Raw genomic sequence first — 56,761 nt, 5'->3', positions numbered from 1 at the left:
TGGGCTTCAGGCGTCACCCCAACCAGGTGATACATCTCCACCCCACCGCTGGAAGCCGCCGCCGCCCCGAAGTGCTTGAGGCGAGCCAGGTTGGGTTGGTGACTCACGCCTTGGATGACCGGGATGCGGTCCTGCACCTGCTCGCCGACCCAGTAGCCGAGCAATCCCCAGTCCGCCGTGGTACTCACGTCTATGTCCAGCTGGATCAGGTGGGTACCGCGACGGTTTTCCTCGATGTGCAGGCCCCAATAGGGGATCTTGCCGGTCAGCATCGCCGCGCCCGTGCTTTCCCGGCCTTCGGCATTGGTGCGGGCACCGAGTACCGAGTTGATATAGATCACCGCAGAGGATTCCATCCATGCGCAGTGTTCGCCTTTTACCGGCACGTTGCCGACTTGATAGGGCGTACAGGTATTCAGGGGTTGTACCCCCAGACCGCTGCTGTAAGCCTGACCTGTTTCATAGATGCGGACCACGTCTGGCGAGATGCCTTGGCGTACAGCGTGCCGGGGGTCGATGCCTTGCTGCAGGTGGCTGCTCGGGACCTTGACCCGAGGAATCTTGACCAATTCGGCGCTGTCGAGGTTGAACTCGCTGAACACCGCATCCATACCGCCATTTTGGTCTGCGTACTGACGCAGAAAGGGCGTGGTGGCTCCGATGGTACCGGCGACATTGCGCGTATCCACCAGACATTGCGCATCCAGGGCTTCGCCATAGCGCACCAGCAACTCCATGGCTTTTTGCACCGCCGGACCTTGATCGCCAGCGAGCATGGCTTTTTCGTCGTCGCGCAACTTCATTGCGGTTGCTCCCCGGGATGGGTGATATCCAGTGGCTTTATCAACACTGCACCGTGTTCCATGGAGGACACATTGTGGCGGTATATATCCAGCCAACCACCACCGAACTGGGGGGCCGCAGGTATCCAGCGGGCGCGTCGGGCTTGCATTTGTGTTTCGCTGATATTGGCGTCAAGGGTGTTGAGATCCAGGTCGATGTCGATGATGTCCCCGTCTTCCACCAGTGCGAGGGGGCCACCGACGGCTGCTTCAGGAGCCACCTCCGCCACGACCAGGCCTTTGCACACCAGCCCCGAGAGGTGACCGTCAGTCAGCATTGCCACGTGGTCACCCAGCCCGGCCCCGTCAATGGCGAACACTACCTTCGAGGCGCCACCGCCCATGGCGGGCCCGCCCTGTACACCTGCGCCCCGCATGACCACGACATGGCCGGGCTGAATGCGTCCATCCTGCAACGCTTGGATGGCATCGGCGGAGCGCTCGAAACAGATCGCGGGGCCCTTGAACTGGCGTGGCTTGCGCGGGTCGATGCCGTATTTGACGATGCCGGCCTGCGGGGCAATGTTGCCGCGCAGCATCACGATGGCCGGTTGCGTGGCAAAGGGAGCGTGCAACGGGCGGATCACCTCGTCGTCACTGACGGTCACCCCCTGCAGGTTTTGCGTCAGGGTTTTGCCGGTGACGGTCAGCACGTCACCGTGCAACAAAGGTTCAAGGCGCTTGAGCAGCCCACGGCCACCCCCCGCTGCTTCCATTTGCTCAATGCTGTGTTCGCCCACTGGTCGTACGCCGACCAGCACCGGTATCTTTTTTCCCAGTTTCCTGAAGAGTTGGTACACGTCCACGTCAATGCCACCTTCAGCCGCCACCGCCTGCATATGTTTGATGGTGTTGACCGAGCCTCCCGCAGCAAGAATTGTCGCAACGGCGTTGGCAAAGGCAGCAGGCGTCAGGATGTCGCGAGGTTTGAGATCTTCCTCGATCATTTCCACAATGCGCTTGCCTGCCTGGTGAACGAAATCGAACATCTGCGGGCTATTTGCTGCAATAGGGGAGCTACCGGGCAAGGCCATGCCCAAGGCTTCACATACCAGATGCATGGAGTTGGCGGTGCCCATGCCCGAACAGACCCCAGGCCCTCTGATGGCGTTGCGTGCCATGCCAGCCAGTTCCTCGACGGGCAGTTTGCCGGTGACCACGTGCATGGAGCTGATGAATACATCTTCGATATCGACGTGCTGGCCATTGTATTCGCCGCTTGGCTGATACCCGCACACTACGATCAACGTCGGGATGTTCAGCCGGGCAGCTGCCATCAACTGACCGGGTACTGTTTTGTCGCAAGAGGCCAGGCAGATCATGCCGTCGAGCTGAGCGCCTTCGACCGCGACTTCGATGTCATTGGTGATGAGGTCTCGGGCGGCGAGCATATAGGCGCCTCCCGCACCGGCACCGGTGATGAAGTCACTGGGCGCGGCCGTACGAATTTCGAAGGGCAGCGCACCGGCATCGCGTATCGATTGCTTGAGGCTGGCAGCGATACCATCCAGATGACTGAAGCAAATCGCCAGGTTCGAGGACGAGTTCACGATGGCGATTTTCGGTTTTTCCAGCTCGCTCTCCTCAATGCCCAAGGCGCGCCACTGGGCGGCGCGCACAGCCCACAAGTAGGATCCGTAGGGGAAATTACTGCGTAGCTTCTTGGGCATGATTCGCTCCGTTGTTTTTATTAGATGTCGATTCGGTTAATTACCTTAACGATCTTGTACCGAGTCTAGGCTTCGACCTAGAATCCGAAAACCTTATTTTACTTATAGATAAAATCCAAAATATGGATATCAAGGACGTCGATCTCAACCTGCTGAAAGTCTTCGATGCGCTGCGCAAAAAGCAAAGCGTGACCCTGGCCGGTGATCTCATGGGGCTTAGCCAGCCAGCCATGAGCTTCGCGTTGGCCAAGTTGCGCACGCTGTTCGATGACCCATTGTTCATTCGCACTTCACGTGGCATGCAACCTACGGCCAGGGCCCTGCAGATCGCTGAGCCGGTGCAACGGATTCTGGAGATGGTCAGCAGCGAGGTGTTGCCATCCACCGGTTTCGTTGCCGAACACTCCGAGCGACAACTGGTGCTGTGCATGTCGGATATCGGCGAAATGGTGTTCCTGCCCAGGTTGATGCGGATGCTCGACAGTAAGGCGCCCCAGTTAAGAATCCGTACCCTGGCGTTGTCCTCGGAGCAGTTGGAGGAGGGGCTGGATGCCGGCGAGGTGGACGCGGCAATCGGCTATTTTCCGCGCTTGCTCAATACCTCGATCCGGCATCGCGCGTTGTATCGCCATTCGTTTGTCTGCATCGTTCGTCGTGATCATCCCACCATCGGTGACAGCATGAGCGCCGAGCAATACCAGAGCGCAATGCATGTCGCGGTCCAGCCTGACGGGCGTGGAATGAGTGGACTGGATCGTGAGCTGGCGAGCCACGGCATCACCCGTCGAGTGCGTTTCAGCCTGCCACGGTTTATGGGCGTGCCATTTCTGGTGGCCGAGTCCGACATGATCGCCACTGTACCCTTGGCAGTCGGACGCAGGTTTGCCGACATCACCGATGTGCGCCTGGTGCCGCTGCCTTGGGATATTTGCGGATACGACATTCACCTTTACTGGCATACGCGGTTCCATCATGACCCGGCGAACCGCTGGTTGCGACAATCCTTCATTGAATTGCTCGATGACTTTTCTCCCGCAGACCAGATACAAATTTAATAGGTATCGGAAATAGTTAATTGACATAACTAATATGGCCGGTTAGTTTTTTGCTCACCTTCAAGTGCGCAACAAGTGAGCAGAAGCCATGGAACTCAGGGCGTGAGCAGTGCAGGGCAATATTCAGCCTTTGTCGATGTAGCGATTTTCGATGCGGTGCGCACCCCCTGGATTGATCTTGGTGGTGCCCTGGCCCAGGTTTCGCCTATCGATCTTGGGATCAAGGTTGCTCGTGAGGTGCTGGCTCGGGCCGGCATCGATCCTCTGGCCGTAGACAGCGTGCTGGCCGGCTCCATGGCCCAAGCCAGCTTTGACGCCTATTTGTTGCCGCGGCACATCGGGTTGTACAGCGGCGTGGCGCAAACGGTTCCTGCGCTGGGGGTACAGCGCATCTGCGCCACCGGCTTTGAGCTGCTGCACCAGTCTGCTGGACAGTTGCGCGATGACGTTCAGTTAGCCTTGTGCGTGGCCAGTGAATCGATGTCACGCAATCCGATCGCCGCCTACACCCACCGGAACGGGTTTCGTCTCGGTAGCGAGGTGCAATTCAAGGATTTTCTCTGGGAAGCCCTGTACGACCCGGCCCCCGGGGTGGATATGATCGCCACCGCCGACAACCTGGCGCGACGCTATGATCTGTGTCGCGAGGCGGTGGACCGTTATGCGTGCGACAGTCATCAGCGAGCCTTGCAGGCCCAGCGCGCAGGTGCCTGGTGTGAGGAAATCGTCCCCATCGATAACCAGGTGTTCGAACTGGAAGGCTATCAGCCAAGGGGCATCAGCCTGCCGCGCGGCACTGGTATCGTCACCCAGGACAGCCATCCACGACCTACTGACTTCTCGGCTTTATCGCGCCTGCGGGCGTTACATGTGGGGGGTGTACAAACCGCCGGTAATAGCTGCGCAGTCGTCGATGGTGCGGCGGCGGCCCTGGTAGGACGAGGCTCGGCCTGCGCGCGTGTGCCCCTGGCTCGCTTGCTGGCCAGCGCGGTGGTCGGTGTGGCCCCGGAGTTCATGGGCATCGGCCCGGCACCAGCGATCCGTCTGTTGCTGCAACGCAGCGGATTGAGCCTTGATGACATTGCCCGTTTCGAGATCAACGAAGCCCAGGCGGCCCAGGTACTGGCGGTCGCGCAGGAGTTGGAGCTGGATCATACGAAGCTCAACGTCCAGGGGGGCTCTTTGGCCGTCGGGCATCCACTGGCTGCAACCGGCCTGCGGTTGGTCATGACCCTGGCCAGGCAGTTGCGCCAGCACAATCTGCGCTACGGGATAGCCGCAGCATGTGTCGGTGGTGGCCAGGGCATGGCGTTGTTGATCGAGAATCCGACCTGCCACACCTGAGTTTATGCCCGCCCGCAGTGGTGGGGCGGTCTGTTTTATATCCTGACGAGGTGACTTATGTGGAGCTACCAGGCGCCTCTGCGCGATATGCAATTTGTGTTTGAGCATTGGTTGCAGGCGCCCGCCACATGGCGTCGCTGTCAGGCGTTCGATGCGCTTGATCTGCCGTTGGCGATGCAGGTGCTGGAGGAGTCGGGGCGCTTCACTCAGAACGTACTGGCCCCGTTGAACAGCAGTGGCGATCGCCAGGGTTGCCGTTGGAGGGCAGGCCATGTCAGTACCCCGGACGGCTTTGCCAGTGCCTATCAGGCCTACGTTGACGGTGGCTGGCCAGCGCTGGCTTGTGGCGAGGCGTTGGGTGGAGAGGGGTTGCCGCAATTGCTCGATGCCGCGCTGCAAGAGATGCTCTATGCCAGCAACCATGCCTGGGCCATGTACACCGGCATCGTCTACGGTGCGTACCTGTGCCTCAAGAGCCATGGTGCTCCTTGGCTGCAAGAGCGCTATCTGCCCGAGATCGTCAGTGGCCAAACCCTGCCTACCATGTGTTTGACCGAGCCCCAGGCAGGCAGCGATGTCGGCCTGCTGCGCTGTCGCGCCGAGCCTGGCGTAGATGGCAGCTATCGCCTGCATGGTAACAAGCTGTTTATCTCCGGCGGCGAGCACGACCTTACGGAAAATATCCTGCACTTGGTCTTGGCACGCGTGCCCGATGCGCCGTCGGGCAGTCGCGGCATCTCGCTGTTTCTGGTGCCCAAGCGACTGGACAATGGCCAGGCCAACGGTGTGCGCTGCGACGGTCTTGAACACAAGATGGGTATCAAGGGAAGTGCTACTTGCTCCCTGGTGTTCGATGGCGCTCAAGGCTGGTTGATCGGCGAAGCCAATCAGGGCCTGGCGGCGATGTTCGTGATGATGAATTCGGCGCGCTTGCATGTCGGCCTGCAAGGCTTAGGGCATACCGAAGTGGCGTGGCAGAACGCGAGGAAATATGCCGCCGAGCGCTTGCAGATGCGCGCACCGCTGAGACCCGAAGGGGTGCAAGCGCAGGCTGCCGACCCGCTTCACTATCATCCGGCCATGCGCCGGGTGTTGCTGGAGTTGCGCGCTGCCAGCGAAGGCATGCGAGCCATCGGCTATTGGGCCGCCCATTTGCTGGATCAGGCCGAACATGCCGTGGATCCACAGACCCGACAGCATGCCAGTCAACTGGCGCAGCTGTTGACGCCGATCATCAAGGCGTTCTTTACCGAACAGGGTTTCCGCCAAGCCAGCAGCTCCTTGCAAGTGTTCGGCGGTTACGGCTATGTCACCGAGTTCGCCATTGAGCAGACCTTACGTGACAGCCGCATTGCCATGATCTATGAGGGCAGCAACGAAATTCAGGCCAATGACCTGCTGCTGCGCAAGGTGCTGGGAGACCATGGCCAGGCGTTCGGCTTGCTGCTGGCGCAGCTGCGCGAAGAGGCGCGGCTGGGTGGCGACTGGGTTGAGTGCCAAGGGTTCGCCGCGGCCCTGGATAATCTCTGCAACTCGCTGGCGGCTGTGGTCGAGGACGTGGTCGAACGGACACGAGAAGACCGCGAATACCCCTATCGAATCGCAGGGGATTTCCTCCAGTTGTGTGGCGTAACGCTGCTGGCCTTGTCCTGGGCGCGGGCAGCACGGGTCTCCAGGGCATTGCCTGAAACGGATCCGCTACGTGCCGGCAAGTTGCAAAGCGCGGGGTTCTTTTTTGACTACCTGCCGTCCAGGCTGGCACAGCATCTGGCTGCTATCGTTGATGCTCGGGCTACCCTGGCGTTTATCTGAGGGGCGAGGGCGGGGTGTTCGCCCGAGCGCGAGTACTCAAACCCGGATAGGGTCAACCAACCGCTGCGGCCAAGACAACTCAAACAGCAGGCCCGGCTCCGCGCGCTTTGCAGACAGCATCCAGCCATGGGCCCGGGCAATTTCCTGGCAGATCGTCAGGCCAAGCCCCGCGCCATGATCACGGCGATGTGGCCCACGCCAGAAGCGCGTGAACAGGTGCGGCAATTGCTCGCGATCAACGCCGGGGCCCCAATCGCGCACCCTGAGTGCGCCCGCGCTGACGTGCATCCTGACCTCAGTACCGCGGGGGGCGTGTTGAATGGCATTTTCCAGCAGATTCTTGAGCAACGTGAAGAGCGCGCTTCGATCGGCCTGCCATTGGTCGCCTTCAGGCGTTTCGTCAACCAGAACAAGACGTACGTCGACGGCCTCGGCCATACGCTGCAGATAGCCGCAGGCTTCCCTGGCGACATCGGCTATTTCCACTGTGGCAAAACTGTAATTCTGAACCTCACTGGCTTCGGTCAGGAGCAGCAGTTGCTGGACTTGCCGTGTCATATGCGCCACATCATCGAGCAGGGCATTGTGCGCGTGACTGTCTTGCATCAGTTCGATTTGCGCGCGAATCAGCGCCAGCGGTGTTTTCAACTCGTGCGCGGCGGTTGCAAGAAACTCCTGCTGGACACGATAACCTCGCTCCAGGCGCGCAAGCGCCTGGTTGAAGCTGGTGACCAGCGGCTCGACCTCGGACGGCACGGTTTTTACCTGCAACCGCGAGTGCAGGGAGCGAGGGGAGATGGCCGCCGCTGACTCCGACACTTCACGCAAGGGTTTGAGGGTGTAGCCCAACGTGAAATAAGCGCAGGCGCCGAAGACGAACAGCAGCACCAGGCTGAACAGCGCGATCCCGGCCCCCATGAATGGCAAGGCAAATCCCCCATGGAGCAAATCCATTAGCCTTTCGCTGGCGGCAAATTGCAGATACCAGGTCTTGCCTTGGTGCTCGACAGCCGCGGTGGCGGCGTACATGACGATGCCTTCACGTTCGAACTTGAATCTCGGTTGTTGCGATGGAGGATTCGATGCGACTGAAGACCAGAACGTCGCGTCGGTGGAGGTCAGGACCACATTGCCCGTTGAATCCAGCACGCGGTGGCCGATTTCCCGCCCCAGGCTATCGAAGGTCCAGACTCGGTCACCCTCGCTGCTGTCGAAGCCGTTGGGCCGGCCAGTGGCATCGAACTGGAGCTTGCCGGCCAGTTCATGGGTGCGCTCGGCGACGTCGGTGGTCAATAAAATATCGCTCTTTGAGGTGACGAGCGCGAGCACCCCTAATGCAATCAGCAGAATACTCAACCCTACGCCGACCACGTAGGCGAGCAGCACCTTGAAGCTGATGCTATTGCGCCACGTCCTCTTGACGAAGGGCATAACCGAGACCTCTGAGGTTGATGATTCGTTGGCGGGAGCCGATGGTAAGCAGCTTGCGGCGGATCCGGTGAAGGGCCACATCCAGTGCGTTAGGCGTCACGGCTTCGCTCAAGCCCCAGCCTGCCGCTTCTATCGCGGCGCGACGCACGATTTCTCCTGGCTTTCGCAATAGCAACAGCATGATCTGCATTTCCGCCGGCGCGAGAGGAATGCTTTGGCCGGCACAACACATGATGCCGGTATCGGGTTGCAGGCTCAGGTCACCATGACTCGGCGCGAGTGGACGACAGTCCACGGGACGCCTTAGCAACGCCCGCACACGCGCGACCATCTCATCCATGGCGAATGGCTTGGGCAGATAATCATCTGCTCCAGCATCCAGGCCTGCGACACGGTCGTGCAGCGCGTCGCGCGCCGTGAGAACAAGGCAGGGCAAGCCAAGCCCGGCGTTGCGCAAGCGCTGCAACAAGACGAGCCCGTCGCCGTCCGGCAAGCCGCGATCAAGAATCAGCGCCTGGTAAGGGACCCGCCCGATAGCCGCCCAAGCGCCATCGATGCGGTTGACCACATCGACGGCGATGCCGGCGCTCGCCAGGCCTTTGCACACCAGATGCGCCAATCGCTCGTGGTCTTCGACCAGCAGAATACGACTCATCAGAAGCGGTACAGGTAGCCGAAGAGCACGCTGTTTTCAGTAGAACGGTCTACCAGCGGGCTGTCCTTGATCTCATCGGCGAGGCGGGTGGCCTTGACGTCAAGGAACACGGAATGATGGTCATCGAACATATAGTTTCCACGAACGCCAAGTTCGGTATTGAGGCCGGATTTTCCATCATAGGCCGCTCGATCAATGCGAGCTTCACTTTCGCGAACACCAAAATAATAATCAACGTACTTTTGGTCCTGCCATATCGCCGCCACTCGTGGCGTGAGGGTGAGGTGTTCACCCCATTGCCAGGATCTCTCAAGACCCAGGGTGAAGCGCTGGCCCTTGCTGTTGCCCGATACGTCCGCCAGCCACTGGGCGCTGACATCGGCCAGAGGGTTGCGCCACTGCACCTTGGCGCCCGCCCAGAAGCCCCCTTTACGATCACTCATGCCATCCAGGAAGCGGGCATCGTCGTCGTCATAACCACTGAAGTCGTATTCACCGACGATGCTCAGATCCAGTTGCTGGGAGTCGTTGAGAGTGAAACCCGGCAGCTTGATCTCGGCGGTAGGGCCGAATACTCGTACGTAGTCATTTTCAAAGTAGATCAATGGTATGGCCTGAGTTTCACGGTCGACGCCCTTGTACGGCTGCTGGCTGCTGACCGCCCCGATGCCAAGGCCCCAGGATGACGTCGACTCGGCGTTTGCCGACTCAGCGGCGAGCGCGACCATGGATGAGCACAGACCGAGCACCAAGGCTTGGGTGGTGGCAGTCAACCGGATCGCACTTGAAACGGTAGACAGGGGCGTGCAATGCATGGGGTTCTCCAGATCGATAGGATGAAAGCGACCCTATCGTCGAAAAGTTCTTCTTACTGGACACTTACCCATCAACCGACATCGATCCCTTCCTGGTAAGAGTCGCCAAGGATTCCCTATCCGATAGTGGGCACCGGTGCCCTGCAGCCCTTTGAATATGCTTGTCAGCCGATTCTGACAAGAATGTCAGCAAGCGGTCAGTTTGCGGACACCTTGATTGTCTAGACTGGTGGAGGGTAGCTACAGGCTACTTTGCAGGTCGTGTGCAAAAATTACCCAAACCTGGATCCCTGATTGCCCGGTTGTCCCGCTTCCCGAGAGGAGTTACCTGATGCGCTTGCTCATCGTCGAGGACGAAGAAAAGACGTCCTCCTATGTGCATCGTGGCCTGAGTGAGCTCGGCTACATTGTCGATGTGGCGAGTAACGGCATCGATGGGCTGCACTATGCGCTGGAAATGGACTATGACGTCGTGATCCTGGATGTCATGTTGCCGGGCAAGGACGGTTACAGCGTGCTGGAGGGTTTGCGCCAGCAGAAGAAAACCCCGGTCATCATGTTGTCGGCCAGGGGGACGGTGGATGATCGCGTTCGCGGGTTGCGCGAGGGCGCTGATGACTACCTTGGCAAACCTTTTTCCTTTGCAGAACTGGTCGCCCGCGTTCAGGCATTGATCCGTCGTCGCACCGCAGACACGGCTGACCTGACCCATCTGCGCATCGACGACCTGGAGGTCGACCTGCAAGCGCGCAAGGTGACCAGGGCCGGGCTGCGGCTGGATCTGACGGCCAAGGAGTTTTGTCTGTTGAGCCTTCTGGCGCGGCACCAGGGAGAGATTCTTTCCAAACTGATGATTGCCGAGCAGGTCTGGGACATGAATTTCGACAGTGACGCCAACGTGGTCGAGGTTGCGATCAAGCGCGTCCGGGCCAAGGTCGATGTGCCTTATTCGCGCAAACTGCTGCATACGGTCCGGGGCATGGGCTATGTACTGGAAAGTCGTGAAGCCGATGCCAGTCAAGGCAGTACCCGCTGATGAAGGGGTCGATAGCCAAGCGGCTGGCATTGATGTTTGCGCTGGCGGTCTTGCTGATCATCTCTATCAGCGCGACGCTGCTGCGCTGCTCATTGAAGACATCGCTCGAAGATCAGATGCAAAACGAGTTGATCCTGCGCCATTCCGTACTTGATCCCGTGCTCACAAAATACGATTCACCGGCATTCTGGGTCGGCTTGCGTGAAAAGCTCGATGGCCTGACGCCCACGGATCAGCGGGTGCGTTATTGGGTCCTGGTTGACGACCCGGCCTACAGCTATGGCGGAGCGATGCCGGACGGCCAGGATTGGTCGAAGCGCCCGGATGGATTTTTCAGCATGGCGATACCTGAACGGGATCGTCCCATGGTGCTGCAAGTCAAGACTATCTCTGCCATGGGTAACCGCCCGGAGTTGCGCTTTATCGTGGGGCTCGATTCAACGCCGTTCATGAAGACCCTGGACCATTTCACCAAGACGCTGATCCTGACTTCGGCGCTGGGCATCGTACTGGTCGCGCTGCTGGGTTACTGGATCGCGCGTTTCGGCCTGGGGCCGGTCAGGCGCCTGAGCCGTCAGGCCAACAGCCTGCCGCCGGGTGATTCAAAGCAGCGACTGGACACCGAGGCACTGCCCGACGAGTTACAGGAACTGGCGGTGTCGTTCAACGGGGCCCTGGCTCGCCAGGAGGCCGCCTGGTGCCAGCTCGAAGGGTTCAATGCCAATGTCGCCCATGAGCTGCGAACGCCGCTGACCAACCTGATCGGGCAGACCCAGGTCGCGTTGGCCCACGGGCGTGATGTGGCTGAGCTTCAGGATCTGCTGCAATCGAATCTGGAAGAGCTTGAACGCATGGGCACCATCGTCAATGACATGCTGTTCCTGGCGGGTGCCGAAAGCGGGCAGCGTGCGACCGAACTCAGTGATGTCTCGCTCTACGAGGAGGCGTCCAAGACGGTGGAATACCTGGAGCCCGTCTTGCACGACAAACAGTTGGACGTGGTGATCAAAGGCGACATGCGCGTATGCATCGACCGACGCCTTTTTCACCGCTCTTTGGCCAATCTGCTGCAAAACGCGGCGCGATACGCGGTGCCGCAGAGCACCATTACTGTAAGCCTGGAACGTCTTGGCGCGCAGGCCAAGGTAAGTGTTTCCAATGCGGGTGAGCCCATTGACGAGGTGCACCTGCAGCGCTTGTTCGAGCGTTTCTATCGCGCCGATGTCGCCCGGGCGCGAAGCGACGCACACCATGGCCTGGGGCTTTCCATTGTGCGGGCAGTAGCGTCCATGCACGGTGGCCGTGTGTTCGCCCATAGCAAGGATGGCTTCAATACCTTCGGATTCTCCCTGACCAGCCAGGCAGCCCGCTAGTCGCCGTCAACCGATGGCCGGCGTGGCTCGCCGGCGTTTGACATCTTCCTGTCAGTCAGCAGTCACCTTGACGTCAGTCACCTCCCCCTAGAGTGCTACGACCATCCCGGTAAAGGACAGTCGTGGAGTCCACTATGAACATTCAAAACGTGTCGATCGCCAGTCTTCTGGCATTCATCACTCTGAGCGGTTTGCCTCTGTTCGCCGAAGAGAAATCGGATGTGCCTGCCTACGAATATGGCATGCCGCTGGATATCGCCAGGGTCATCCGCATTGAAGAACCGGAGTCGCGGGTGTGCGAGGTCGTGCGCGCAAAGATGACCTACGTGAATACACAAGGGGTCACAGAGCGCGTCAGCTTTCTGAAGCAGTCTGAGGTGTGCGTGCTCCAGTGACCGTTCGGCAGTGCTGGTTCTTCATCCAAATAGAGAGCTCAACCATGTGCATCAGAACAGCAGCAACCGAAACGGGCCTTTCAAATAACTTGAGCCGACTGGTGAAGCTGGCTCGAACACTGACCGTTGGCGCCGTGCTGCTAAGCGCGGTCAGTATCGATGCGTCCAGCCGCGTCGCGCCGAAACCGGACTGGTCGACCAGCGACATGCCTTCTCAGGAAGGTCGAATCGTCCTGATCACCGGCGGCACGAGCGGCATGGGGTACGAGGACGCACTGGCACTGGCCCGGGCCGGCGCCGACGTCATCATTGCTGCGCGCAACCCGGAGCGTGGCGCGCAGGCCATCGCGCAAATCAAAACATCCGTACCCGACGCCAAGGTGCAGTTCGAGGCCGTGGATCTGGCCAATCTTTCATCGGTGCGCAGCCTGGCCCAGCGTCTGAACCAGCGACTGCCGCGCCTGGATGTGTTGATCAACAATGCCGCCGTCATGGCGCCTCCGGAGCGGGGTACCTCCGCGGATGGCTTCGAGCTCCAGTTGGCGACCAACTACCTGGGGCACTTCGCACTGACCGGCCTGCTGGTACCGTTGTTACGGCAAAGCCAGGACGCTCGCGTGGTGAGCCTTTCGAGCATCGCCGCGGCTCGCGGAACAATGAACTTCAACGACCTGCAGGCTGAGCAGCAGTACCAACCTTTGGCCGTCTACGCGCAGTCCAAGCTGGCCATCCTGCACTGGACTTTTGCCTTGCAGCAGCGCAGCGAGGCCGCAGGTTGGAACATTCGCAGCATCGCTGCGCATCCAGGCGTCGCCGTCACCGAGTTGGTCGCGCGTGGTCCGGGTCTGAACAGCGAGTTCGGCCAGCGATGGGCCAAGGATCGCGACGAATACCATTCAGCTGCCCAAGGGGCGCTGCCCACGCTGTATGCCGCCACCGCGCCTGAGGCGGTTGGCGGTGCCTACTACGGCCCCACCGGCGACGAGGAAAAGCGCGGCCCGTTGGGCTTCGCCAGGATGCCGCCGGCCGCCACCCATGAGGCGGATGCCGAACGGCTCTGGACCGTCTCCGAGCGACTGACCGGCGTCACCTACCGCTGATCATGCCTTGGGCACGGCAATCCGTTGCGTGCCCACTCTCTTGCCTGTTGTCGCCTTCCAGGAGTCTCCATGAGTGCGCCTTCCTACTTGCATCGACTGAGCCTTGCCGTGAACGCCCGTGACGATGAGCTGCGTCCGGCGCTGTGCGGGTTCTTGTTGTTCCTCTGCCTCTTTACCGGCTACTTCATGCTGCGCCCGATACGTGAATCGATGGGCATCGCGGCGGGCGTGGAGAATCTGCAATGGCTGTTCACTGCCACGTTCCTGGTGATGCTGGCGGCCGTTCCGTTGTTTGCCTGGGTCAGTTCCCGGGTCCCGCGCCTGCGCCTCGTTGATTGGGTGTACGGCTTCTTCGGGATCAACTTGCTGATGTTCGTTGAATTGTTCGAGTTTCAATCGGACAGCGTCTGGCTCGCCCGTACTTTCTACGTATGGATATCGGTTTATAACCTCTTCGTGGTGTCCGTGGCCTGGAGCCTGATGGCGGATGTATTCGACAGTGAACAGGCCAAGCGGCTGTTTGCCTTCATCGCTGCCGGCGCCAGCATCGGCGGTCTGCTGGGGCCGGCCCTGAGCGCGGCGCTTATTGAGGCCATTGGTGCCTCGGGCTTGATGTTTCTGGCCGCGCTGTTGCTGGGTGTCACATTTGTATTGAAGCGGGCGCTGATGGGCTGGCGCGAAAAGGGCGGGGCTGGGCGGCCTGGTGCGGCACCGACGCAAAGCCCCGGGCAGCCACTGCAGGGCAATCCGTTCAGCGGTTTGACGGCGGTGCTCAGGTCACCCTACCTGTTGGGGATCGCCGGGTTCGTCGTGCTACTGGCGACGGTCACCACCTTTCTCTACTTCGAGCAGGCGCGCCTGGTGGCCGAACATTTTCCGAGTCGTGAGGCGCAGGTCCGGGTTTTCGGCACCATTGACTTCATCGTGCAGGCTGGCGCTCTGGTGTCTCAGCTGTTCATCACCGGGCGCATTGCGCCGAAGCTGGGGGTGCGTGCGTTACTGGCGATCGTGCCGCTGCTCATGTGCATCGGGTTCGTGGGTCTTGCGCTGGCCCCCGGCTTCGCACTGCTTGCCGCCCTGATGATCGTGCGGCGAATCGGTGAATACGCGTTCGTCCGGCCGGGCAGGGAAATGCTCTTCGCACCCTTGGATGCCGAGAGCAAGTACAAGGCCAAGAACTTCATCGACACCGTGGTTTATCGCGGCGGTGATGCGCTGAGCGGTTGGGCCAAGAGCCTGCTCGACATGCTGGGGCAGGGCACTGGCCTGGCGGCTCTGATCGGCGCGGGCTGCGCGCTGCTGTGGGCCTATCTGGGATGGCAATTGGGACAGCATGCCGATAACCAGCAGCAGGCACGGGGAGTGGCCGCCAGCGCCAGCGCCGTCGAAACATAACCCGGAGTACACAAAAGGCCACGCGGCGGGAGTGCGCGGGGTGGTTCATCATCGCATGAGTCCTGCCGGTCATCGCGTTCCCGGAATGCGCTGGAGATCAAAGTTTTATTCTGAAAAGTGTGCAGGCTCAGACGAACTTTCAGCGGTGTTGAACTTAATCGATAAAAGTATATTTCGGTCAGCGAATTAATGGAGGCGAATGCTCGGAAAGAATGCCCGGCAACCCATTGGGTAACGGGCCTATATTGATAATTTTTGTCCACTTGTCAACACGATTACAGCCCTTATTATTGCCTGACTGAGTGAATCGGAAGAGGGTTTTATGGGGCAGGTATTTGAAGGTTGCGTCAAAGTGATCGTTCCTTGTGGTTCATTAGGGGCGGGCGTTCGTGAAGAAGAAATTACTTATGGACTGGTGGCCGGTGCGCAAGCAATTGCCACGGACGCCGGTTCTACCGATAGCGGAGCAGCGTATCTCGCACTTGGAAAATCGAAGAATAACCGCGGGGCGGTCAAACGCGACTTGACGATATTAATGAAGGCGCAGGCCTGGTCCGGGGTGCCGATAATTGTCGGCACGGCAGGACAGGCCGGTGGCGATCTCAACCTGGACTGGACGCGCGATATAGTCCTGGAGGTTGCAGGAGAGTTGGGCGTCACACCAAAGATTGCGCTCATATATTGTGAACAGGACAGGGACACCGTTAAGCAGTTGAACGCACAGGGGCGTATCAAACCGCTGCCGCCTCACGGTGAGCTCGATGACGCTACAGTGGACAGTTGTGAACACATTGTGGCGGCGCTGGGTGTAGAACCGTTCATTGCCGCGCTTGAAGCAGGCGCCGATATCATTTTGGCGGGTCGTTCGACCGACACGGCGGTCATTGCCTGTTATCCGATCTGGAAGGGCGCGCCCTGGGGGCCGTCCTGGCATGCCGGCAAAACGGGGGAGTGCGGTGTCCAGTGCGCCGTTAACCCGACATTGGGCTCGGGAATATTGCTCAGCGTTGATGCGCAGGGTTTCGACGTTGAGCCATTAAGTAAAGACAATCAGTGCACGCCCCATAGCGTCTCTGCACACATGCTTTATGAAAATAGCGACCCGTTTCGATTGGTGGAACCCGGCGGTATCCTGAACGTCGCACAAGCGCGCTACCAGAAGCTGAACGAGCGAGCCGTTCGTGTCGTAGGGTCTGAATGGGAGACGATGCCCTACACAATGAAGCTGGAGGGCGCCGCGGCCGGGCTCTATCAGACAATCATGTTAGTGGGTATCCAGGACCCTGATGTACTCAATGATATTGATGGGTTTCATGACCGCCTGCTGGAAGCCCTGTACACCCGGACCCGTCAATCCATCCCGCCGCAGGAGTTGGGAGAGTTTCATATCTCGCTGCGAATGTATGGCTGGAACGGCGTCACCGGCGTAAACCCCCCCGTTGGAACTTTGCCTCCGCCGGAAATAGGCATGCTATTTGTCGCCACAGCAGCGACTCAAGAAATGGCAAATACGATTGCCCAAGCATGCAATCCCTACTTTTTTCACTACCCCAGCGTAATGGGCAAGGAATTGCCTTCTTACGGCTTTGCTTTCACCCCGGCTGATATACCTCGCGGTCAGATTTATGAGTTCAAGTTAAATCACGTAGTGCAATTGGAGGACCCATTTGAGTTGGTGCGTATTCAATGGATCGATCTTTCCGAGTCAACGTTGGCTGTGAAGGAGTTGAGTTAATGGTTAAGTTGCGTGATGTATGCCGACATGTTCGATCCAAACAAGCCGGGCCGTTCTGGATTACCTTCGATATATTTTTTGACGGGCGTGAAAACTTTGAGCGTTACTCACAAAGTGCAGCACTTTCATCGGCGCAATTCGCAAGGCTCTATGGCACCGATCCGGCACGGGTGAAACATATTCCCGTTGCTGACCTGGAAATGGTCAAGATTTCCTACCCTCGCGCTACGCCGCAAGGCGGGATGGTGGAGCGCGACATGCATGCCGGCCAGCAATACGTACGTTTACTCGACGTCATTCTGGACTGAGAACCGCACGCGTCACCTGGCAACAGGTGATGCCGTCGCCGCCATCGGCGCAGACCCAACCCTGGTGCAGAACAGAGGCAACCATGAGCAATACGACTATTGCGCTGCAACTTGCAGAGTACGCGCATAAATTCAGGCATCAGCGACTGCCCGAAGAGATCATCGCGTTGGTGCGACAGCGCTTCATTGACAGTCTGGCGTGCATATTGGGGGCCTACGGAGCGGCGCCTGTGAATGCCGCTGTGTGTTATGCGGTTGCCAATCCCGCGCAGGCGTCCAGCGTGTTCGGAACAACTATCCAAACAACGCCAGAGATAGCGGCGTTTGCCAATGGCGTGATGGTCCGTTTCCTGGACTACAACGATGGCTATATGGGGCTGGAGCCGGGCCATCCGAGTGACAATATTCCGGCCTGCCTAGCGCTAGCAGAGGCCGAGGGGGCCACCGGGGCAGAACTCATTTCGGCCATTGTGCTGGCCTATGAGATCCAGATGCGACTGCAGGACGCGGCCAGCCTGAACAAGCGCGGCTGGGACCACGTCAATTACATAAATGTGGCGATGGCCGCGGCGGCTTCCAGTCTGATGAAGCTGGATGTGGCGCAGACCGCACAGGCAATCAATATAGCGTTGAGCGCTCATCTGGCCATGCGCCAGGTTCGCAGTGGATCCCTGTCGGACTGGAAGGGCTGCTCGGCCGCAAACGCTGCACGTAATGCGATCTTCGCTGCCCAGCTGTCGCGTCACGGCATGACCGGCCCGTCGCCGGTGTTCGAGGGGGACATGGGATTCTTTAAATTGGTCTCAGGCCCGTTCGACCTGGATACGGATCGTTTTGGTACGCCCGAGAATGGTGATTACGCTATACGGCGCTCCCTGACCAAGACCTTTCCCACCAACGGTGAGTTGCATACTGCGGTGTGGGCAGCCCTGGATATACGTGCTCGGATTGACGATCTCGACGATATCGCTTGCATCGTTATCGAAACGTCCGAGTTCAATCGTCGAGTGTTGGCAGACACCCCTGAAAAATGGTTGCCCAAAACGCGAGAGACGGCGGATCACAGCTTGCCCTACAACGTGGCCCGGGCGCTGCTCGACGGTGACATCACCATAGACTCTTATTCGCCGGAAAAGATGGCTGATCCCATGGTGGTTGCCCTGATGGGCAAGATCAGCGTGGTGGAGGATGGCGCGCTCACCGCGTTGTTTCCGCGTCATCTTGCCAACCGGGTCAGCGCCACGCTGGTGTCAGGCGAAATCGTCGTAAGCGAGATGATCAGCGGGCCCGGGTCCGTCGAAACACCGATGACCGATAGCGATTTTGAACGAAAATTCAGGAGGATGGCCTCACCTCATCTTGAAGAGTCGGCGCAGGCCAAGGTGCTTGGGTATGTGGCTGAACTTCAACACCAACCCGAATTCACATCGCTGTTTGCGGCCATGGTTGCTTCTGTCTAGTCACTGGCGAGGTGGGTCGCTCGTGGCAGAGTTCCCGTGTACCGAGCGCGGGGGCGAGCGTCATGATGCTGGTTGTATTGCTCGCTGGCGTGGGCTATCCAGCCGATCAATCTTCCGACACCCGCCAGTGCGATTTCCTGCCGATGCAACCCAAGCTTTCTACCGATGAAACTCACCAGGAGAATGAACTCCGGGGGGTATGCGACGAGTTCCGAGGCGACCGAAAAAGCTTTCTGCAACTTGGCAAATTCGGGGTCGCCCTCGAAGGCAGCGGTCAACGCTTTCATCAGATTGGTAGCACGTGGGTCACTGACTGAGTGGACATTAGGTCCGAACCCGATGATGTGCCCCTCCTGACTGTACCGTTGCAATATCGGTTGGGTGGGATCGGTAGCTGTACAGATTTCCTCGATCATCCTGCTGGCGGCTTCGTTTCTGCCATAGGCGATCTTATGACCCCTGGCGGCCGCGAGTCCCGCGATCGCTGCGTAGTAGGGGGTGGCGCCGGTCGTGGCGGCAACGCGAACGCTGTGAGTGGCGTGGTCCAGTTCATGATCGACGCTGAGGATCAGAAGACGCCTGATCAGATCGGCGTGGGCTGGCGGGGCTGCGCAGGCCTGGGTAATGAATTCGTGCAAGGGTTGTGTGCTTGGTTGGGTCGCGCCCACGACCAACGCGGCAAACCATCTCACAACATCGGCGCCGGTGCGTGCATAGCTGTCGATGGAAAGATCGAAGGCTTTGGGGTTCTCCCTTTGAACCAGCGGGAAAAGTGCAATTGCCTTCTCCGGCGCTGACATGTGCTCATAGATCTTCAGCAGTTTGACGCTATCCTTCGGCGCGCGCGGCAGCGACGGTCCGAAGGCCGATGGCACCTGCCACATCAATCCGGCGACCTCCTCGACCGTGGCGTGGTCGGCGAGCTCGACGACGTCGTGCCCCCTGTAGAAGAGGCCGTCATCGGTGATCAATGTAATGGCGCTGTCCGATGACGACGAGCGCTTTGCAGCGTGCCCCGCGGGGCTTTTCACCAAGCGCTGGATGTCTTCGGCCCAATAGCGACGCTTGGGCGTGTTGGCGATCTTGACGGACCGAATGTTCTTCCGGCTGACGTAGGCATAAAGGGTTGGAAGGCTGACCCCCAGCATTCCAGCCGCTTCTTCTGCCGAAAGGTAAAGGTCTTCTTGATCAGGCATGACGGATCCGAACAGGTTGATGGGGGTTTGTACATATTCATTAAATATACCTGCCTTGCGTCAATGTCTACCAGGATATCCATTCCGTCGTGTTTTCAAAGGGAGTCAGCAATGGACGGTCTACACAGAGGGACCGACGGATGTGGGCATTGAAAGCCGACCAGCGTCCCTGAGATATCTTTTCACGAGCACGTTTGCCCCAGTATTTGCGGGATGTTGACGAAAAAAATCAAGATTTACAGGGTTTTCTCCCCTATGTAGATTCCTCGGGAGTGGCCGGTCGTTCACATTGATTTGCTACGACATTGATAAAAAAACAAGAAAAGGTGATAGGCATGGCTTGGTTAGGTTTCGCAATGGTCATCACGTTTATGGCGTTGATCATCAGCAAGCGACTTTCTGCTGTGACAGCGCTCATCCTCATCCCGATTGCTTTCGGGCTGGCCAGCGGCGCCGGACCGGAGTTGGGCGGCATGGTGATGGAAGGCGTCCAGCAAGTGGCACCAACGGCATTGATGTTGATGTTTGCAATCCTGTATTTCGCAATCATGTTCGACGCCGGGCTGTTCGAACCCGCGGTTCGCCGGATTTTGCGTTATGTGGGAAACGACCCCCTTCGTGTGGTGCTCGGCACCGCTTTGCTGTCGTCGGTCATCTCCTTCGATGGGGATGGGGCTACGACGGTGCTGATCGTGACAACGGCGTTTTTGCCGCTTTACCTTCGCCTTGGGATGAACCCGCTCATCCTTGCACTGATGCTTCTATTGACCAATACGGTGGTTAACATCATCCCTTGGGGTGGGCCGGTAGCACGGGCTGCCAGCGCGCTGCATCTGGATGTCAGCGAGATATTCCTGGGCCTTGTACCCGCCATGTTTGCAGGTCTGGCCTACGCGTTCATCGTGGCAGTGTGGATAGGCCGCAAAGAGCGACGCCGTTTGGGGTGGACGCCCATGGCAAAGGACACTGTGCCTGAGGAGCTGCCTCTACCCCTTATTGAATCGGCCACGCAAAACCCCAAGCTGTTCTGGGTCAACCTGGCACTCACGGCCGCGCTGATGTACGCCATGGGTACAGGACTGGCACCGTTACCCCTGGTGATGATGGTGGGGTTTTCCCTGGCGTTGCTGATCAACTATCCACGTTTGGCTGAGCAGAAAGCGAGAATCGCCGCTCATTCCGACAGTGTGTTGACGGTCATTGCCCTGATATTCGCTTCAGGGGTCTTCACTGGCATTTTATCCGGCACGGGAATGGTCGATGGGATGTCGGCGCGGATCGTGCAGATGATTCCTGATGGCGGCGGACAGTACTTCAGCATCATTACCGCCCTTGTCGCGCTGCCGCTTAATTTCCTGCTCTCCAATGACGCGTTCTTCTTTGGGATCTTGCCGGTACTTGGCGCGGCGGGCGCGGAATATGGCATCGACCCGATGCATATCGCCCGCGCCTCGGTGCTGGGGCAACCGGTTCACGCATTAAGTCCACTCGTTGCCGCTGTTTATCTCATCAGCGGGATTATCCAGCGGGACATGGGCGAGATGCAAAGATACTGCTTGTTGTGGGCAATCGGCAGCAGCCTTACGCTCATAGCAACGGCCATCGTTACAAGAGCAATTATTTAAAGATCCACCTGTATTTCTGCCCTGCTTGTTTAAAGCAGTGCCAGCTCACGCCTGCTCATTGAGAAAATAAAAATAATAATTGAGGTGATCATGAAATCGACTAAAGCCGTCGCAATGACATATCTCGCTACGCTGTTTGCATCGGGCAGTTGTTTCTCCGCGAGTATTAGTTATCCGGATAGATTTCAGCATGAAGGCAAGTTGAATGCTTATCTTCGATCCGCGTACATCAATACGCGAATATCCAACGACCTGATTGAAGACCGCTTCGGCGGGTTCTCGACCGGCTCGGAGTTGGGTGGGGTAGGGGTCGGCGCGATCCTGGACTACAACTCAAACTACTGGGGCGGCTTCGTCGGCTTTGATGCGTCCCTGTACGGTGTGGCAATGATCGATGCCGAGCAGGACAGCCGTGACTTGTTTGATAATGACGATGGTTCTAACGGTGGCTTTGCAAAAGTCGGGCAAAGTTACTTGAAGTTGCGCCACGTCGGCGAGGGATGGAACGCAGACTCACAAATAGGCCGAGGCCGATTTGACGCGGGCACCCTGGTCAGCAATGACACGCGACTCGTGCCAGGTTCCTATCAGGGCGCGCGAGCCCATTTCAACTTGACTGACGTGGGCATCGGCCCGCTACCCGGAACGATGGCTTTCGAAGCGGCTTATATCGATCGAAGTTCTCCGCGGGACAGGCAGGCGTTTGGAAAGCTGCTAAGCCAGTCGGGTGAGGACATAAGCAACGTCTACACCTATGGGGTCAACTACGATCTAAAGGCCGTTGAGTTGAGCTATGCCCGTGGTGTGTCAAAGGACTTCAATGAAAATACCCGTTATGGCTTGACCCTGCAGGCACCTATCGGTGAAACGGCAGGGGTCATTTTAGACACCCAGTATTATCAGTTCCAAAAAGCGGGACGGCTGTGGGAGCAAGATTGGTCCGCCGGTGACGCGGCCTATGATAAAGAGGCCACGTGGTTAAACGTCAATCTTGGTTTATTGCTCGATAAGTTGCGCCTGGGTGTTTCTTTCTCCGAGACACACGCCGAACTGAGTAATGGCAACCTTGGCTACGCCTACTTCGATCACGCGGATAACGTGGACGGGAGAATGGATGCGTGGACCCGTTCCGGCAACGATTTCAACAATCATGGTGAAAGAACCTGGCAGCTAGGGGCCGAGTACGACCTGAGCGGTATTTCACTCTTGGGGGCGTCATTGGATGGGTTTAAAGTCATGGCGCTCTATAAGCAGGGAAACTTTGACGCCGTGAACCCGTTCAGTGGTCAGAAGACGGATGTTTGGGAAAGGCAAAACGAATACCGCGTTTATTATCGGTTCGATGACAAAGAATACGCCGGCCTTTCCGTGGGATTGATTTATATCGACTACAGAATCGACCAGGATTTTGTTGCGCTTGTTTCCGCCCAGCCGAATAACGTTGTCAATGGCTCAGAAGCCCGGGTGTATCTGGATTATGCGTTTTGAGTGGAGTGTGCTCATGGAATACGGGTTATTCAAACTAAGTCGAGAGGTGGGCGATGCCTAAACTTCGTCATCGGGTTGTCGTCACTCAGCGTTTTTTTGATTCGGCGACCCTTGATTTTCTCAAGCATTGCGGTTGCGAAGTCATCATCGCAGAACTTGCGCCGGGAGTTGCCGACGGGAGTTTGAGTGAGCGGCAATTGATCGACCTCCTGGTTGACGCTGACGGGTGGATTTTAGGGCACGCCAATGTGACGGCCAGCCTGCTCGGTTCGCTCCCTCGGCTCAAGGTGATCTCCCGCCGTGGCGTGGGGTATGAGCGCATTGATACGGCGGCGGTGGAAGCGGCCGGAAAGGTCGCAACGATCGCCGTCGGTGGAAATGATGCAAGTGTCGCTGACCATACGATTGCACTGATGCTCGCGGTGTGTCGCAAGCTAAAACAATGTCAGGCGGGGCTGTCTGCCAACGACTGGAGCATTCCCTTGGGCGGTGACCTGTATCGCAAAACGGTCGGAATCGTTGGATTGGGCAGAATCGGCAAAGGCGTCTTGCTGCGCCTCGCCGGGTTCGAAGTCAAACCCCTGATTTATGCCCCTCGCCCAGACATTTCACAAAAAGCCAACGGGGGGCAAAGCTGCTTTGTAGATCTGGAGACCCTGTTTCAGGAAAGTGACTTCATTACGCTTCATGCCCCCCTTAACCCGCAGACCCGGGGAATGATTGACCGCCGCGCTTTAAAGTCGATGAAAGCTGGCGCCGTGCTGATCAATACCGCCCGAGGTGGCCTGGTGCGCGACGCGGATCTGTTGAAAGCCCTGCAACAGGAAGACATCGCCGGGGCAGGACTCGATGTGTTCGAAAGCGAGTCCGACCCTTCACTGTCGGCAGTGACAGAGCAGCTCATCAAACTTCCCAATGTGGTCGTGACCCCCCATGCCGGCGCCTCTACGGTGGAAGGCTTGAATCGCACCAATTTAATTGCAGCCCAGTGTGTGGTGGCGGTCCTGGAAGGGCGGAGCCCGCCTGGGCACTGTGTCATCGCAGACGGCCGTCGACATACCGTTGCAAAGGAAAATACATGAACGTCAAGATCAAGGTGCTTACACCAACGGGTGCAATCGGCACCGGATTCCCGAGAGATGCGTTTGAGAAGGCGCTTCTGGAATGTCCCGATGTGATTGCAATGGATGCGGGGTCCACCGACTCGGGTCCGCACTATCTCGGTACGGGCACGACAAAGTCTTCTGCTTCGATATTGCGCGCAGAGCTCCGGGTCTTCATGCAGGCCCGGGAAAAGCTGGGGATCCCGCTCATCATTGGCAGCTGCGGAACCTGTGGTTCCGACGCGGGTGTCGATTTGATGCGCGGGCTCTGTGAGGAGGTCGCGGCAGAGCTGGGGCAGACCGTACGTATCGCGGGCATCTACAGCGAGCAGCCAGCAAGTGCTGTGAAAACAGCACTTTTGGAGAAGCGGATCAAACCGCTGCAGCTTGATTTTATTGATGATGCCTTGGTGGATCGCTGTTCTCGAATAGTCGCGCTCATGGGCGTGGAACCCTTCATTCATGCGCTCCAGGAAGGCGCGGACATCATCCTGGCCGGTCGCTCCACGGACACCGCCGTCATGGCGTCGCTCCCGATCATGCGAGGGGGACATCCAGGGGCCGCCTGGCACGCCGGGAAGATTCTAGAATGTGGCGCGTCCTGTACCACCACACCCGCCCAGGCCGTGGTCATGGCAACCATTGACGAAACGGGATTCACCATCGAGGCGATTGGTGAGGGGGCCCGGCTTACGCCACGATCGGTGATGGCTCACATGCTCTATGAGAACAGCAATCCCTACGTGCTCGTCGAGCCGGGTGGTGTGCTGGATGTCGAGGGGGCTGTGTACACCGCGATCGACGAGCGAACGGTGCGGGTAGAAGGCTCGATCTGGAAACCCAGTGAAGACTACACCGTCAAGCTGGAAGGTGCGGCGCCTTGCGGGTTTCAATCGGTTGTCATGAGTATTGTCCGGGACACCGAGTACCTTGAGCGCTTCGATGAATGGCTCGCCTGTCTCGATTCGGTGATGCGCCAGCGAATAGAAAAACATCTGAACATCGGATCGGGCGACTACGACCTGCAGTTTCGCGCGATTGGCAAGAACGCGGCGTTGGGGGACTTTGAATCGCGATCCGCCACCCCAGTGGAAATAGGCGTCATGGCCCTGGCGACTTCCGCAACGGCTGAGCGCACGAAAGACATCGTCGCTTTGCTCAATCCTTACCTGTTGCACTTCCCGTTGCCAGGTGACAAAGACCTGCCCACCCATGCGTTTCCATTCTCTCCAGCCTCGATGGACCGGGGAGTGGTTTATGAGTTCGTGCTCAGCCATGTGATGGTCGTGGCGAATCCGTTGGCACCTTTTCGATTTGACATGAAAACCATTGAGGCGGCGTGAGATGAATACCATGGAAGCACTCGGCTACGAAATCCGCTCCAAGAACGCCGGCCCCTTCTCTTTGACCATTGATGTGTTTTGTCAGGACTCGGATGTTTTTGCCCGGCTGGCGGGCGAACCGAAACTGCAAGCGCCGGCCATTGCTCAGCTCTTTCGCCGGACCGTCGAGTCGATCAGCGTGTTTCGAATCGATGCATTGAATGTGATCAAGATCAGCCTGCCGCGCCCCGTAATACAGGGGGCTCTGCAGGATCGTGATATGCACGGTGCGCAATGGGCCTTCATGGTGAGGGACGCGCTCCTGGAATCCGATTAATCATCAGCGCCAATCAAGGCAGGTCCTAATGGCGCCATTGTTCAGCGTGGCGCCAGACAACCGATAATCAGAGGTGGCGATGTCCAGGCTCGGTGGGAAGTGCGAAAACCCGAAAGTGGGCGGTGAGGGGACAGACGGGGTGCTCGTCGATCCGAACGAGGTTCATCCAGACCTCATCGGCGTCGCGGCGACGTTACGCGAGCTGGGTCTGCTTCCTGTCGTCGAAGGAGAGATTCAGAAGGTTCGCGCGCAGTTGCAACGAATCAGCGCATGGGCGTCGCGACCCAGCGTGCCTTTGTCCTGCGAGCGCATGTTGGAGTTTTCGGTCAATTGTCGGGTTGTTCCGTGCAAGCTGTATTGGCCGGAAGACGATGAGACGCCCTTGCTGCTGTTCTATTGTCACGGCGGCGGGTTTCGACACGGAGCACTCGCCGATTGGGACGCTCCTCTGCGCCAGTTGGTGCGTGACAGCGGCTTGGCGGTGTTGTCCATCGGCTATGCCCTCTCGCCGGAGTACCGTTTTCCAGTGGCGTTTAACGAGGTGGTGTCGATAGTCAGCAGGGTCATCAACCTGGGGACAATCACTCATTGTCCGGTGCGGGGGTATGCTTTGGGTGGCGACTCGGCGGGCGCCAATCTGGCCCTGGGCGCCGCCCTTGCGCTGCGCGACGCTGGAATGGATACGTTGCGACAGCTGATGTTGTTCTACGGCTCCTATTCCCGAGGTGTTTCTTCCGATTCGTGGCAGAGACTCGGTGGGTATGGCGGGCAGAACTTGTCTGCCAAAACGATGAGTGCTTACTGGGCGAGCTACCTGGCCGAGGATGAAGATGACTGGCGGGTGCAGCCGATCACCGCTGATCTGGCTGGACTCCCGCCTGTGCGCTTGATCGTCGGAAACCTTGATCCGTTGTACGACGAAAACTGTGAGCTGGCGGTTAAGTTGCACGCTGCCGGTGTGGCGACGCACCTGGAAGTCCTTGCGAACATGACCCACGGGTTCCTGCGATTCAATGAAGTTGCACCTGTCGTACGGGATGTGATTTTCACCCAAGCCACTGCGTTGCGTCAGGCACTGGCGTAGTGCGCCGTCCGGCCAGTCATCCTGATCCTGAACACTGACTCTCGTGGCCTCCAGACCATTGTGCTGGGGCCTTCTTCATCATGAGGCGAACGCTAAATGCTGATTCTTCGAACCCTTGCTTCTTCACTTGTGACGCGGATCTGTCTTGGGAGCATCATGACCCTTGCGTTCAACGCAATGGCTGCCGGTGAACTTCCGGTCGGGCGTGCCGCAGGTGATATGGAGCTTTCTGCGTTTTATCGCTGGCAGGACCCAATGCCCACTGTTCCCGGTGTCTTGCTGAGGAGCGAAACGCTCAAACCGCAGGAGCGGCTGCCAGCAGCGGCGCAAACCATACGCATGCTCTACAGTTCCACGGACCAGCGTTGGCACTCAGGCCAGGTGCCTGTCAGCGGCACGCTGTTCATGCCGAGCGGTCCTGCTCCGGTTGAAGGTTGGCCGCTCTTGGCCTGGGCCCACGGTACGCTGGGGATCGCCGACATATGCGCGCCCTCGTGGACCGGGTTCAGAGCGCGTGACGCTGCGTACATCAATCGTTGGCTGGAGCGCGGATTCGCCGTCGTGGCCACTGATTATCAAGGCCTGGGGGGGCCAGGGCCTCACCCTTATACGGTCTGGCAGGCCGAAGGCAGCTCTGTCCTGGATGCGGTCCGTGCCGCCCGCGCACTCAAGCCCGGTGTGATTGCCAACCGCACGATCCTGGCGGGGCAGTCCCAGGGGGGCGGCGCCGCTCTGGGCGCGTCGATACTCGCCGCCAGCTATGCACCTGAACTCAATATTCTCGGTGCGGTTATCACAGCGCCCAATAGTACATTCCCCGACGGGCCCATCGCGCTTGAGGCACGCCATTCCAATACGATCTTCCTGTCGTTGGCCACTGGCGGGTTACGCGACAACGCGCCCCGAATAGACGACCTACTGACGCCTGAAGGGCTGCAGCTTCTCGACGTTGCCCGGCAAAGCTGTACGCGGGAAATTGCCCTCAAGTCGCGGGAGCTGAAAATCGGTTCGTTTTCGCAGTTGCTGACCATCAGTGCGCAAGCGTTGAGCGCACTGCGCACGCCCACGACCGATATGCCCCAGGCAACGATCGCTTTTCCATTGCTGATTGCCACCGGCCAGGCCGATGAGACCATCACCCCGGTACGACAGTACGCGGTGGCGGCGGCGCTGTGCGCGGCTGGAAACCAGGTCACCTGGCAAACCTATGAAGGATTGGGGCATGACGGGGTGATGCATGGCTCGTTGAATGAAGCGTTTGCTTTTGCACGCGCCCAACTCGAGGCGCAGGGCTATGATTCAAACTGCGCCACGATCCAGCGGCCTGGGGCGCCGGGTGAAAGGAATCCGAGCGCTCCATTCAACGATGATTGAACACGGGTGAATCCGTTGCTCATTTAACCGCCGTGCTTATCGACTGTCAGCCGATGCCGGTCGATAAGCGTCGCGCAGACGTCAGGATTCACGCCCCCATAGGCGGTCCAGTGAGTGACGACCGGCCCCCTTGAAGGCGATGTAAGTGAACAGAAAGCCCATCAACACCGGGTATTCGATGCCACGGTCTATCCAGGGCCAGTTCGGGCCAAGGATGTAAGCGATCGCCGCCATCTGTATGGCCATCGCCACCGCCAACGGCCGGGTGGCCAATCCTAGCGCCAGCAGCAACCCACCCAAACCTTCAAGCCAGGCGACGAACAGGCCCAATAGCGCGGGGAATGGCAGGTGCAGGACGTTTGCGATCAAGTGAATCGAACCCGCCATGGGATCCGCCATCGAGCCGTGTGAAGTTCCCAACAGCTTGGGCAAGCCATGGGTCACCATGATGATCCCCAGGCATAACCGGAGCATTGCATAGGCGAGAGGCTCGCCCCATTGATAAAAAATACCCAGGGCCGGGACGACCAGCTTCGAGGGCTGTTCAGCATTGGGAGCGTGAGATGTCGGTTTCATCTGAATGATGTCCTGGAGTCGTTTATCAAAAGGTTGACGAGGGCAGTGTGGTGTCTTCCTGCCGATGGATAAATCGACGGGGCTGCCATGACCATTCACCTCCCATAAACAATCGGCCCACGCTGGACCTTGCACCGTCGTGAAAGTGATACTGATTGCTTCGATGGGGTGGATTAGTCAGGCATCGCAGGTAAGACTGTTCATCTCTCACCAATAAAAGGGCGTCACACGATGGATAAATTCGATGCCTTGCAACTGTTCATTCGCATCATCGAGCAAGGCAGTTTTACTCGTGCCGCCAATGGTCTGAATATCCCGCGGGCCACAGCTACGCTGGCCATCAAGGAACTGGAGCGGCAGCTCGGTGCGCGTCTGCTCGAGCGTACAACTCGGCGGGTGCGGCCGACACTCGACGGTCAGGCCTTCTATGAGCGATGCAAGGCTGTGCTCGCAGATCTGGAGGACGCCGAGTCTTCACTCAGCACGGTCGTGGCGAATCCGCGCGGCACTTTGCGTCTGGATTTGCACGGGACCCATGCGACTCGGATCATCCTTCCGAACATCCAGGATTTTCATCGGCGCTATCCCCAAATCAACCTGGTCATCAGCTGCGGCGACCGGCTGGTGGATCTGGTGAGCGAAGGCGTCGATTGCGTGGTTCGTGCAGGTAACCCGCGTGATTCGTCGCTGGTGGCCAAGCGGCTGGCGTTGATGCCTGAAGTGGTCTGTGCCAGCCCCGGCTATCTGGCCGAACACGGCACGCCTATGTTTCCACAGCAGCTTGCTGAACATCAGGCCGTGGGCTTCTTTGCCAGCAATCACGACATACGTTACCCGTTCACCTTTGTCATTGACGGCCAAGTGGTCGAGCTGGAGCCGGGGGGCTGGATTTCAGTGAATGACGCCGAGTCTTACTGCTGCTGTGCGTTGAACGGCTGTGGACTGATCCAGGTGCCGCGCTTTCGCGTGGAGCAATACCTGGCGTCAGGGGAGTTGGTCGAGGTCCTCGGTGGCTGGCCCAGTCCCGGACTCCCGGTTTCGGTGTTGTATCCCTATCACCGCCAGCTCTCTCCACGACTCAAGGTGTTTGTCGAGTGGGTGAGCGCCCTGTATGCCGAACGCTTTGGCCCGCTGACCTGAAGGCCTTCGCTTCATGTACTGCTCGATGGACGCAACGGCAGTTCGCGCAAGCGTTGACCCGTCAGGGCGAAGACCGCGTTGGCCACGGCCGCAGCGATGGGGGGCGTTGCGGGTTCGCCTACACCGCCAGGGCTCTCGGTGCTGGGCAGCACATGCGCCTCGATCTGCGGCATTTCGTTGATGCGCAGCACCCGGTAATCGTGAAAGTTGGACTGTTGGATACGACCCTCCTTGATGCTCATCTGCCCGAACAGCGCTGCGCTGAGGCCGAAGACAATAGCGCTTTCCATCTGTGCCTTGATGTTGTCAGGGTTGACCGGGATGCCACAGTCGATCGCGCACACCACGCGATGAACGCGGATATTCCCACCTTCGATGGAAACCTCCACCGCTTGAGCACAGTAGCTGCCAAATGACTGATGCACGGCGAGGCCGTGGCCGCGTCCCGGTGCTGGCGTGCGCCCCCAACCGAAGCGTTCGGCGGCAAGGTTCAACACGCCCAGGTGCCGTGGGTCCGATTCAAGCAGCAGGCGGCGATACGCCAGTGGGTCCTGTCCGGCGGCGTGTGCCAGTTCATCCACCGCGCTCTCCATGACGAACGCGTTGTGGCTGTGCCCAACGGAGCGCCAATACCACACCGGAATGTTCGACCGAGGGGCGTGCGCTTCGACCCGATAGGCCGGGCTGCGCATGATGTAGGGCGAGTCGCTCATGCCTTCGACAGACGTCGGGTGAATGCCCGACGCATCCGGAAATATCGATTGCCCCGCCGTGGTTTGCGACCAGGCCACCGGTCGCCCGTCCGCCCCCAAGGCAACGCGCAGGTGTTGGGCGAAGGCTGCCCGGTAGTAACCACCCTGCATATCCTCCTCGCGACTCCAGAGGGTTTTCACCGGCACATTCACAGCCTTGGCGACTTCCACCGCTTCGGCGATGAAATCCTGCAGGGCACGCCTGCCAAAACCGCCGCCCAGGAAGGTGGTGTGAATACGGATTTGCTCAGGGGCAAGACCGGTGATCTTTGCCGCGGTTCGTTGATTGAACGTTTGCATCTGGCTGCCGACCCAGATGTCGCAGCCATCGTCGCTGAGCTTCACGGTGCAGTTGAGTGGCTCCATTGTGGCGTGCGCGAGGTAGGGCACGCTGTACGCCATCTCGACTACCTTGCGGGCAGACTTCAGGGCTTGCTCCACCTCGCCGCGTTGCGTGACGACTTCACCTGGTGTGTGGGTCAGGGCGGTTAAATCCTGGCGTTGCTGGTCGCTGTCGAGGACGACGGTGCCGCTTGCAGCTTCCCATTGCACTTGCAGTGCATCGCGCCCGCGCTTGGCCGCCCAGTAGTGATCAGCGACGACTGCAATGCCGCTGGGGACTTGAACCACATGGCGTACGCCGGGCAGGGCCTTGGCCTGGGTCGCATCGAAGGCGCGGACGCTGCCGCCGAGCATCGGCGCCCGTGCAACCACGGCGCAGAGCAATCCTTCGAACTGGATGTCGATGCCATACTTCGCGCGACCGCTGACCTTTTCTGGCGAGTCCAGTCGTAGGGCGCCCTTGCCGATGAGCGTCCAGGCTGCCGGATCTTTCAGGGGCAGCGTCGCCGGATCCGGCACCGGGAGCGTGGCGGCCTGTTCGGCCAGTTCGCCATAGCGCAGACGGGTGTTGCCGGCGATGACCTCTCCATGTTCTGTGCGCAATGCGCTGGGGGCCTGGCCAAGACGAATGGCCGCTGCCTGGATCAACAGCGCCCGCGCCATTGCGCCCGCCCGGCGATAACGCTCGAACTCATCACGAATGCTGGAAGAGCCGACCGTGCCCTGAAACCCACGCCGCAGACTGGCATAGACGGCGGCAGCCGGCGCATGCTCGACCTTGAGTGTGCTCCAGTCCGCGTCCAGTTCTTCGGCGATGAGCAGGGTCAGGGTGGTCCAGACCCCCTGACCCATCTCGGAATGGGCCAGGAAAATGGTGATGCTGTCATCCGCGGCTATGCGCAGAAATGCATTGGGCGCGAATTCGGCGGACTCCAGGTCTTGCGCCATCAGGCGTCTGCCAACGGGCACCGTGAAACCGACAATCAGGCCAGTGCCGAGCACGGTGCCGGACTTAAGAAAACTGCGACGAGAAGAGACAATCATGGCATTCATTGCAGAGCACTCCCTGGCTGAAAGGTGGCTGAGAGGATGGGGTCAGGCTTTGCTCAGTTCGGCGGCCCGGTGGATTGCCAAACGAATGCGCTGGTACGTACCGCAACGACATAGATTGCCGGCCATGGCCTGATCGATGTCGGCGTCGGTGGGGGCAGGGTTGCTGGTCAGCAATGCAGCGGCGGCCATGATCTGACCGGACTGGCAATAGCCGCACTGGACCACATCCAGTTCGGTCCAGGCACGCTGAACCGGATGGCTGATATCGGCTGACAGCCCCTCGATAGTGGTGATTTTTTTACCGGCCAGGGCGCCGACCGGCGTGATGCAACTGCGCTGGGGCGAGCCGTCGATATGCACGGTGCAGGCGCCACATAGGCCCATACCGCAACCGAACTTGGTGCCGGTCATGTTCATGAGGTCTCGAATGACCCATAACAGCGGCATATCGGCGGGCGCATCCACCTCCAGTTCGCGTTCATTGACCTGTAGCTTCATCGTTGACTCCCAGTCTGCGAAGAGAAGATCCGTGGCGACATTGAAGACACCGATGGCGACGGATACCGGCGCGCTCAAACCGGATCGATGATCGGCAATCACTCACCGGCTTTGTCGCCAATGGGGATCGAGAGGGAGCTTACAAGGCAGTTGCTCCGGCTATAAAGCCAGCAGATTTGAATGGTCTGTGCAGGGCGCAATAACAATATCGGCCGATTCTGGAGGGGGCGGTGAGGCGCTCGACTATCGGCGCGGTAGCCTCGGCCCGAGGCTACCGGCTTGGTATCTATTGAGCTTTTGCATAGCGTCGGTCGGACTTGCCGGCCTTGAGGATTGCCCCTGGCACCGGGTGACCGACCAGCGTTGGCAGGGTGGCCGCCGCCGCCAGCAGTTTGTCCAGGTCGACACCGGTGTCCAGGCCCATGCGTTGGAACATGTGCACCAGATCCTCGCTGCAAATATTACCGCTGGCGCCAGGCGCATAGGGGCAGCCGCCCAGCCCTCCGAGCGAGGCATCGAAACGATCAATACCGGCGTCCAGTGCCGCCAGGGCATTGGCCAGTCCCATGCCTCGGGTGTTGTGAAAGTGTAGGGTAAACGGGGTCTGCGGCCAGCGCGCCAGGGCTTCACGGCAGATGCGCGCGACCTGCGCCGGATCGGCCATGCCAGTGGTGTCACACAAGGTCACGCCCTGCACGCCAATGTCCAGCAAGCGTTGGATCAGCCCGTGGACCCGCGCTTCGCCGGTCTGGCCCTCGAACGGGCAGCCGAAGGCGGTCGACAACGAGGCATTGATGAACACGCCGCTACCCTGGCTGACGGCAATGATCTGGCGGAACTGCTCGAGCGATTGTTCGGCAGTCATGCGCAGGTTGGCCACGCCGTGGCTGTCGCTGGCCGACATCACCAGGTTGATCTCGTCAACCTCGCAGGCCAATGCCCGCTCACAGCCCTTCACATTGGGCACCAGCACGCTGTATTCCACCCCTGGCACGCGACGGATGCCGCGCATCACCGCTTCGGCATCGCGCAGGCTGGGGATCGCCTTGGGCGAGGTGAAGGAGGTGACTTCGATCTTCGCCAGACCGGTTTGTGCCAGGCGATCGATCAGGGCGATCTTGTCTTCGCTGGGGATGAACTGGGCTTCGCTCTGGAAGCCGTCGCGGGTGACGACTTCCTGGATGTACAGGCGTTTGCTCATGGGGCGGTTCTCCGGGTAACGGTGAGGAGCGCAAGCTGTTTTGCAGGCGCGTCCTTGTTCAGATGATGCCGCGCTCGCGCAGGCCGCGGACCTGTTCGCCGCTCAGGCCCAGACCGGCCAGCAGGTCGTCGGTGTGCTCGCCCAATTGCGGGCCGCCGGCGCCGAGACGCCCTGGGGTGCGGCTGAGTTTGGGCAGCACACCCGGCACTTTCAGCGCGCCGGCGCTGGTTTGGACGGTCTCGATCATCTGGCGCGCGAGGTAGTGCGGGTCCTTGACGATATCGGCGGCGGTGTAGGGGAAACCGGCCGGCACCAACGCCTGATTCAGTGCCTCCAGAACCTGGTCCCGGTCGCGTTGCTGGGTCCACTCGGCGATGGCCGCATCGATGCGCTCGGCGTGTTCGCCGCGTCCGTCGTTATGCGCCAGGCGCGGGTCCTCGGCCAGATCCGGGCGGCCGATCAGGTGCATCAATCGTTTGTAGATACTGTCGCCATTGCCGGCAATCAGTACGAAATGCCCGTCGTTGCAGGGGTAGGAGTTGGACGGCGTGATACCCGGCAGGGCGCTGCCGGCGGGCTCGCGAATGTATCCGCAGGCGTCGTATTCCGGCACCAGGCTTTCCATCATCGCAAACACCGATTCGTACAGCGCCACGTCAATGAACTGGCCCATGCCGCTGTTCTGGCGCTCCTGCAAAGCGAGAAGCACGCCGATGACCCCATACAGGGAAGACAACGAATCGCCCAGGCTGATGCCGACCCGTACCGGTGCCTGACCCGGATAACCGGTGAGGTGACGCAGGCCGCCCATGGCCTCGCCGATGACACCGAAGCCGGGGCGGTCGCGATAGGGACCGGTCTGCCCGTAGCCGGAGATGCGCAGCATGATCAGGCGCGGGTTGATCTTCGACAGCGTGTCCCAGCCCAGCCCCCAACTTTCCAGGGTGCCGGGGCGAAAGTTCTCGACCAGTACATCGGCTTCGGCCACCAGCCGGCGAACAATCTCCTGACCTTCCGCTGCTTTCAGGTTGAGGGTCAACGACTGCTTGTTGCGTGACTGCACATGCCACCAGAGCGAGGTGCCGTCCTTGAGCTTGCGCCACTTGCGCAGCGGGTCGCCAACACCCGGCGGCTCGATCTTGATCACCTGGGCACCAAACTCACCGAGCATCTTGCTGGCGAACGGGCCGGCGATCAGTTGGCCCATCTCCAGGACCTTCAGGCCCTGCAGCGCCATGCTGCTTGCGTGTTGTTCTGTCATGTCTGCACCTTTGGGTCGTGCGCTGTTCTTTGTCAGGCAGGATGGCTCAGGCCCATGGACTGAACAATTGATCAATGACCAAGCCAGGCTTCGTATCCTGCGAAGTACCACCTGTGAGAACCTTGAAACTGTTCTTCATCGTGCTGCACGTCGTGATACACGACTGACAGGAGGCCGCGCCTATGCGTCGTATCGATTTCGTCACCCTCAAGCTGTTTGTCGCCATCGCCGATGAGCGCAGCCTGACCAAGGCCGCCGAGCGCGAGCACCTGGCCCTGGCGGCGGTGAGCAAACGGGTCAGCGACCTGGAAAACCAGCTGGGAATCGCCTTGCTCTACCGCCAGCCCAAGGGCGTCGAACTGACGCCGGCCGGGCATGCGCTGCTGCATCACGCGCGCAATATGATGGACAACCTTGCGCAGATGAATGCCGACCTCAGCGAGTTCAGCGAGGGGGTCAAGGGGCATGTGCGCATTCACGCCAACACCTCGGCGGTGATCGAATTCTTGCCCGAGGACCTCAGTGCTTTTACCCGTTTGCACCCGCAGGTCAAAATCGATCTGGAAGAGCGGGTCAGCAGCGAAGCCATCCGTGCGGTGCACGAAGGGCTTACCGATATCGGCATCTTCGCCGGCCATGTGCCCGCCGACGAGCTGCAGGTGTTCAACTACCGCCACGATCGGTTGGTGCTGGTCACTCCACGCGCGCATCCGCTGGCCGAACGCAGCCGCATCAGCCTGCACGAAGCGGTCAGCTACGACTTCATCGGGTTGCAGCAGGACGCCTCGTTGCACGGCCTGTTGCAACAGGCAGCGCGTCATTTGGGCACGCCATTGCGCCTGCGTATCCAGGTGCGCAGCTTCGAAGCCATTTGCCGGATGATCCACACCGGCATGGGGATCGGCATCCTGCCGGAGCTTGCCGTGCGGACCTATCTGCCGGCGCTCGATGTGCAGGTCATTGCGCTGGACGATCCCTGGGCGCGTCGCGAGTTGAAGATTGCCGTGCGCAGCCTGGAAGCGCTGTCGATGACGGCACGCCAGATGCTCGAACACCTGATGAGCAGCGAACAACGGGAGGCTTCCATGGTCGAGCCTTCGTGAAAGCCGAAGGCAGCATTGTTCAAATATGAATTTCAGTGGCGTAGGGACGGGGGGTAGAGTCCAAACGGACTGAGGGGGATACGTCCCCAACGCTCGAACAAAAACAATAGGAGCTCACCATGAAGTATCCATCCGTGCGTCGTGGCCTGACCGGGGTGCTTGCCAGCTTTGCCCTGGTCGGTGCGTTGTCTGTCCAGGCCGCCGAGCCGATTCTGATCAAGTTCTCCCACATCACCGCCGACAGCACGCCCAAGGGGCAGGGCGCCCTGATGTTCAAGAAGTTGGTGGAGGAGCGCCTGCCGGGTAAAGTCGAAGTGCAGGTCTACTCCAATTCGTCGTTGTACGGCGATGGCAAGGAGATGGAAGCGTTGCTGCTGGGTGAGGTGCAGATGTTGGCGCCGGCACCCTCGAAACTGGAGCAGTACACCAAGCAATTGCAGTTGTTCGACTTGATGTTCCTGTTCGACGACGTGGCGGCAGCGCAGCGCTTTCAACAGTCGGACAAAGGCAAGGCGCTGCTCAGGTCAATGGAAGGCAAGGGCATCACCGGGCTGGCCTACTGGCTCAACGGTATGCGCCAGTTGACCGCGAACAAGCCGCTGGTCAAGCCAAGTGATGCCCGCGGGCAGAAGTTCCGCGTGCAGCCCTCTGACCTGCAGGCCGCGCAATACAGCGCATTGCGCGCAGTGCCGCGCAAGATGGCGTTCGCCGAGATCTACCAGGGCCTGCAGACGGGGGTGGTGAATGCTCAGGACAACCCCTGGTCGAACATCTATTCCCAGAAATACTATGAAGTGCAGAAGTACATGACCGAGTCCAACCATGCCATCGGCAACTACCTGCTGATCGCCAACACCAAATTCTGGAATGGTTTGCCGGCAGATGTACGCGATGAGCTGGAGCAGATCATCGATGAGGTCACTGTCGAAGTGAACAAGCAGGCCGAGGTGCTCAATCAGAAGGCCAAGCAGGGCATCATCGATTCGGGCAAGAGCGAGATCATCAGCCTGACCCCACAGCAACGTGATGCCTGGCGCAACGCCGTGCGTCCTGCCTGGAAAGCCTTCGAAACGCAGATCGGTACCGAACTGATCGAAGCGGCCCAGGCGGCCAACCAATCCAACTGAAGTTCCCCAGCCACGGTCGCCCGTTCGGGGTGGCCGAAGGCGTCTCTCGAAGTTTGCCTTGCTGCTGGTTCTGATCGTGATCACTGACATCCCGGCCATCTCCCTGGGGCTGCCGAACGGGTTGGGCATAAGCTGACGGGGGGCGGATCAGTAGATGCTATTCTTCGCAAAAAAGTGGAGCAGGCCGGGCAGTCATGACACCAGAAAACACATTTCGTGTTCAAACGCCTCTGCCGGAGGACCTTCGGGTCTTCCTGACCGTCATTCGCAAATCCAGCTTTGCCGGTGCCGCGGATGAGCTTGGGCTCTCGCCGGCCTTCGTGAGCAAACGGATTCGCGTGCTCGAGCAGACATTGCGCACGCGGCTTTTGCATCGCACCACTCGACGCATTGCGCTGACTGAAGCGGGAGAAAAAACCCAGCGCTGGGCGATTCGCTTTCTCGACGACATGGATGATTTCGTTGGTGAGCTCACCGAGATTCGCCAAGCCCCTCGTGGCCTGCTGCACATTTGCAGCAGCTTCGGTTTTGGGCGCAATCATGTTGCCCCTGCGATTGCAGAGTTGTCATCGATCTACCCGGAACTGGAGGTGCGGCTGGATGTGTTCGACCGCGTGGTAGACATCGTTGCCGAAGGCTTTGATCTGGAGATCCGCGTGGGTGACGACTTGCCGGGCCATCACATCAGCCGCAAGCTGCTCAGTAACCACCGAGTGCTCTGTGCCACACCGGATTACCTGGAGCGGCGAGGGGTCCCGATCACTCTCAAGGATCTTGCTCATCATGATTGTCTGGTCCTGAAGGAGCGGAACAATCCATTCGGTGTGTGGCATTTGAATCAGGCCAACCGCGATGAGGTTGTACGGGTCAGCAGCAGATTGTCATCCAACAGCGGAGAAATCGTACTGCAATGGGCCTTGGCTGGGCGCGGGGTGCTTCTGCGGTCGTTGTGGGATGTTCAGCCACTGTTGGATCAAGGCAAGCTGGTCCGCGTGCTGCCCGATTACACCCAAAGCGCGAACGTCTGGGCGGTGTATCCGACCAGGCTGGCGGATTCGGCCAAACTTCGCGTGTGCGTGGAGTTTCTGGAGAGCTATTTGAAAAGGCTGCGGCTACCGGAGACGGCCCGCGCCTGACGGCAGTTCTGTCCGGCCCCGCAGGCCCGCAGGATGCAGGCCCTTGTTCGCTCGAGGCTCAGGCAAGCCAGGGGTTCAAACGATGGTGCAGTGCCTCGAAGTCGCGGATTCGTGACGTGTGCTCAAGCGTTGTACCAATCGCATCGAGACCTTCCAGCAGCGCTTTTTTACGCAAGGGGTCCATCTCGAACCCAATCATCTTTCCGCTCTGAAGGTGAATCTGCTGGGCATGCAGATCGATCGTGATCTGCGAGTTTTCAGGTGACCCAACGAGATGGCTGATCTCCTGCTGTTCTGACTCCTTCAACTGAATGAGCAGAACACCATTGCGCTGGCAGTTGTCGTAGAAAATACCAGCGAAACTCGTGCCGATCAGTGCGCGTATACCCAATTGCTTCAGCCCCCAGACCGCGTGCTCGCGGCTGGAACCACAACCGAAATTAGGTCCGGTGATCAGGAAACTGGCGTGATCCCAAGGGGCCTGATTGAGAATGAACGCCGGATTGGGGACGCCATCGGCCAGGAAACGCAAGTCAAAGAAGACCCCGCGGTCCAGCCCATTGCGATCGATGCCCTTGAGGAACTGCTTGGGCATGATGACGTCGGTGTCCACATTCGCGGCGGGCAGCGGTGCGGCGATACCGCGAACGATGGTGAATGGCTGCATTTCAGCTCTCCATGGACAGTTGACGAACGTCGGTGAGGTGGCCGCAAATCGCTGCGGCGGCGACCATCGCCGGGCTCATGAGGTGAGTTCTTGCTCCGGCGCCCTGACGGCCCTCGAAATTTCGGTTGGTACTGGAGGCACAGCGATCACCCGGCGACAGCACATCATCATTCATCGCCAGGCACATCGAGCAGCCGGACTGGCGCCATTCGAAGCCGGCATCCTTGAAGATCTGCGCCAGCCCCTCCGCTTGCGCCTGATCACGTACCCGTGTGGAGCCCGGTACGATCATCGCGCGCACGCTCGCCGCTACTTTGCGACCCCGAACGATGCGCGCGACATCGCGCAGATCCTCGATGCGTGCGTTGGTACAGGAGCCGATAAAGGCGTGACTGATCGGCACCCCGGCCAGTCGGGTTCCCGGCTCAAGGCCCATGTAGCGCAGTGCACGCTGCAGGTCCTGCCTGCGGATCAGGTCGCTCTCCAGGCGCGGATCCGGTACGCACTCACCAATCGGCGCGGCCTGGTCAGGGCTGGTTCCCCAAGTCACCATCGGCTCCAACGCGCTGGCATCGAGTTCGACTTCCTTGTCGAAATGCGCTCCAGGGTCGGAATAAAGCGTTTTCCATTTCTCGACAGCCTGCTCCCATAGCGCCCCTTTCGGGGCTCGCGGTTTGTCTTTGAGGTAGGCGTACACCTTTTCGTCCGGCGCCATGAAAGCCCCACGGGCACCGGCCTCTACGGCCATGTTGCAGATGGTCATGCGCGCTTCGACGCTGAGGGACTCAATGGTGGGGCCGGAGAATTCGATGGCGTAGCCCGTCGCACCGGACGCACCGATGTCGCGGATCAAGGCCATGATGATGTCTTTGGAGGTGACGCCTGCGCCCATCCGCCCGTGCACATTCACGCGCAGGGTCTTCAGACGTTTATAGACCAACGTCTGTGTGGCGAGCAGGTGTTCAATTTCCGAAGTGCCGATACCAAAACCAAAGGCGCCCAGCGCGCCATAGGTCGTTGTGTGGCTATCACCTGCGGCCACGACCATCCCGGGAAGAATGAAGCCTTGCTCAGGGGCAACCACGTGCTCAATGCCTTGTCGCTTGTCCAGGACATCGAACAACTCGATTCCGAAGTCTCGACAGTTCTGCTCGAAGTAAGAAACCTGAAGCGCGCCACCCGCATCCGGCATGGCCGCGACGCGATCAGGCGCGGTCGGGTTGACGTGATCGACCACGCACAACGTTGATGACGGGCGCCATACCGTTCTGTTCGCCTCTCTCAAGCCGCTGAAGGCCTGGGGGCTGGTGTATTCGTTGGCGACCTGGCGGTCGATGTAGAGCAACACATGGCCATGGTCGTCCAGCGTACAGACGGTGTGGGCATCTATATGCTTCTGGTAGAGCGTTCTGGGGCCTTTCATGACGGTTCTCGCGAGTGATCGGAAGGCGCGCCGGGAGGGCCTCACGATGCGCCGCGCTCAATGAGCAGTCATGCCAGCATAGGGAATGTGATTGCAGGTTCAATGGCTGAAAAGTCAATCATCGATTCACGATTCGTGTTTAATCCGCGCAGCGGTCAGCGATTCGGATAGCGCCCGGCCCACCGCGGTTGCTATCCGGTGCTGACAGGAAAAGACCGGCCCGGCCCCTTCAATCCAGATCCTCAGCCCGATGCCGCTCCGGCACTTGGCTCGCTTCATCACCCCACGTGCGGTTCACTCGTTGCCCCCGGATCACTGCCGGTCGATTGGCGATCTCCTCGGCCCAGCGTTGCACATGGGTATATTCGTGGGCAGCCAGGAACTCGGCAGCCGAGTACACGTTGTCGCGCACCAATTGACCATACCAGGGCCAGACCGCGATATCGGCGATGGTGTAGCTGTCTGCGGCCAGGTATTGGCTTTCGCCAAGACGGCGATTCAGGACGTCGAGCTGGCGTTTGGTTTCCATGGTGAAACGATTGATGGGGTATTCAAGTTTATCGGGCGCGTAAGCGTAGAAATGACCGAAGCCTCCACCCAGATAGGGGGCTGCGCCCATCTGCCAGAACAGCCAGTTCAGGGTTTCGGTGCGTCCGGCCGGGTCGGTGGGCAGGAAGGCGCCGAATTTTTCTGCCAGGTACAGCAGGATCGAACCGGACTCGAAAACCCGGATTGCAGGCTGTACGCTGCGATCAAGCAACGCCGGGATCTTCGAGTTCGGGTTGATCTGGACAAAGCCACTGGAGAACTGGTCGCCCTCGTTAATGCGAATCAGCCAGGCGTCATATTCGGCGCCGGTGTGCCCCAGCGCCAACAGCTCTTCCAGCAGGATGGTCACCTTCACGCCATTGGGCGTGGCCAGTGAATAGAGCTGCAGCGGATGTTCGCCCACTGGCAATACTTTTTCATGGGTCGGCCCGGCGATAGGGCGATTGATGTTGGCGAACTGGCCGCCAGACGGGGCGTTGTATTTCCAGACTCTGGGCGGTACATAGGGCGCTTTGCTCATGGGAGGGGCCTCATTGCCGACTTGCAGTGACCGCGTGAACCGCGGAAAAAAGCTCTGGCCCAAGCCTGCCATAGGAGGGTCAGCGTCAGCAAATCACCCCGCCTGCACGTACTGCATTAGGCTTACCCGCTAACGCTCTTCAGTCATGATCCGATCCACTTCGCCTGAAGCCTTGAGCTTCGCGAAAGCTTGTTGAGCCCGGGTGACGATTTCGTCTGGGGTGCTCAGGCTAAACGCCATGTGAACTCGGTGGGGTTGTTCATCCAGGGAAAAGACCTCCTCCAGAGTGGTGAAATCCACTTGGGCATCTTTGCTCATCAGGCGCGCAGTATTCTCGGGCATCGGCAGCAACTGAATCTGCTGATTCAACAGTTTCTGAAAGTTATCGTGGTTGTCCGCCGATACCACCAGCCGGGTAAAGCCTTTCTGCTGCAGGTAAACCTGCTTGGCGTCATTGCGCACCACGCCTATGGTGTACTGCTTGGCGTCTTCAAGGTTGTCAACGGCGATGCCGCCACGTCCACGCAGCTTGTAGAGCTTGGTCGTCGCCCGATGGATTTCACCCACCCACTTGAACATCTGCTCACGGGCCGGGGTGCGATCGAGCGGGAAGATCATCACATTGGGTTCATGCAGCGCTTTTTCGTAAGCGCGTGCCCATGGGTACAGCAACATGCGGTAATCGCTGATCCCTGCGCCTCTCAAGGTTTCGTCGGCTATTCGAGTGCCCGGGCCGACGAGCGCGCCTTCACGCAGGTAGGCGTATAACGAGTCTTCGGTCACGACTTCGATCGCCTCGGCGTGACTTTTCACGCTGATCAGGGCCAGGAGCAAGCAGGAGCAGAGCTTCAGACGGTAGTGCATACAGACCTCGCAGCACACGGTGGTTTTATAAAGCGACGCAATTGCGCCCCTGGCGTTTGGCCCGGTACAACGCCTGGTCGGCGCGTTGCAGCAGTTGATCGAAGTGATCCATGGTTTTGGTGTCCAGCTCGGCGACGCCGATGCTCAGGGTGACAAAAGGGGAAACCGCTGAGCCGCCATGGGGCAGTGCAAGTTCAGCCAGGCTTTCACGAAACCGCTGGGCTGCCTCGCATGCCTGGCTGGCGTTGATATTGGGCAATACCACGACAAACTCCTCACCCCCCAGGCGAGCAGTCAGTTCGCCGGAGCGGCCGAAGACACTGCGCAGGGTCCCGGCGATCTGTTTCAAGCACTCGTCCCCTTTGATATGGCCGTAGGTGTCGTTGTAGATCTTGAAGAAATCCACATCGCACATCAGCACGGCCAGCGGGGTGTTGTGGCGGATCGCACGGCGGAATTCGACATCCTTCAGTTCATCGAAGTAACGACGGTTGGCCAAGCCCGTCAAGGCATCGTGACGCGACAGCGCTTCGAGGGCCTGGTTGGCGGCCTTGAGTTCCGAAGTGCGCGCCTCGACCAGTTCGGCCAACTGGTCGCGACTGGCTGCAAGGGCCAGTTCGTCCGAGTGCTGGCGCTCCAGATGGGCGTGGAGGTTGTCTTGCAGTGCATTGACTTTGGATTCGAGCAGGCTCAACTCGTCCTGGCGCCGGACCGAACGTTGCAGCTTGAGGTGGGAGTTGAGTGTTTGTGGTGAGAGTTTCCCCAGATGCCGGGCGATATGGACAACGTGCACGGTCACCAGGCGGTTGAACATGGTCATGACCAGGCCGGCCAGCAGCAACGACTGGATCACCTGCGTGATGACGATGCTGCGGGCTTCGTCCCAGAGGCGTTCCCAAAGCAGGTTGTTATCGCCCTCGATGGTCAGTTCACCGACCTTTTCGTTGGCGCCGATGTAGGGCTGCGCGACGAGCTGGCGATGCAGCACCGGCGCCACGCTGGATGCATTGCTGGCATATCGATTGAACTCGATGATTTCTGGCGCCTGTCCGGGTCGCAGGATATTGAGTGCCACGCGTCCCACCGGCGCCGCATTCGCAACGCTGGTGATCTGCTTGTCCAACGATTCACGGTCCATTTCCCAAATGGCATGGGCCAGGGTGTTCTGGAACACCTGGTCGATCAGGACCAGCTCGGAATTCATCTGCGCCAGATTGTTTTCCCAGGCCTGCCAGGTACGCAGCGTGACCATCGCCAAGGTAAAGCACAGGCAGAACACCAGCGTGGCCAACACCAGACGCCGTCCCAGCGAGCTGAACGTCCTGGTTTTTGGCGGATGGATGGGGACAGTCCGAAAATCGTCGGCCATGTCATAACCACTTGCGCATGATGGCGTCGTAAACGCCATTACGGCGGATGGTCTCCAGGCCTGAGCGGAATTTCTCGACCGTCGCGGCCGGCGTCTTGCGACTGAACGCCATGCTCAAGCCATCCTGACTGCTCAATTCGGGAAGCGGCAGCGAGCGGATCAACACTTTATCCGGGTCTTCACCATTCTGGCGGGTCAGGTACAGCGCGTTGAGCTCGTTGGAAATCCATAGCTCCACGTGATCGACCTTGAGCTTGCGGTAGTTGTGTTCGTACTTGTTGCTCGACTGCAGGTCTTTACCAATGCGGAAACCCTTCGACACCAGGTATTGCTCACCCACGTCCTGATTGACGGTGGCAATCTGGTGACCGTGCGCATCGTCCAGCGAGTTGAGTTTTACCGGGCGCTCAGCCAGCGAATACATGTACCACTGGGTTGGGGCGATGGCCCCGACCCACTGGAAAAGTGATTCACGCGCAGGCGTTCGAACGATTGAATAAATCAACACGTTACTTTCATTGAGCGCCAGTTCGTAGGCCCGCGCCCAAGGCATGGGCTGGATGGACGCCTCTACGCCGACCTCCTTGAGCACCGCCTGGACCACCTCGGTGCTCATACCGGTCACTCGCCCGTTCTGCGTCATGTTATAGGGCGGCAGTTCTTCCGTAACGATGCGCAGCGCAGTCTCTGCGGCGGCGTTTGGCACGGCTGTGCTTGCAGCCAGGAACACCAGGACGCAGCTCATCAGCAGACGGTTAAACGGCAAAATCATCGAGAGTTACCCTATGCAACCAGCAGTGCCGGCGCGGCCTGGGGGCCGTTGACTTAATGTGTTATCGGCTGGGCCTATACGCGCTTGAGTGTCATCCGTCGAAACCGGGGGGCATTGAACCTGGGGCGGTCGGGCCAGACCCTGTGAAAAACTTGAGTGTGGCCTCTCTTGTTCCAGCTGTCGATTCGGCGACATTTAATGAACCCGGGTTTGTTCGGCCGTGTCAGTCGTTTGTCAGGAACGACAAATGATGGAGCCGCTGATGCGACCACTGTATTTCACCAGCCTGTCCTTCGCCGCGTTGCTGTGCGCGGCTTGCTCAAGCCAACCGCCCGCGACCTGGGGCTACATGGATGCCAAGGAACGGGCCAATCTGCCGCCCGACCAGGCATATCCCGAGTTGTTCGAAGCCGTGCAGAACAACCAACTGTTCACCGACCAGAAGCATTTCGTCGACGCACTGCCCACCCGCGACCCCTCGAAAATCCGTGCCGAATACCTGGCTCGTCGCGACAACAGCGACTTCGATCTCGAAACCTTCGTGAAGGACAACTTCATCGAGTCCGGCGCAGCGCAAAGCCCGGCACCGAAACCGGGCGCGCCCATTCAAGAGCACATCGACAGCCTTTGGCCCGTGTTAAGCCGTACCTATCGCCAAGTGCCGCCCTACAGCAGCCTGTTGCCCTTGCCACAACCCTATGTCGTTCCAGGCGGACGCTTTCGCGAGATGTACTATTGGGACTCCTACTTCACCATGCTCGGGCTTGAACAAAGCGGGGATCAGGCCCAGGTGCGCCAGATGACCGATAACTTTGCCTATATGATCGACACGTACGGGCACATTCCCAATGGCAATCGCACCTACTACCTGAGCCGCTCACAACCGCCATTCTTCGCTTACATGGTGCAGTTGCAGGCGCACATCGAAGGTGACCAGGCGTTTGGGCGTTACCTTCCACAACTGCAGAAGGAATACGCCTATTGGATGCAGGGCGCTGAGGGGCTCAAGCCGGGTGCCGCCGCGCAACATGTGGTCAAGCTCGCCGATGGCAGCGTGCTCAATCGCTATTGGGATGCCCGTTCGACGCCGCGACAGGAATCCTGGTTGCAAGATGTCAAAACCGCCGAACAGGCCTCGAACAGACCCAGGCAAGAGGTCTGGCGTGATCTGCGTGCCGGGGCGGAGAGTGGTTGGGACTTCAGTTCGCGCTGGCTTGGCGACGGCCAGAACCTGGCAACCATACGCACCACATCCATTGTGCCCGTGGACCTGAACAGCCTGCTCTATCACCTGGAGCGCACCATCGCCAAGGCGTGTGAAACCGTGCAGAACACGCCATGCGTCCAGGCCTATGGTCAGCGCGCGGACCGGCGGCAGCGTGCCATTGAGCAGCATTTGTGGAATGCCGATGCAGGGTTCTACGTGGACTACGACTGGCAGCAGCACCGTCAACGCCCGCAACTGACGGCCGCCACGCTGTTTCCTCTTTACACCGGCCTTGCCTCCGCGGACCACGCCAATCGCACGGCCGAGGCAGTCCGTGATGGTCTGCTGCGCCCTGGCGGCATTGCCACCACGCAGGTCAGCAATGGCCAGCAGTGGGACGAACCCAACGGTTGGGCACCGCTACAGTGGGTGGCGGTTGAGGGGCTGGATCGCTATGGGCACACCGCGCTGGCGCAGCAGATTGGCACTCGCTTCCTGCAACAGGTACACAATCTTTACCGCAACGAAGACAAGCTGGTAGAGAAGTACGACGTATCCGGGCGGGGAGATGGCGGGGGAGGTGGCGAATATGAGTTGCAGGACGGTTTCGGCTGGACGAATGGCGTGACGCTGAAACTGTTGAGCAAATATGGCGCACGTTCCTCCGCAACGACTGTGGGTGAATGAGCTGGCGTTAAGAGCAAGGGACAAACCTGGGCAGGACTTATCAGTTCCTGCCCAGGTGCCCGGCACTGTTATCCGAGAATGGCGTTGAAGAGCAACAGGGTGAGCAGGGAGGTGAACCAGCCGATCGTGGTCGGAATCGACCAGGTCAGCATCTGATGCTTGGCGTTGGTGACCCCGAGCATGCGGTTGACTACCCAGAAATAGCTGTCGTTGAAGTAGCCAAAGACCATCGAGCCAATGGCCGCCGCCTGGGCGGCGAAGACCATGTTAACGTCGGGAATCGAGGCCAGGATCGGCGCCGAAATCGAGGCGCCGGTGATCATTGCCACGGTGCCGCTGCCCTGGATCAGACGCACCAGGGACGCGATCACGAAGGGGATCAACACCGCCGGCAGGGGCAAGGTGGCGACCCATTCGCCCATGTACTGACCCGCACCGCTGTCGCGCAACACGGCACCCAATGCACCACCGGCACCGGTGACCAGCAGGATGATGCCGGCGCTTTCCACGCCTTTCTCCATGTGCGCGATGACTTCCTCACGCGGGCGCCGCGGCACCAGTCCATACAGTGCCGCCACCACCCCGAGGCCGACAGCGATGACCGGGTTGCCGACGAAAGCGATGGTCTGACCGAACAGGCTCTGGGTCAGGGTGCTGTCGCCGTTGAGTTTGCCGAGGGCGACGACCAGGGTGTTGGCGAAGATCAGCAGGATAGGCAGCACGATCGGCAGCATCGACAGCCACAGCGGCGGCAGTTCGGCCTCGCGGGCATCGGCGCGTTCGAGCACTTCACGATAGGCGGTGGCGGGTTCGACCGGAGTTTGGCCGCTTTGCGCGATCATCGCCTCGATGCGTGGGCCCATGAAGCGGGCGTAGGCCACCAGCACGAAGGTGCCGGGAATGGTGAATACCACGCCCCAGAAAATCATCAACCCCACGTCGATATTGAAAATCCCGGCAATCCCCAGTGGCCCTGGCGTCGGTGGAACCGCATGGTGGGTCAGCATCAGGCCGCTGGCCAGGGCAATACCCAGGGTCAGCATCGATTTGCCGCTGTTGCGCGCCAGTGCCCGGACCAACGGGTTGAGGATGACGAACGCCGAGTCGCAGAAGATCGGCACCGAGACGATGTAGCCGGTCACCATCATCGCCCACTCTTCGCGTTTGTTGCCCAGCCAGCGCACGAAGGTATAGGCCATCCGCTCGGCGGCGCCGGAGACTTCCAGCAGGCGGCCCATCATCACACCGAAACCGATGACCAGGCCGATGGTCGACAGCGTGGCACCGAAGCCGGTGGTGATGGATTTGACCAGCGCGTCGGGCGCCATGCCGCCACCCAGGCCGGCGATCGAGGCGGCGATGATCAGCGCCAGCAGGGCGTGGATGCGGGTCTTGAGAACCAGCACGATGAGGATGACGATGGCCAGGACCAGGCTCACCATCAGCTGTGGGCCGGCGATAGAAGTTGCGTCCATTGGGTAATCACTCTTGTTGTTATTGGATGGAACGACGGCACCGCACGGCGCCGCCTGGGTCAGCGATTCATGCTGTGCTGGTGCGCCCTTACCACGCTGTCGAAATCGGCATCACCGCGAAAGCCCAATTGCAGCGGCCGCTGGATGTCGAAATCGCCGGGCCAACTGCAGACGATGCGCTGGATCCGCTCGTCCGGCTCAAAGCTGACCCGCGCGCGGGCCGCCTCGCCACCGACACGGGCGAGACTGTCGAGCATTTCGCTGACCCGCACGCTGATGCCGGGCAGGTTGAGGGTCCGCCGCAGGCCAAGCGCCTGGCCGTCCAGGCGCGCGGCATGGACCAGATTGTCGACCACGGTCTGCGGCGAAGACAGCCACATGCGGGTATCCAGTGGTACCGGACAGTTGCTCATCTCGCCGGCCAGGGGTTCGCGCAGGATGCCGCTGGCAAATGACGAGGCCGCTGCGTTGGGTTTGCCGGGGCGAACGGAAATGGTTGGCAGGCGACACACCCGGCCATCGATGAAGCCCTTGCGCGAGTAGTCATTGATCAGCAGTTCGGCCATGGCCTTCTGCGCGCCATAAGACGATTGCGGCAGCGGTGCGAGTTCTTCGGGTACCTGCTCGGGCATCGGCCCACCAAATACCGCCAGTGAACTGGCGAACACGAAACGCGGCGCCTGGGCCTGTTGGCGGCAGGCTTCGAGCAGGGCGCGGGTCGCATCGAAATTGACCCGCATGCCAAGGTCGAAGTCGGCTTCGGCCTGGCCACTGACAATCGCGGCCAAGTGATAGACCAGGCAGGTCTCTGGGCCGATCAGCGATTTGATAAAGGCCGGGTCGCAGATGTCGCCTGTGTGCGACACCACCCGAGGGTCATTGATGGGGCAGGGCGCCAAGTCGACCGAGACGAGGCTGGCACCGGGGGGCAGCAAGTCACTCGCAGTGGGCGCCAGCAGCGCTTCGATCAGGCGGGCGCCGAGAAAGCCAGCGCCGCCAGTTACCAGGATCTTCATGTATTGCACTCCGCTTAAGGAGAATATTCGGGGCAGGGTGCCGAACGCCCCGTATTCTTGTTATTTGACGAACCAGGTGACAAGCAGTTGTCATGTTGTATGATGAATTTAACGTGGACGCAACCGTTGCGTGTTTTCTTCTTGCCCACAGCGGGTGGCAAGGCAGCGCGACGATTGCCGGGAGAATTTGAGTGGACAGTCTGAACGACGTTACCCCCAAGCTGGCCGAACGGCTGGCCAAACGCCTGAGTGCAGCGGTCCATGAAGGCCAGTTGGCCGCCGGGAACCGCCTGCCCACCGAGCAGGCATTGTGCGAGCAGTACGGTGTCAGCCGCACGGTGGTGCGCGAAGCGATTTCGATGCTCAAGCGCGAAGGCATGCTCACTTCGCGCCAGGGCAGCGGCACCTTCGTCGTGCCCAATCCCAGTGTCGCGCTGCGCCTGTCTCCACCCCAGGGCAACTTCGAGGCGGTGGTGGAGATCCTCGAATTGCGCAGCGCGCTGGAGATCAAGGCCGCCGAACTGGCTGCAGCGCGGCGCACCAATGCGCAATTGCGGGCGATGCAAAACGCCTTGGCCGAGCTTGACGAAGCGGTCGAGCGGGGTGAAGACGGCGTGCGCGAAGACCTCGCCTTCCACCGTTCGGTGGTGGCCGCCACCGGTAACCAGCACTTTCTCGAAACCATCGATTTTCTGCATCAGCTGCTGCAACAGGCGATCAGAGTGACCCGTCGCAACGAGGCGCGTAACGCCCAGTACATGTGTCAGGTCGATCAGGAGCACCACGCGCTGCTCGCCGCTATCGCCGCAGGTGACAGTGAGGCGGCACGTACCGCGGCCTCCTCGCATCTGCGCAACGCCGAAGTCCGCCTGCGCGAAGCGCGAAGCGAGGCCGACGCGTCCGGATAACAACCACAAGAGGATTCACCCGTGACAGCAATATCCAGTATTGGTGTGGTCGGCCTGGGCTCCATGGGCCTGGGCATGGCGCGCGCGCTTTTGCGCGCTGGTCTGCCCGTATGGGGCTACGACATCCGCGAGGACGTGCGCCAGGCCTTCATCGCCGAAGGTGGCCAGCCGGTCAGTGCCCTGAGTGACAGCGCCGCGCTCAGCGACCTGCTGTTCATCGTGGTGGTCAATGCCGCGCAAACCGAGCAATTGCTGTTCGGCGAGCAGGGTATTGCCGCGCGGTTGCGTCCGGGTTCCGTGGTCATTGCCTGTGCAACCATCTCGGCGGCGGCTGCGCGGCGCATCAGTGGGCGCTTGGCCGAGCATCAAGTGCTGATGCTCGATGCGCCGATTTCAGGCGGGGCGGTGCGCGCCGAAGCGGGCGAGTTGACCATCATGGCCTCGGGGCCGGAGGCCGCCTTCGAACGGGCGCAAACGGCACTTGCCGCCGTCGCCGCCAAGGTCTACCGGCTGGGTGAAGAGGCCGGGCAAGGTTCGCAGATCAAGCTGGTCAACCAGTTGCTCGCCGGGGTCCACATTGCCGCGGCGGCCGAAGCCATGGCCTATGGCATTCGTCAGGGCTGCGATCCCGAGGCGCTCTACGAGGTGATCAGTCACAGCGCCGGTAATTCCTGGATGTTCGAAAACCGCGTGCCGCATTTGCTGGCGGGTGATTATCGACCGCGCTCGGCGGTGGATATTTTCGTCAAGGATCTGGGCCTGGTGCTCGACAGCGCCCAGGAGGCGGTCTTCCCGCTGCCGCTGACCGCCAGCGCCCACCAGATGTTCAAGCAAGCGTCGGCTTCCGGGCTGGGGCGCGAGGATGATATCGCCGTGGTGAAGATATTCCCCGGTATCAACCTGCCTGCCGCCGCCAACGAGGAGATTTGACCATGCCCCTGATCGGATGCATCGCCGATGACTTCACCGGAGCGACCGACCTTGCCAGCATGCTCGTGCGCGGCGGCGCCCGTACTGTGCAGACCATTGGTGTCCCACACGGGCCCTTGGCGGTGGGCGATGCCGACGCCCTGGTGGTGGCGCTCAAGTCGCGCAACCTGGCGCCCGATGAAGCCGTCGCACAGTCGCTGCAGGCGCTGGAGTGGTTGCGCCAGCAGGGCTGCCGACAGTTCTACTTCAAGTATTGCTCGACGTTCGACTCCACCGCTGAGGGCAACATCGGCCCGGTCAGCGATGCACTGCTCCAAGCCCTGGGCAGCGACTTCACCGTGGCCTGTCCGGCCTTTCCGGAAAACCGCCGCAGCGTGTTCAACGGTTACCTGTTCGCCAATGACGTGCTGCTCAACGAAAGCGGGATGCAGGACCATCCACTCACGCCCATGCGCGACGCCAACCTGCTGCGCGTGTTGCAGCCGCAGACACGCCACCCGGTCGGCCTGATCGACTACCGGACCCTGCGCGCCGGCGTCGAGGCGACCCGTCAGCGGATCGCCGCGTTGCGCGCCGAGGGCGTGGGCATCGCTATCAGCGACGCTATCGATAATGAAGATTTGCAGGTGCTCGGCGCCGCCTGTGCCGATCTGCCGTTGGTCACGGCCGGCTCGGGGCTGGCGCTGGGCATGGCCCAGGATTGGCAGGCCAGAGGGCTGTTGCAGGCCAACGGCGAAGCCAGCCGGCTGGGGGCAGGGTGGGGGCGCCAGGCGATTCTCAGCGGTAGCTGTTCGCGAGCGACCCTCGGCCAGATCGAGCAGGCGGCAGCGGTCTATCCTGCCTTTCGTCTTGAGGCCGCCGAGCTGATGGCCCGCGGTGATGCACTGGTGGCCGAGGCCTTGGCCTGGGCTGCCGGCCACCAGGGTCCGGTGCTGATCTATGCCAGCAGTCCGGCCGACGAGGTACGCCGGGTGCAACAACAGTTCGGTGCGCAGCAGGTCGGTGAACGCATTGAATCGGCCCTGGCGGCGATTGCCCGTGCGCTGGTCGAACAGCAGGGCATGGGCCAATTGCTGGTGGCCGGTGGCGAAACCTCCGGCGCAGTGGTCGGCGCGCTGGGTATCGAAGGTTTGCGCATCGGGCCGAGCATCGACCCCGGCGTGCCCTGGACCCAGACGCTCGGCCAATCCGGTCGGCCGCTGACGCTGGCGCTCAAGTCCGGTAACTTCGGTAGCGCCGATTTCATGATCAAGGCCTGGGAGATGCTGGCATGACAGAAAGCCAATTGCGCGAAGAGATCGTCGAGATCGGCCGTTCCCTCTACCTGCGTGGGCTCAGCCCTGGCTCCTCCGGGAATATCAGCGTGCGTCTGGACGATGGCTGGCTGCTGACACCGACCAACGCCTGTCTCGGTCGCCTGGACCCGGCCGACATCGCCAAGCTCGACTGGCAAGGTAACCACCTGGCTGGCAAACCCGCCTCCAAGGAAGCATTCCTGCACCGTGCCGTCTATGAAGGCCGTGAAGATTCCGGTGCCATCGTGCACTTGCATTGCACGCACTCGGCGGCGGTCTCGTGCCTGGATTGCCTGGACGCGACGTCTTGTCTGCCACCGCTGACACCCTATTTCGTCATGCGCGTGGGCCGCTTGCCGCTGATTCCGTACCACCGGCCCGGTGATCCGCGGCTGGGTGAGGCGATTCGCGGGCTGGTCGGACAGCACAGTTCGGTGTTGCTGGCCAATCACGGGCCGGTCGTTTCGGGCAAGAGCCTGGAGGCGGCCACCTATGCCATCGAAGAACTCGAAGAAACCGCCAAGCTCTACCTGTTGCTGCGCCAGCAGCCGGTACGGGCCCTGGACGACGAACAAATCGAAGAACTGCGCCAGACCTCCGGCGCCCAATGGTGACTGCAATGCCACGTTTCGCTGCCAACCTCAGCATGATGTTCAACGACGCACCTTTCCTGGATCGCTTCGGCCGTGCCGCCAAGGCCGGCTTCAAGGGCGTGGAATACCTGTTCCCTTATGAGTTCGCACCGGCCGAACTGGCCGGGCGTTTGGCCGAGCACGGGCTTAGCCAAGTGCTGTTCAACCTGCCACCGGGGGATTTTGCCGCAGGCGAGCGCGGCATCGCAGCGATACCGGGGCGCGAGGCGGAATTTCGTGAAAGTGTCGACCGGGCCATCGAATACGCCCACGCCCTGGGCTGCCCCAAACTGCACGCAATGGCCGGACTGGTGAGTGACGAGAGCCAGCGTCCGCGCATGCGCGAGGTCTATCTGGAGAACCTGCGTTACGCCGCACGACGTTTGGCCGAGCACCAACTGACACTGTTGATCGAGCCGATCAACACCCGCTCGATTCCGGGTTACTTCATCAATCGCCAGACCGAGGGCCATGCAATTCTGGCCGAACTGGGCGAGCCGAATCTGCGTGTGCAACTGGACCTGTTCCATGCACAAATCATGGAAGGCGATCTGATTGCCGGTTTCCAGCGCTTCCAGGCCGGTGTCGGGCATATCCAGATTGCCGGCGTGCCGGATCGGCACGAACCGGACCTGGGAGAAGTGAACTACCCGTACCTGTTCAAACTGCTCGACGAGGCCGGCTACGATGGCTGGATCGGCTGCGAGTACAACCCCCGCGGCCTGACCGAGGATGGCCTGGGCTGGTTTGCGCCCTGGCGTTGAGCTGAGATGGAGTAGGGCGCCCAAGAGGGGCGTGAGGGCATGCGATGAATACAAACCCTCTCGCCCCAGACGCCGGATAAGTCCCCTACGTACTCAGCAGAACGGCCTGGTCATCATTGACCGGCAAGGCAATATCGGGCTCGCCGGGTGTCAGGATGACCTTGCGACAATCTTCCTGTTTTTTGTCGAATAGCTTGTAGCCCTCGGCGGCCTGTTCCAGGGACAAGCGATGGCTGATGATGACTTCAGGGCTAAGGCGACCGGTCTCGATATGGCCAAGCAGCTCGGGAAGATACCGCTGCACGTGGGTCTGGCCCATTTTGAAGGTCAGGCCTTTGTCGAATGCGTCGCCGAACAGGAAGCCGTGGATGAAACCGGCATACACGCCCGGTACGCTTACGACCCCACCGCGCCTGACCGCCGCAATGCATTGGCGTAACGCCTTGCCGCTGCTGCCTTCGAGTTTAAGCGTAGCCAGCACTGTTTCGGTGGTGCTGCCTTTGGCTTCAAAACCCACGGCATCCACCACACCGTCCACGCCCCGCATGCCCTTGGTCTGGCGAATGATCGTGTCCGCCGGGTCGTCGTCTTCATCAAAATTGATGGGAATAACGCCATAGGTTTTCTGTGCATAGGCCAGACGATAGGGGTGATGATCGACCATGAAGATCTGGTCGGCGCCCAACATCCGCGCGCAGGCGGCGCTCAACAAGCCGACCGGCCCGGCGCCATAGATGGCGATACTCGAGCCACTGCCGATCCCAGCGTTGGTCACCGCTTGAAAGGCGGTTGGCAAGATGTCCGAGAGGAACAGCACCTTCTCGTCCGAGAGGGTTCCCGGTACTTTGAAAGGCCCGGTGTTGGCTTTTGGTACCCTTACATACTCAGCTTGCCCGCCAGGTATACCGCCGTACAAATGGCTGAAACCGAACAGAGCCGCCCCGGGCGGGATTGCCTTCTTGTTCAGAATCGCGCCACGGCCCGTGTTGGTCGTTTCGCAAGCGGCGAACAAATCCATCTGACAGAAGAAACAGCTGCCGCAGGCGATAACGAAAGGCACAACCACTCGATCGCCGGGTTGAACGGCGGTCACCGCTGAACCGGCTTCTTCAACGATTCCCATGAACTCATGGCCGAAGATGTCGCCATGTTCGACAGCGGGAATTTTTCCGCGATAAAGGTGCAGATCGGAACCACAAATCGCCGTTGCCGTGACACGCAGAATGATGTCGTCACTGTCCTCCAGGACCGGGTCGGGGACCGTGTCGACTTTCACACTGTGTGCACCGTGGTAAGTGAGTGCTCTCATGACTTCCTGCCTCTGGGTAGCGTGGTGATATAGGGCAGAGGCGGGAGGCTGGATGGAAGTTCAGAGCGTTAGCGCAGGTACGTGACTGGCGGTCATTATCTACTCATGCACCGTCACCCGATTGCGCCCGGTTTTCTTGGACGTATACAACGCCTGGTCGGCCCGGGCGATCAGTTCGGCGTGGCCGGTCGAGGGCTGGCTCAGGTCTGCCACTCCAAGGCTGATGGTGAAACGGATGCTCTGGTCGTTGTACAGCACCTGCAGTTCTTCGACGGCCTTGCGCAGGCGCTCGGCGAACATCCGGGCACCGGTCTGGTCGGTGTCCGACAGCACCACGCCGAACTCCTCGCCGCCATAACGCCCGGCCACGTCGGAGTCGCGTACGTGTTCGCGCAGAAGCCTGGCGACCTGTTCGATGACCTTGTCTCCGGCCTGATGGCCATAGGTGTCGTTGACCCGTTTGAAGTGGTCGATATCGAGCATCACCAGGCTCAAGGCATTGCCATAGCGCTGATGCCGCGCATAGGCAGCTTTCAGGTTCGCCTCCCAATGACCGCGGTTGTACAGCCCGGTCAGTCGATCGGTACTGGAGAGCTGCTGCAATTGCGCATTGGCGGCCTGTAGTTGATGCCGGTTGGTGGCGACGTCGGTGACGTCATAAATCACCAGGCAGATGTGACTGATCGTGTTGTCGGGCGAGCGCAGCGGTAACAGCGTGGTGTTCTGGTACATGAACTCTTCCTGGCCGGTGATCGGCTGGTAGCTCTTGAACCGCACCAGATAGGGACGCTGCTCCCAGACAGTGAACGCTGGGGTGCCCAGGGCAGCGACGCTTTCTACCTTGCGGCTGAACCACTGGCGATCGATTTCCGGGAACAGGCTGAAAAAATGCTGGTCGTGGGCGTCCTTTGGCTGCACCCCGGAGCGGTTCTCCATGAACGTGTTCCAGACCTGCACGCGGTAGTCGCGGTCCAGCACCACCACACCGACATCGATGCTCTGAACAATGGCCAGCAACCAGTGAAACTCGTTCAGATCAATGGAATCAGGCATGGCTCAGGTCATCAGGTAGGTGAGTTTTTGGGTCAGCCGCTCGATCGAGTCTTCCGTGAACAGTAACAATAGATCGAAACGAATATCGTGCCCTTCCAGGCTGTAGCTGATTTCCACCGCCAGGGTCTTTTTCCAGTGCTTGCGGTTGACTTGAATCAGCTCCTCGATGGCCGCGTGCTGGCCGAGAATCTGCGGATGCCCCTGAGAAAACACCACGTCGATCTGTTCGGCAATGCTGCTCAGGCAAGCGCCGATCAGAACACTGGAGAGGTCCAGCAGCATTTCCAGGTCCGAATAGTCGCTGCTTTGGCGTTGCATCAGTTGCGCTATGTCAGCAATTTCCGACTCGTGAAATATCAGCAGGGCTTCGCCGGCAATCCCGCTGCCAATAAAGCCCTGGCAGATGGCGGTGAGTTGTTCAGAGCTACCGGCATCGTTCAGCGCCATGTGCAGCTCACCCACCTCAAGGATGTTCACGTTCGGTACCGGTAACTGCACAAACACACCCAGCACCTTGGCGATCAGGGCGGCGGCCTGGCCGATGGCAACGTTGACCGTCTCGCGAAACGCATCGTGAAAACTGATGGCCGTGTTCGTTGCCGGACGATTTTGCGGCGGCGTCTGGCCGGGTTTCGTCAGCAGGCCCAACTGGCTGAGCGTCTGGCGCAGTTCGTTTTCGTCGAAAGGTTTTTTCAGGAATGCCAATGCGCCCAGCTCAAGCACGCGGCGTACCGCCTGTTCCTGTACGTCACCGGAGATCACGATGACTTGCGTCTTCAAGCCTTCGGTGCGCAAGGCGCTCAACACCTGGTAACCATCCATCTCCGGCATGGTCAGGTCCAGCAGCACCACCTGGCCCAGCCCCTGGCGTATGGCGTCCATGGCCTGGCGACCATTGCTGGCCTCGGTGACCGAGACCGGCCAGTCCGCCGGCAGCGCCCGTAGCACCTGCTTACGAGCCATGTTGGAGTCGTCACATACCACCAAGGGAATCACTGACACTGGGGCGCCCATTTGAATTGAACGGCAGCCGAGGCCTTCAGGCAGGCCACGCATTGCATTGAACTAAAAACTGGACCAATAAGTCAGGCTAGTCAAATGCACTTCATCCATTTCGGGAGTCTGTCCAATGCGCAACTACACGGTGAATTACCTGTTCAACGACGCGCCTCGCACT

At 59.9% G+C, this 56,761-nt stretch carries 51 protein-coding genes (2 of these 51 cut by a window edge); 29 read left to right on the top strand and 22 right to left on the bottom strand.

The features are described 5' to 3' along the window. Together AC3I65_RS15040 and ilvD are read right to left on the bottom strand one after the other, a co-directional pair. Positions 1 to 803, bottom strand: partial view of an aconitase X gene (locus AC3I65_RS15040; protein WP_047225578.1) — the 5' portion only. The gene continues 481 nt to the left of window position 1, outside the view; 803 of the gene's 1,284 nt are visible here — the first part of the coding sequence; its start codon is at positions 801 to 803; its stop codon lies beyond the left edge, outside the window. After that, complete coding sequence (gene ilvD, locus AC3I65_RS15035) at positions 800 to 2,512, bottom strand: dihydroxy-acid dehydratase (protein WP_173406862.1); 1,713 nt, start codon at positions 2,510 to 2,512, stop codon at positions 800 to 802. Before ilvD ends, AC3I65_RS15040 begins: the two co-directional genes overlap by 4 nt. Before the next feature lie 122 nt (positions 2,513 to 2,634). On the opposite strand from ilvD, the gene AC3I65_RS15030 reads away from it, so the two are divergent. The 3 genes from AC3I65_RS15030 to AC3I65_RS15020 all read left to right on the top strand — a co-directional run bounded on the left by AC3I65_RS15030 (position 2,635) and on the right by AC3I65_RS15020 (position 6,723). After that, complete coding sequence (locus AC3I65_RS15030) at positions 2,635 to 3,567, top strand: LysR family transcriptional regulator (protein ID WP_047225580.1); 933 nt, start codon at positions 2,635 to 2,637, stop codon at positions 3,565 to 3,567. Positions 3,568 to 3,669: 102 nt separating this feature from the next. After that, positions 3,670 to 4,911: a thiolase family protein gene (locus tag AC3I65_RS15025; protein WP_488523946.1), complete on the top strand. Its 1,242-nt coding sequence runs from the start codon at positions 3,670 to 3,672 to the stop codon at positions 4,909 to 4,911. A 57-nt stretch (positions 4,912 to 4,968) separates the two neighbouring features. Beyond that, on the top strand, positions 4,969 to 6,723 hold the full coding sequence (locus tag AC3I65_RS15020) for an acyl-CoA dehydrogenase (protein ID WP_488523945.1): 1,755 nt from the start codon (positions 4,969 to 4,971) through the stop codon (positions 6,721 to 6,723). Between the two features lie 36 nt (positions 6,724 to 6,759). Here AC3I65_RS15020 and AC3I65_RS15015 read toward each other — a convergent pair whose 3' ends face one another. Genes AC3I65_RS15015 through AC3I65_RS15005 form a run of 3 tightly spaced genes read right to left on the bottom strand, consistent with a single transcriptional unit; the run spans position 6,760 to position 9,624 of the window. Continuing rightward, positions 6,760 to 8,154 carry a sensor histidine kinase gene (locus tag AC3I65_RS15015; RefSeq protein WP_160892122.1) on the bottom strand — a complete coding sequence of 465 codons (1,395 nt, stop codon included), beginning with the start codon at positions 8,152 to 8,154 and terminating at the stop codon, positions 6,760 to 6,762. Continuing rightward, complete coding sequence (locus AC3I65_RS15010) at positions 8,123 to 8,809, bottom strand: response regulator transcription factor (RefSeq protein ID WP_047225584.1); 687 nt, start codon at positions 8,807 to 8,809, stop codon at positions 8,123 to 8,125. The genes AC3I65_RS15015 and AC3I65_RS15010 overlap by 32 nt, the downstream gene beginning before the upstream one ends. After that, entirely contained in the window at positions 8,809 to 9,624 is an 816-nt protein-coding gene (locus AC3I65_RS15005; RefSeq protein WP_160892124.1) for a MipA/OmpV family protein, read from the bottom strand. The genes AC3I65_RS15010 and AC3I65_RS15005 overlap by 1 nt, the downstream gene beginning before the upstream one ends. A gap of 331 nt (positions 9,625 to 9,955) precedes the next feature. On the opposite strand from AC3I65_RS15005, the gene AC3I65_RS15000 reads away from it, so the two are divergent. From AC3I65_RS15000 to AC3I65_RS14965, 8 genes are all read left to right on the top strand, one after another. Further along, the gene (locus AC3I65_RS15000) at positions 9,956 to 10,660 is read left to right on the top strand and encodes a heavy metal response regulator transcription factor (protein WP_047225586.1); all 705 of its coding nucleotides are present in this window, start codon (positions 9,956 to 9,958) and stop codon (positions 10,658 to 10,660) included. Next, positions 10,660 to 12,033 (top strand): heavy metal sensor histidine kinase, encoded by a 1,374-nt coding sequence (locus AC3I65_RS14995; protein ID WP_047225587.1) that lies wholly within the window; start codon positions 10,660 to 10,662, stop codon positions 12,031 to 12,033. Before AC3I65_RS15000 ends, AC3I65_RS14995 begins: the two co-directional genes overlap by 1 nt. Positions 12,034 to 12,167: 134 nt before the next feature. Next, positions 12,168 to 12,428: a DUF2790 domain-containing protein gene (locus tag AC3I65_RS14990; protein ID WP_188250751.1), complete on the top strand. Its 261-nt coding sequence runs from the start codon at positions 12,168 to 12,170 to the stop codon at positions 12,426 to 12,428. Between the two features lie 44 nt (positions 12,429 to 12,472). Next, the gene (locus tag AC3I65_RS14985) at positions 12,473 to 13,528 is read left to right on the top strand and encodes an oxidoreductase (protein WP_488523944.1); all 1,056 of its coding nucleotides are present in this window, start codon (positions 12,473 to 12,475) and stop codon (positions 13,526 to 13,528) included. 69 nt (positions 13,529 to 13,597) lie between these two features. Next, positions 13,598 to 14,923, top strand: coding sequence for an NTP/NDP exchange transporter (locus tag AC3I65_RS14980; RefSeq protein ID WP_107322820.1), 1,326 nt, complete (start codon positions 13,598 to 13,600; stop codon positions 14,921 to 14,923). A 322-nt stretch (positions 14,924 to 15,245) separates the two neighbouring features. Beyond that, complete coding sequence (locus AC3I65_RS14975) at positions 15,246 to 16,658, top strand: acyclic terpene utilization AtuA family protein (RefSeq protein WP_076384215.1); 1,413 nt, start codon at positions 15,246 to 15,248, stop codon at positions 16,656 to 16,658. Then, the gene (locus tag AC3I65_RS14970) at positions 16,658 to 16,966 is read left to right on the top strand and encodes a DUF4387 domain-containing protein (RefSeq protein ID WP_047225592.1); all 309 of its coding nucleotides are present in this window, start codon (positions 16,658 to 16,660) and stop codon (positions 16,964 to 16,966) included. Before AC3I65_RS14975 ends, AC3I65_RS14970 begins: the two co-directional genes overlap by 1 nt. Before the next feature lie 83 nt (positions 16,967 to 17,049). Then, entirely contained in the window at positions 17,050 to 18,426 is a 1,377-nt protein-coding gene (locus AC3I65_RS14965; protein WP_488523943.1) for an MmgE/PrpD family protein, read from the top strand. Here AC3I65_RS14965 and AC3I65_RS14960 read toward each other — a convergent pair. Beyond that, a complete protein-coding gene (locus AC3I65_RS14960) occupies positions 18,423 to 19,622 on the bottom strand; it encodes a citrate synthase (protein WP_076384217.1) in 1,200 nt (399 codons plus the stop codon). The genes AC3I65_RS14965 and AC3I65_RS14960 overlap by 4 nt on opposite strands. Before the next feature lie 335 nt (positions 19,623 to 19,957). Here AC3I65_RS14960 and AC3I65_RS14955 point away from each other — a divergent pair, with 335 nt between their 5' ends. The 7 genes from AC3I65_RS14955 to AC3I65_RS14925 all read left to right on the top strand — a co-directional run bounded on the left by AC3I65_RS14955 (position 19,958) and on the right by AC3I65_RS14925 (position 27,955). Further along, positions 19,958 to 21,247, top strand: coding sequence for a CitMHS family transporter (locus tag AC3I65_RS14955; protein ID WP_488523942.1), 1,290 nt, complete (start codon positions 19,958 to 19,960; stop codon positions 21,245 to 21,247). Positions 21,248 to 21,337: 90 nt separating this feature from the next. After that, positions 21,338 to 22,735 carry an OprD family outer membrane porin gene (locus tag AC3I65_RS14950; RefSeq protein WP_488523941.1) on the top strand — a complete coding sequence of 466 codons (1,398 nt, stop codon included), beginning with the start codon at positions 21,338 to 21,340 and terminating at the stop codon, positions 22,733 to 22,735. Between the two features lie 53 nt (positions 22,736 to 22,788). Then, entirely contained in the window at positions 22,789 to 23,817 is a 1,029-nt protein-coding gene (locus AC3I65_RS14945) for a phosphoglycerate dehydrogenase (RefSeq protein ID WP_322833917.1), read from the top strand. Next, positions 23,814 to 25,181: an acyclic terpene utilization AtuA family protein gene (locus AC3I65_RS14940; protein ID WP_288911416.1), complete on the top strand. Its 1,368-nt coding sequence runs from the start codon at positions 23,814 to 23,816 to the stop codon at positions 25,179 to 25,181. The genes AC3I65_RS14945 and AC3I65_RS14940 overlap by 4 nt, the downstream gene beginning before the upstream one ends. Position 25,182: 1 nt before the next feature. Next, on the top strand, positions 25,183 to 25,497 hold the full coding sequence (locus AC3I65_RS14935; RefSeq protein WP_139049841.1) for a DUF4387 family protein: 315 nt from the start codon (positions 25,183 to 25,185) through the stop codon (positions 25,495 to 25,497). A gap of 79 nt (positions 25,498 to 25,576) precedes the next feature. Next, complete coding sequence (locus tag AC3I65_RS14930; RefSeq protein WP_488523940.1) at positions 25,577 to 26,581, top strand: alpha/beta hydrolase fold domain-containing protein; 1,005 nt, start codon at positions 25,577 to 25,579, stop codon at positions 26,579 to 26,581. Between the two features lie 156 nt (positions 26,582 to 26,737). Then, positions 26,738 to 27,955 carry an alpha/beta fold hydrolase gene (locus tag AC3I65_RS14925; RefSeq protein ID WP_488523939.1) on the top strand — a complete coding sequence of 406 codons (1,218 nt, stop codon included), beginning with the start codon at positions 26,738 to 26,740 and terminating at the stop codon, positions 27,953 to 27,955. A gap of 81 nt (positions 27,956 to 28,036) precedes the next feature. On the opposite strand, the gene AC3I65_RS14920 is transcribed toward AC3I65_RS14925, so the two are convergent. Further along, positions 28,037 to 28,531 (bottom strand): DoxX family protein, encoded by a 495-nt coding sequence (locus tag AC3I65_RS14920; protein WP_488523938.1) that lies wholly within the window; start codon positions 28,529 to 28,531, stop codon positions 28,037 to 28,039. Between the two features lie 231 nt (positions 28,532 to 28,762). Here AC3I65_RS14920 and AC3I65_RS14915 point away from each other — a divergent pair, with 231 nt between their 5' ends. Beyond that, complete coding sequence (locus AC3I65_RS14915; protein WP_173406868.1) at positions 28,763 to 29,671, top strand: LysR family transcriptional regulator; 909 nt, start codon at positions 28,763 to 28,765, stop codon at positions 29,669 to 29,671. Positions 29,672 to 29,682: 11 nt separating this feature from the next. On the opposite strand, the gene AC3I65_RS14910 is transcribed toward AC3I65_RS14915, so the two are convergent. The 4 genes from AC3I65_RS14910 to AC3I65_RS14895 all read right to left on the bottom strand — a co-directional run bounded on the left by AC3I65_RS14910 (position 29,683) and on the right by AC3I65_RS14895 (position 34,778). Then, positions 29,683 to 31,818, bottom strand: a complete 2,136-nt coding sequence (locus AC3I65_RS14910; RefSeq protein WP_488523937.1) for a xanthine dehydrogenase family protein molybdopterin-binding subunit — start codon at positions 31,816 to 31,818, stop codon at positions 29,683 to 29,685. A gap of 42 nt (positions 31,819 to 31,860) precedes the next feature. Next, entirely contained in the window at positions 31,861 to 32,316 is a 456-nt protein-coding gene (locus AC3I65_RS14905; RefSeq protein ID WP_047225603.1) for a (2Fe-2S)-binding protein, read from the bottom strand. Positions 32,317 to 32,602: 286 nt separating this feature from the next. Continuing rightward, a complete protein-coding gene (locus tag AC3I65_RS14900) occupies positions 32,603 to 33,517 on the bottom strand; it encodes a hydroxymethylglutaryl-CoA lyase (protein ID WP_488523936.1) in 915 nt (304 codons plus the stop codon). 58 nt (positions 33,518 to 33,575) lie between these two features. Further along, positions 33,576 to 34,778, bottom strand: a complete 1,203-nt coding sequence (locus tag AC3I65_RS14895) for a CaiB/BaiF CoA transferase family protein (protein WP_305466067.1) — start codon at positions 34,776 to 34,778, stop codon at positions 33,576 to 33,578. A gap of 182 nt (positions 34,779 to 34,960) precedes the next feature. Here AC3I65_RS14895 and AC3I65_RS14890 point away from each other — a divergent pair, with 182 nt between their 5' ends. From AC3I65_RS14890 to AC3I65_RS14880, 3 genes are all read left to right on the top strand, one after another. Next, positions 34,961 to 35,881 carry a LysR family transcriptional regulator gene (locus AC3I65_RS14890; RefSeq protein WP_160892132.1) on the top strand — a complete coding sequence of 307 codons (921 nt, stop codon included), beginning with the start codon at positions 34,961 to 34,963 and terminating at the stop codon, positions 35,879 to 35,881. A 119-nt stretch (positions 35,882 to 36,000) separates the two neighbouring features. Then, the gene (locus AC3I65_RS14885; RefSeq protein ID WP_047225607.1) at positions 36,001 to 37,008 is read left to right on the top strand and encodes a TRAP transporter substrate-binding protein; all 1,008 of its coding nucleotides are present in this window, start codon (positions 36,001 to 36,003) and stop codon (positions 37,006 to 37,008) included. 194 nt (positions 37,009 to 37,202) lie between these two features. Further along, positions 37,203 to 38,144, top strand: coding sequence for a LysR substrate-binding domain-containing protein (locus AC3I65_RS14880; protein ID WP_047225608.1), 942 nt, complete (start codon positions 37,203 to 37,205; stop codon positions 38,142 to 38,144). Positions 38,145 to 38,202: 58 nt separating this feature from the next. Here the strand turns inward: AC3I65_RS14880 and leuD are convergent, their stop codons facing one another. The 6 genes from leuD to AC3I65_RS14850 form a co-directional block, all read right to left on the bottom strand. Then, positions 38,203 to 38,811, bottom strand: a complete 609-nt coding sequence (gene leuD, locus AC3I65_RS14875; RefSeq protein WP_173406871.1) for a 3-isopropylmalate dehydratase small subunit — start codon at positions 38,809 to 38,811, stop codon at positions 38,203 to 38,205. A 1-nt stretch (position 38,812) separates the two neighbouring features. After that, positions 38,813 to 40,234 carry a 3-isopropylmalate dehydratase large subunit gene (gene leuC / locus AC3I65_RS14870; RefSeq protein WP_047225610.1) on the bottom strand — a complete coding sequence of 474 codons (1,422 nt, stop codon included), beginning with the start codon at positions 40,232 to 40,234 and terminating at the stop codon, positions 38,813 to 38,815. Positions 40,235 to 40,463: 229 nt separating this feature from the next. Next, positions 40,464 to 41,303 (bottom strand): glutathione-dependent disulfide-bond oxidoreductase, encoded by an 840-nt coding sequence (gene yghU / locus AC3I65_RS14865; RefSeq protein WP_047225611.1) that lies wholly within the window; start codon positions 41,301 to 41,303, stop codon positions 40,464 to 40,466. Positions 41,304 to 41,432: 129 nt separating this feature from the next. Then, on the bottom strand, positions 41,433 to 42,167 hold the full coding sequence (locus AC3I65_RS14860) for a substrate-binding periplasmic protein (RefSeq protein ID WP_047225612.1): 735 nt from the start codon (positions 42,165 to 42,167) through the stop codon (positions 41,433 to 41,435). Positions 42,168 to 42,192: 25 nt separating this feature from the next. After that, positions 42,193 to 43,536, bottom strand: coding sequence for a diguanylate cyclase (locus AC3I65_RS14855; RefSeq protein WP_047225613.1), 1,344 nt, complete (start codon positions 43,534 to 43,536; stop codon positions 42,193 to 42,195). A gap of 1 nt (position 43,537) precedes the next feature. Next, complete coding sequence (locus tag AC3I65_RS14850; protein WP_047225614.1) at positions 43,538 to 44,308, bottom strand: substrate-binding periplasmic protein; 771 nt, start codon at positions 44,306 to 44,308, stop codon at positions 43,538 to 43,540. Between the two features lie 262 nt (positions 44,309 to 44,570). Between AC3I65_RS14850 and treA the strand changes: the two genes are divergently transcribed. Beyond that, positions 44,571 to 46,202: an alpha,alpha-trehalase TreA gene (gene treA, locus AC3I65_RS14845; protein ID WP_188250765.1), complete on the top strand. Its 1,632-nt coding sequence runs from the start codon at positions 44,571 to 44,573 to the stop codon at positions 46,200 to 46,202. A 68-nt stretch (positions 46,203 to 46,270) separates the two neighbouring features. Here treA and AC3I65_RS14840 read toward each other — a convergent pair whose 3' ends face one another. Together AC3I65_RS14840 and denD are read right to left on the bottom strand one after the other, a co-directional pair. Continuing rightward, positions 46,271 to 47,677 (bottom strand): GntP family permease, encoded by a 1,407-nt coding sequence (locus AC3I65_RS14840; protein ID WP_076384241.1) that lies wholly within the window; start codon positions 47,675 to 47,677, stop codon positions 46,271 to 46,273. A 59-nt stretch (positions 47,678 to 47,736) separates the two neighbouring features. Continuing rightward, complete coding sequence (denD, locus tag AC3I65_RS14835) at positions 47,737 to 48,693, bottom strand: D-erythronate dehydrogenase (protein WP_076384243.1); 957 nt, start codon at positions 48,691 to 48,693, stop codon at positions 47,737 to 47,739. 191 nt (positions 48,694 to 48,884) lie between these two features. On the opposite strand from denD, the gene AC3I65_RS14830 reads away from it, so the two are divergent. The 5 genes from AC3I65_RS14830 to otnI are packed head-to-tail and all read left to right on the top strand — an operon-like array spanning position 48,885 to position 53,222. Next, the gene (locus tag AC3I65_RS14830) at positions 48,885 to 49,601 is read left to right on the top strand and encodes a FadR/GntR family transcriptional regulator (RefSeq protein ID WP_488523935.1); all 717 of its coding nucleotides are present in this window, start codon (positions 48,885 to 48,887) and stop codon (positions 49,599 to 49,601) included. A 21-nt stretch (positions 49,602 to 49,622) separates the two neighbouring features. Further along, positions 49,623 to 50,531: an L-threonate dehydrogenase gene (gene ltnD, locus AC3I65_RS14825; RefSeq protein WP_076384245.1), complete on the top strand. Its 909-nt coding sequence runs from the start codon at positions 49,623 to 49,625 to the stop codon at positions 50,529 to 50,531. Between the two features lie 2 nt (positions 50,532 to 50,533). Further along, positions 50,534 to 51,805, top strand: coding sequence for a 3-oxo-tetronate kinase (gene otnK, locus AC3I65_RS14820; protein ID WP_488523934.1), 1,272 nt, complete (start codon positions 50,534 to 50,536; stop codon positions 51,803 to 51,805). After that, complete coding sequence (gene otnC, locus AC3I65_RS14815; RefSeq protein ID WP_488523933.1) at positions 51,802 to 52,440, top strand: 3-oxo-tetronate 4-phosphate decarboxylase; 639 nt, start codon at positions 51,802 to 51,804, stop codon at positions 52,438 to 52,440. Before otnK ends, otnC begins: the two co-directional genes overlap by 4 nt. A gap of 5 nt (positions 52,441 to 52,445) precedes the next feature. Continuing rightward, entirely contained in the window at positions 52,446 to 53,222 is a 777-nt protein-coding gene (gene otnI / locus AC3I65_RS14810; protein WP_107322809.1) for a 2-oxo-tetronate isomerase, read from the top strand. 85 nt (positions 53,223 to 53,307) lie between these two features. Here otnI and AC3I65_RS14805 read toward each other — a convergent pair whose 3' ends face one another. From AC3I65_RS14805 to AC3I65_RS14795, 3 genes are all read right to left on the bottom strand, one after another. After that, the gene (locus AC3I65_RS14805) at positions 53,308 to 54,531 is read right to left on the bottom strand and encodes a zinc-dependent alcohol dehydrogenase (RefSeq protein ID WP_107322808.1); all 1,224 of its coding nucleotides are present in this window, start codon (positions 54,529 to 54,531) and stop codon (positions 53,308 to 53,310) included. Between the two features lie 99 nt (positions 54,532 to 54,630). Further along, a complete protein-coding gene (locus AC3I65_RS14800) occupies positions 54,631 to 55,584 on the bottom strand; it encodes a sensor domain-containing diguanylate cyclase (RefSeq protein WP_139049857.1) in 954 nt (317 codons plus the stop codon). Positions 55,585 to 55,587: 3 nt separating this feature from the next. Beyond that, positions 55,588 to 56,598 (bottom strand): response regulator, encoded by a 1,011-nt coding sequence (locus AC3I65_RS14795; RefSeq protein ID WP_107323296.1) that lies wholly within the window; start codon positions 56,596 to 56,598, stop codon positions 55,588 to 55,590. Positions 56,599 to 56,713: 115 nt separating this feature from the next. Here AC3I65_RS14795 and AC3I65_RS14790 point away from each other — a divergent pair, with 115 nt between their 5' ends. Next, positions 56,714 to 56,761, top strand: the beginning of a protein-coding gene (locus AC3I65_RS14790; protein ID WP_107322806.1) for a hypothetical protein. Its footprint extends 195 nt past the window's final position; 48 of the gene's 243 nt are visible here — the first part of the coding sequence; it begins with the start codon at positions 56,714 to 56,716; its stop codon lies off the right edge, out of view.

The sequence above is a fragment of the Pseudomonas sp. N-1-13 genome (genome assembly GCF_057787095.1).
The sequence above is the reverse complement of the archived record's forward strand: the minus strand, read 5'-3'. Positions and strand labels throughout refer to the sequence as shown.

Bases quoted from the DNA above. Each gene is read 5' to 3' on its own strand.
- AC3I65_RS14955 (WP_488523942.1), top strand. From the start codon at position 19,958: ATGGCTTGGTTAGGTTTCGCAATGGTCATCACGTTTATGGCGTTGATC.
- yghU (WP_047225611.1), bottom strand. From the start codon at position 41,303: ATGAGCAAAGCGCCCTATGTACCGCCCAGAGTCTGGAAATACAACGCC.
- AC3I65_RS15015 (WP_160892122.1), bottom strand. From the start codon at position 8,154: ATGCCCTTCGTCAAGAGGACGTGGCGCAATAGCATCAGCTTCAAGGTG.
- AC3I65_RS14805 (WP_107322808.1), bottom strand. From the start codon at position 54,531: ATGAGAGCACTCACTTACCACGGTGCACACAGTGTGAAAGTCGACACG.
- leuD (WP_173406871.1), bottom strand. From the start codon at position 38,811: ATGCAGCCATTCACCATCGTTCGCGGTATCGCCGCACCGCTGCCCGCC.
- AC3I65_RS14860 (WP_047225612.1), bottom strand. From the start codon at position 42,167: ATGCACTACCGTCTGAAGCTCTGCTCCTGCTTGCTCCTGGCCCTGATC.
- AC3I65_RS14930 (WP_488523940.1), top strand. From the start codon at position 25,577: ATGTCCAGGCTCGGTGGGAAGTGCGAAAACCCGAAAGTGGGCGGTGAG.
- AC3I65_RS14960 (WP_076384217.1), bottom strand. From the start codon at position 19,622: ATGCCTGATCAAGAAGACCTTTACCTTTCGGCAGAAGAAGCGGCTGGA.
- AC3I65_RS14800 (WP_139049857.1), bottom strand. From the start codon at position 55,584: ATGCCTGATTCCATTGATCTGAACGAGTTTCACTGGTTGCTGGCCATT.
- AC3I65_RS14925 (WP_488523939.1), top strand. From the start codon at position 26,738: ATGACCCTTGCGTTCAACGCAATGGCTGCCGGTGAACTTCCGGTCGGG.
- AC3I65_RS14905 (WP_047225603.1), bottom strand. From the start codon at position 32,316: ATGAAGCTACAGGTCAATGAACGCGAACTGGAGGTGGATGCGCCCGCC.
- AC3I65_RS14950 (WP_488523941.1), top strand. From the start codon at position 21,338: ATGAAATCGACTAAAGCCGTCGCAATGACATATCTCGCTACGCTGTTT.
- AC3I65_RS14985 (WP_488523944.1), top strand. From the start codon at position 12,473: ATGTGCATCAGAACAGCAGCAACCGAAACGGGCCTTTCAAATAACTTG.
- AC3I65_RS14980 (WP_107322820.1), top strand. From the start codon at position 13,598: ATGAGTGCGCCTTCCTACTTGCATCGACTGAGCCTTGCCGTGAACGCC.
- leuC (WP_047225610.1), bottom strand. From the start codon at position 40,234: ATGAAAGGCCCCAGAACGCTCTACCAGAAGCATATAGATGCCCACACC.
- otnI (WP_107322809.1), top strand. From the start codon at position 52,446: ATGCCACGTTTCGCTGCCAACCTCAGCATGATGTTCAACGACGCACCT.
- AC3I65_RS14880 (WP_047225608.1), top strand. From the start codon at position 37,203: ATGACACCAGAAAACACATTTCGTGTTCAAACGCCTCTGCCGGAGGAC.
- AC3I65_RS15000 (WP_047225586.1), top strand. From the start codon at position 9,956: ATGCGCTTGCTCATCGTCGAGGACGAAGAAAAGACGTCCTCCTATGTG.
- AC3I65_RS14900 (WP_488523936.1), bottom strand. From the start codon at position 33,517: ATGAGCAAACGCCTGTACATCCAGGAAGTCGTCACCCGCGACGGCTTC.
- AC3I65_RS14945 (WP_322833917.1), top strand. From the start codon at position 22,789: ATGCCTAAACTTCGTCATCGGGTTGTCGTCACTCAGCGTTTTTTTGAT.
- otnC (WP_488523933.1), top strand. From the start codon at position 51,802: ATGACAGAAAGCCAATTGCGCGAAGAGATCGTCGAGATCGGCCGTTCC.
- AC3I65_RS14890 (WP_160892132.1), top strand. From the start codon at position 34,961: ATGCGTCGTATCGATTTCGTCACCCTCAAGCTGTTTGTCGCCATCGCC.
- AC3I65_RS14920 (WP_488523938.1), bottom strand. From the start codon at position 28,531: ATGAAACCGACATCTCACGCTCCCAATGCTGAACAGCCCTCGAAGCTG.
- AC3I65_RS14885 (WP_047225607.1), top strand. From the start codon at position 36,001: ATGAAGTATCCATCCGTGCGTCGTGGCCTGACCGGGGTGCTTGCCAGC.
- AC3I65_RS15020 (WP_488523945.1), top strand. From the start codon at position 4,969: ATGTGGAGCTACCAGGCGCCTCTGCGCGATATGCAATTTGTGTTTGAG.
- AC3I65_RS14965 (WP_488523943.1), top strand. From the start codon at position 17,050: ATGAGCAATACGACTATTGCGCTGCAACTTGCAGAGTACGCGCATAAA.
- AC3I65_RS14895 (WP_305466067.1), bottom strand. From the start codon at position 34,778: ATGACAGAACAACACGCAAGCAGCATGGCGCTGCAGGGCCTGAAGGTC.
- denD (WP_076384243.1), bottom strand. From the start codon at position 48,693: ATGAAGATCCTGGTAACTGGCGGCGCTGGCTTTCTCGGCGCCCGCCTG.
- AC3I65_RS14940 (WP_288911416.1), top strand. From the start codon at position 23,814: ATGAACGTCAAGATCAAGGTGCTTACACCAACGGGTGCAATCGGCACC.
- AC3I65_RS14915 (WP_173406868.1), top strand. From the start codon at position 28,763: ATGGATAAATTCGATGCCTTGCAACTGTTCATTCGCATCATCGAGCAA.
- AC3I65_RS14840 (WP_076384241.1), bottom strand. From the start codon at position 47,677: ATGGACGCAACTTCTATCGCCGGCCCACAGCTGATGGTGAGCCTGGTC.
- AC3I65_RS14850 (WP_047225614.1), bottom strand. From the start codon at position 44,308: ATGATTTTGCCGTTTAACCGTCTGCTGATGAGCTGCGTCCTGGTGTTC.
- AC3I65_RS15005 (WP_160892124.1), bottom strand. From the start codon at position 9,624: ATGCATTGCACGCCCCTGTCTACCGTTTCAAGTGCGATCCGGTTGACT.
- AC3I65_RS15010 (WP_047225584.1), bottom strand. From the start codon at position 8,809: ATGAGTCGTATTCTGCTGGTCGAAGACCACGAGCGATTGGCGCATCTG.
- treA (WP_188250765.1), top strand. From the start codon at position 44,571: ATGCGACCACTGTATTTCACCAGCCTGTCCTTCGCCGCGTTGCTGTGC.
- AC3I65_RS14975 (WP_076384215.1), top strand. From the start codon at position 15,246: ATGGGGCAGGTATTTGAAGGTTGCGTCAAAGTGATCGTTCCTTGTGGT.
- AC3I65_RS14935 (WP_139049841.1), top strand. From the start codon at position 25,183: ATGAATACCATGGAAGCACTCGGCTACGAAATCCGCTCCAAGAACGCC.
- AC3I65_RS14970 (WP_047225592.1), top strand. From the start codon at position 16,658: ATGGTTAAGTTGCGTGATGTATGCCGACATGTTCGATCCAAACAAGCC.
- AC3I65_RS14910 (WP_488523937.1), bottom strand. From the start codon at position 31,818: ATGAATGCCATGATTGTCTCTTCTCGTCGCAGTTTTCTTAAGTCCGGC.
- AC3I65_RS14795 (WP_107323296.1), bottom strand. From the start codon at position 56,598: ATGGGCGCCCCAGTGTCAGTGATTCCCTTGGTGGTATGTGACGACTCC.
- otnK (WP_488523934.1), top strand. From the start codon at position 50,534: ATGCCCCTGATCGGATGCATCGCCGATGACTTCACCGGAGCGACCGAC.
- AC3I65_RS15030 (WP_047225580.1), top strand. From the start codon at position 2,635: ATGGATATCAAGGACGTCGATCTCAACCTGCTGAAAGTCTTCGATGCG.
- ilvD (WP_173406862.1), bottom strand. From the start codon at position 2,512: ATGCCCAAGAAGCTACGCAGTAATTTCCCCTACGGATCCTACTTGTGG.
- AC3I65_RS14995 (WP_047225587.1), top strand. From the start codon at position 10,660: ATGAAGGGGTCGATAGCCAAGCGGCTGGCATTGATGTTTGCGCTGGCG.
- AC3I65_RS14855 (WP_047225613.1), bottom strand. From the start codon at position 43,536: ATGGCCGACGATTTTCGGACTGTCCCCATCCATCCGCCAAAAACCAGG.
- AC3I65_RS14990 (WP_188250751.1), top strand. From the start codon at position 12,168: ATGAACATTCAAAACGTGTCGATCGCCAGTCTTCTGGCATTCATCACT.